This is a genomic window from Kitasatospora sp. NPDC059648, from assembly GCF_042734825.1.
In the GTDB taxonomy this organism is placed as follows: Bacteria; Actinomycetota; Actinomycetes; order Streptomycetales; family Streptomycetaceae; genus Kitasatospora.
On record NZ_JBHWDU010000003.1, the window covers coordinates 1 to 55,480 of the forward strand.

Below are 55,480 nucleotides of genomic sequence, written 5' to 3' on the forward strand. Positions count from 1 at the left end.
ATCGGTAAGCCGTGTGCGGGAAAACCGCACGCACGGATTGAAAGGGGACGGAGGAACCGGGCTCGCAAGAGCACCGCGCCTCCAACTACCAATGGGAAACCGCGAAGACCTGATGGCCGGCGCCAAGCGCTGCCTGTACGAGAAGGGCTACGGGCGCACCACGGCGCGCGACATCGCGACCGCCTCGGGCGTCAGCCTGGCCGCGATCGGATACCACTTCGGCTCGAAGGACGCGCTGCTCAACGCCGCGATGATCGAGGCGATCGGTGAGATGGGCGAGGCCCTGGCGGTGGTGGTGTACGGCGCCAACCAGGTGTCGGACGATCCGGAGATGCGCTTCGCGGCCGTCTGGAACGGCCTCCGGGACGTCTTCGTCGAGCACCGCGGGCTCTGGGCGGCCCAGTTCGAGGCCCTCGCCCAGGCCGGGCACAACCCCGAGCTGGCGCAGGCCTTCGAGGAGGCGCAGAAGGAGGGCCGGCTCGGCCTCGCCGCGGTGTTCCAGGGGGTGACCGAGGTGCCGGACACGGAGGAGGAGCTCGCCCGCGGCACCTTCTACCAGATCCTCCTGGCCGGCTACGTCGCCCAGTGGCTGGCCGCGCCCGATCTGGCCCCGAACGGGTACGAGTTCCTGCGCGGGCTCCGGCTGGTCAGCGACAGCGTGCTGGGGGCCGGCACTACGCGGTGACCGCCGTGAGCAGCACCACCGAGTCGACGTGGGCCAGCAGCCCGTGCCGCTCCTGCGGGACGGGCTCCAGCTCACCGACGGACAGCTCCAGCCGGCGCCCGGCGATGGTCAACGAGACCCGGCCGCGCAGCACCTGGACGCTCCCGGCGGTGGGCGGGTTGTGCTCGTCCAGCACGGTGCCCGCGGTCAGCGCGATCACGGTCTGCCGCAGCATCCCGTCGTGCAGCACCAGGTGGGCGCTGCGCCCGTGCGGACTCTCCGCCGCTCGGGCGGCGTGCTCCACGGCGAGCCGTTCGAGATCGGGCATCGCGCCGCCTCCTCCTCAAACCGTGCGCCCAGGCCGTGTGCCCAGGCTGGCGGACGGGAGGGCGTCCCGCACCCGGAGCGGCCCACCCGAGGTGCGGCCCCCGTGGACTGCCCGCATCGTGGAGATATGGCTTCCAAGGACAGACTCTCCAGCGGGTTCCAGGTCAACCGCCCGCTACTGACCGGCGGGGTGGTGCTCACCGGCATCGGCTCGCTGCTCGGCGCGGCCGGGGCGGCGATGGTGTGCGCGGCGCTGGTCACCGCGGGCCGCAGCTGGATGCGCAACCTGGACATCCCGCCGACCGCGCTCGCCCAGCGGGCCCTGCACGAGGCGAAGGTGGCCTCGACGGCCGGCTGGGAGGCCTGGCGCACCGAGCACAGCTCGCCCAACTGACAGCGCACCGGCCGCCCGCCGCCCGCCGTCGCGGTGGCGTCCGTGCGAGCGGCCGCGGCGGGCCGCCGTGGGGGTGCGGCCCGCCGCGGCTCGACGACGCGGGCGTGACGTGCTCACAACCCCAGCGACTTGGCGATGATGCTGCGCATGACCTCGCTGGTGCCGCCGTAGATCCGGAACACCCGGTTGTCGGTGTAGAGCCGGGCGATCGGGTACTCCAGGATGTAGCCGTAACCGCCGTGCAGCTGCAGGCACTTGTCGATGACGGTCGACGCCGACTCGGTGCAGAACAGCTTCGCGGCGGCCGCGTCCGCGACGGTCAGCTCGCCGTCCTGGTAGAGCTCCAGCGCGCGGTCCACCATCGACTGCTGCGCCAGCACCTGGGCCTGGCAGTCGGCCAGGGTGAACTTGGTGTTCTGGAACTCGGCCACCGCCTTGCCGAACACCTTGCGTTCCTTGACGTACTGCACCGCGAACCGCACCGCGGCCGCGGCCGCCGCGTACGCGCCGACGGCGATCGCCAGCCGCTCCTGCACCAGGTTGTGGGTCAGGTAGGAGAAGGCCCGGCCCTCCTCGCCGAGCAGGTTCTCCACCGGCACCTCGACGTCGCTGAACGCCAACTCCGCGGTGTCCGAGGTGCGCAGGCCGATCTTCTGCAGCTTGCGGCCGACCGAGTACCCCGGCGAGGTGGTGTCCACGCACAGGATGGACAGCCCGGCCCGGCGGTTCTCCGGGTCGTACGGCGCGGTGCGGCAGACCACCAGGACCAGGTCGGCCAGCACGCCGCCGGTGATGAAGGTCTTGGCGCCGTTCAGGACGTAGTGGGTGCCGTCCTCGGAGAGCCGGGCGGTGGTGGAGATGCCCGCGAGGTCGGAGCCGGCGCCCGGCTCGGTCATCGCGATCGCGGTCATGATGTCGCCGGAGACGAAGCCCGGCAGCCAGCGCCGCTTCTGCTCCTCGTTGGCGTACTCCAGCAGGTACGGCAGCACCAGCCCGGTGTGCACCCCGGAGGAGCCGAAGCTCACGCCAGCCCGGGCGGTCTCCTCGGCGATCACCGCCTGGTACTTGAAGCCGCTCTCACCCGCGCCGCCGTACTCCTCCGGCACCTCGATGCCGTAGACGCCGAGTTCGCCGAGCTGGCGGTAGAAGTCGCGGGGCGGGTGGCCGTCGGCCTCCCAGCTCTCGTAGACCGGGACGACCTCGTTGGCGATGAAGTCCCGGATGGTCTCCCGGAAGGCCTCGTGGTCCTCGTTGAACACGGTGCGGCGCACGGCGGCGCTCCCTTCGACGGTGCCGGCCGACGGGCCGACGGAGGCGGAACGTGCCAGGTGGTGGCCCGACAAGTTAATCGCCGGTAGCCTCGACTGTCCAGCGTTCCGACCCCTGGGAACCGGCATGGAGAAACGGCTCCGCGCGGGGGCGAAGTGAATCCTTGCTAGCCTTCGCTCGGGACCGGGGACGAACACGAGGAGGCCCGTCATGGTGGTCCGACGGCCGCCCGGCCGACGCGCCCAGATCCTCGCCGTGGCCGCCGACCGCTTCCACCGCAGCGGCTACCACCAGGTCTCGATGACCGAGGTCGCCGCCGGGGTGGGCATCACCGCGCCCGCCCTCTACCGGCACTTCCGCGGCAAGCCCGAACTGCTCGACCGCGCCGTCCGCCTGGGACTGGACGCGCTCGCCGACGGCCTGCGCACCGCCGGCACCACCGCCGAACTCGGTGCCGCGCTGGCCGCGGTGGCGGTCGGCCACCGCCCGCTCGGTACCCTGGTGCAGCGCGACGCCCGGCTGCTGCCGCCCGCCCGCCGGGCCGAGTTGCGCCGCGAACTCCGTGCGGACGTCGCCCTGATGACCGCGGTGCTGGGTGCCGAGCGGCCCGGACTCACCGCCGCCGACGCTGAGTTGCTCTGCTGGTCGGCGCTCTCCGGCTGTGCCGGACTGTCCTACCAGTCGGCAGCGCCGCAGCCCCGCCGGGCCGAGGCGCTGCTGCGCGAACTGGTCGCGGCCGTCCTCTCGGTGTCCCTGGACGGCACGGCCGCCGGGCCGGGCGCCGTACCGGTGCCGCAGCCGAGGCCGCAGGCGCGTCGGGAGGAACTGCTCGCGGCGGCCGTCCGGCTGTTCCACCAGCGGGGCTTCGACAACGTCAGCACCGACCAACTCGGCGCCGCCGTCGGCATCTCCGGCCCCAGCGTGTACCGGCACTTCGACAGCAAGGCCCACCTGCTCGCCGCCTCCCTGGTGCGCGGCCGGGAGCGGCTCTGGCACCAGGTGGACGGCGCGATCGCGACCGCCGCCGGGCCTCGGGCGGCGCTGGCGGCCGGGCTCGGTGCCTACGTCGACTTCGCGCTGCGCAACGGCGACTACCTGGGCGTGATGCTCAGCGAGACCGAGCGGCTGGCCCCGCCGGACCGCCGGGTCGCGGTGGAGTTCCGGCGCGACTTCCTGCGCACCTGGGTCGACCTGCTGCGGCAGGTGCGCCCGGAGGAGGACGCGGTGGCCGCCCGGATCCGGGTGCACGCGCTGTTCTCGCTGGTCAACGACGGGGTGCGGAACCGTCCGCACAGTGCCAGGCCGGACCTCGGCGACTGCCTGCGGCGGTTGGGCCGGGCGGTGCTGGGGGTGCCGGACCAGGACTAGGGTGCGGCCCGTGTCCGCCCCCGTCGACGCGGGACGGACACCGGCCCGGAGCGGGAGGGCGGCCTAGTAGAGGACGTGCCGGTAGTAGACCCGGGCGTCGAAGTTCCCGTTGCCCTGCACGGCGCCGATGTTGCCGCGGTTGCCGGTCACGGCGAGGCCGTTGTTCTGGTTGCTCGCCCCCGAGCCGGTGGCGGTCTGCTGGGTGTTGACCACGTTTCCGGCGACCGAGCCGATGACGTTGCCGGAACCGACGTTGCTCACGACACTGCCGTTGGAGTGGTCGTTCGCGGCGGCGCCGTTGTCGGCGTGCGCGGTGGCGGCGCCGACGCCGACGAGGAGGAAGGCCCCGAGGGCGGTGACGGCGGCGGCTGCGCGAATACGGGACACTGGTCTCCCTGGACTGGAAGTGCGAATGCGGCGCGGCCGGAGTGGCCGCTCCGGAGCGCCGTTGCCTGACGTCGCGTGATCAGCATTCACCAGAGCCGTGGACGAACTCCACCAAACGGGTGGCATTTCCCTCGATGGTGGGGGATCGGTCAATTCGGAGTTGACCAGAATCCGTCATTCGCGCAGGGCGGGCTGATGCACAGAAAGAAATGGTCGGCAGATTGTCGCACTGGCACACTGAGGACCCATGTCTGAAGGTGCCACGACCGAGCCCACCCCCGCCGAGGACCTGCGCACCACCGAGGTCGACCTCGGCGGCCTGGTGAACGTCCTCGCCACCCATCTGTACTCCACCCCGCTGGTCGCCCTGCGCGAACTCGTCCAGAACGCCCACGACTCGCACACCCGTCGGCTCCTGGAGGACCCGGACGGCGAGCACCGGCCGCTGATCCGCGTGCGTGCCGACACCGCGCGGCGGACCGTCGCCATCGAGGACACCGGGGCCGGTCTCACCGAACCGGAGATCCACGCCCACCTCGCCACGGTCGGCACCGGCTACACCCGGATGCTGCGCGAACTCACCGGGAACCAGGAGCTGATCGGCGCCTTCGGCCTGGGCTTCCTCTCCGCCTTCTCGGTCGCCGAAGAGGTGACCGTCACCACCACCTCGCACCGCGAGCCGCGGCTCGGCCACCGCTACCGCAGCCGCGGCGGCGAGCACTACCAGGTCGAGCCGGTGCCCGCCCGCCCGCAGCCCGGCACCGTGGTCGAGCTGGCGCTCAAGGCCGAGCACGCCCACCTCGCCGACGAGCACGCGCTGCGCGAAGTCCTCGGCCGCTACTGCGTGCTGCTGCCGATCCCGGTCTTCGTCGGCGAGGACGAGCAGCCGGTCAACGCCGTCCAGGTGCCCTGGCGCCGGCAGGCCCACCCGTCGCCCGCCACCGCCCTCGCCGGAGACGCCTCGCGCCACCCCTCCGACGGGGACGAGTACGCCGCCCGGATGCGCTTCGCGACCGCCTTCGGCCGCCGCTTCGAACCGCTCACCGCCTTCCCCGTGAACCCGGTCGAGGGCGCCACCGACGCCGTCGGCCTGCTCTGGGTCCAGGACGGCGGCACCTACGGCAGCAGCGACAACCGCGACCTCTCCGTCTACCTGCGCGGCATGCTGCTCGCCGAGGACGCCCGCGACCTGCTGCCCAGCTGGGCCGGCTTCATCGGTGGGGTGATCGAGTCCAGCCGGCTCACCCCCACCGCCAGCCGCGAGGACCTCCAGCGCGACGAGCACTACCACGCGCTGCAGCGGGCCCTGACCGACGCCGTCGTGGACGGCCTCTACGAGACGGCCCGGCTGCGACCCGCCGCCTGGCGCCGGATCCTCACCCGGCACGGCCAGGACCTGCTCGGCGCCGCGCTCTGCGACGAGCGGTTGTTCACCCTGCTCGCCGACGACGTCCCGGTGCCCACCTCGCAGGGCGATCTCACCGCGGGCGGGCTGCGGGCGGCCGGCGGGGGAGCCGTGCACGTCGCGCTGGGCAGCGGCGGCGGCTTCGAGGAGATGCTGTACCGGGCGATGCGGGTGCCGATCGCCCGCGGCGACCGCTACGCCGTCCTGCCGTTCCTGCGCCGCTACGCCCAGCTGCGCGGCTGCCGGCTGGTCGAGCTGGGCAGCGAGCAGGGCAACCGCGAACTGTTCCGCGACCCGGAGCGCCCGCTGCCTTCCGAGGAGTCGGCCTGGCTGTCCGGCGCCCTCGCCGACCCGGGCGAGCAGCTCGTCCCGGCCCGCTTCGACCCGCCCGGCCTTCCGCTGGTCCTGGTACCGGACCGCGAGGCCGAACTGAAGGCCCGGATCGAGGACGACCAGGCCGACACCCGGATCCCGTCCGCTGCCCTGCGGCTGGCCCGGGCGTTCACCGCCCGCACCGACGGCGAGGTCAGGGCCCGGCTCTACCTCAACCTGGCCTGCCCGGCCGTCCAGGACCTGCTCGCCGCCTACCGCGCCGGGCACACCGGCAGCGCCACCGCGGCCGGGCTGCTCCGCTCGCTCAAGGTGATCATGGCGGCGGCCTCGACCGGCCCCGCCGAGGGCGACCTCGGCGCCGCACTGGCCGGCGTCGGCACCGCCGTCTCCGCCCTGACCGCCGCCGTCCCGGCCGGTCTGCCGGACGTCCCGGACAGCCCCGGCGACCTCCGGGAGCAGGCGTGACGGACCGCCCGGCGGGCGGATTGTCAGTGGCTCGCGGTAGACAACTCATCAGCACCACGCAGGCGGGACCGACATGACCACCGACATCTGGGCCTGGGTGCGCGACACCCACCAGCAGCTGTACGCGGCCGGCCACCGCAGGCTGGCCGACGCCATCTACGAGCTGCCCGAGCACGCCACGGAGGGGCGCAACGAGCAGCTCGACGCGGTCTACCCGGAGGCCGTCGCCTCCGCCCGGGCCCTCGGCCTGCCCTGGGTCGAGGTCTACCTGCGGCACTGGCGGATGCAGAACCTGCTGAACAAGCGCCGGCAGGGCGAGTCCGTCATGGCCGAGGTGGTCGACCTGCTGGACTTCGCCCACCGGGAGGAGACGGCCGGCTGCCCGCAGTCCGTCTGCGTGGTGCAGGACTTCGCGATCTGCCACGCCCGGGTCGACGGCCCGGGGTACGTGCGGGAGCGCCTCGACGTGGTGGGCGAGACGCTGGACCGGATCGAGCCCGGCCGCGCCTGCTTCGACTGCCTCTCCCGCGAGTACTCCGACGCCCTGGAGGACGACGGCCGGCCCGCCGACGCCCTCGCCCACCTGGACACCGCTGCCGCCCGGATGCGGACCGCGGGCCAGCAGGTCTCGCTCCGCTTCCTCCGGGCCCGGGCCGGCGCCCTGCACCTGCTGGGCCGGCACGAGGAGGTGCTCACCCTGCTGGACACCGCCGACCAGGCGGCCAGGGCCCGGGGCGAGGAGCTCGACGAGAGCGACCGGCGCTCGGGCGCCCTGCAGCGGGCCCGCGCGCTCGCCTCGCTCGGGCGCACCGAGGAGGCACTCGCCCTGCTGCCCGAGCGGGCCGAGGCCGAGCGGCACGCCGACCTGCGCCACAGCTGGACGGAGACGGTCGAGCTGCTGATCGCGGCCGGCGCCTGGGAGAACGACGCCGAGCTGGGCGCCGTGCTGGCCCGCTGGGTCGGCTACCTGGACGGCACCGGCTCGCACCGCCCTTGCGTGGACCTGCTGCTGGCGGCCGGTCGGCTTGCGCTCGCGCGCGGCGCCCGTACGGTGGCGCTCACGCTCGCGGCCACCGGGGAGCGTAAGCTCGCCCAGTTGCGTCGCACCGCCGGCGTGGCCGAGCAGGTCGCGGCCCTGCGCGCGGCCGCCGAGGCGCTGCCGGTGCCCGAGCTGCCCGTCCCGCCGGGCGAACTGACGGCACACCTGGCCGAGGCCGGGGTGCCCTTCGAGACCGGCGCCGACCTGCTCTCCGTCGCCCTGGACCGGTACCGGGGTGAGCAGGCCGGCGCCACCGACCTGGCCGTGCTGCTGGCCAGCGTGCTCGGCGGCCTCGGCCACGCCCGGGCCGCCGCCGACCTGCTCTGGCAGCGGCTGGACGCCGACCCGGGCAGCAAGAAGCTGGCCGGCACGCTCGGCCAGGCCCTGATCGAGGCCCGGGACGCCGAGGGCGTGCGCCGCCTCGCCGACCGGCTGGCCGCGACCAGCCCGGCCGACGGGCACTGGATACGCGCCCGCTGGGCCGCCGCCGAGGAGCGCTGGGCCGAGGTGCTGGAGCACTGCGAGGCGATCCTGGCGCTGGAGGCGAGCCGGATCAACACCCGACGGCTGGCCGCGGTCGCCGCCACCGAACTGGGCGACCACGCCACCGCGCAGCGCCTCTACCAGGAGCTGCTGGAGCACGCCCTGCCCGCCGAGGAGGCGGGGGAGGACGAGCTCCACCGGACGGTCCAGGAGCCCGACCTCTGGCACCTGATCACCGCGGCCAGCGCCAACCGGGACTGGGCCGTGGTCCGCTCCACCGGCGCGCGGATCGGCATCGAGTTCGACGAGCCCGAGGGCCCGGTGGACGAGGAGTGGCAGCTGATCAACGTCCGCGCCACCCGCGCCAACGGAACCAGGACCGACCTGCCCGCCGTCCGGACGGGCCCGGCCACCGCCCGGATCCTGCCGGTGCTGGGCGCGGACGTGGCGCTCAACCACGGCGACGTGGTGGTCTTCGCCCCGGCCCTGCTGGAGCGGCCGCCGGCCGAGGGTGCCGCCGAGGAGGAGCGGGAGAACTGGCGCCCCACCTTCGCGTTGCTGACCCTGCTCGACCCGGCCGGCTACACCACCTACTGGATCGACGGTGTCCGGCCCGGGGACGAGGCCTGGGCCGGGTTCCGGGACGAGCTGCGGGCGGCCGGCTACGCGGTCTGGGTGTACAGCGGGGATCAGTACCGGCTCCCCGACCCGGAGCGGGAGGACGGCGACCTGCCCGGTGTCTTCGCCGCCCTCGGCCTCCCGCCGACCGCCTCGGCCGAGCACGCCGACGCGCTGCTGCACGAGCTCACGGCCGGCTGGGAGCACCCGGTGACCTGGCTCGACCTGGCCGACGCGGCGGGGGCGGACCTGCGGCGGCACACGGAGATCATCGAGCGCTACGACATCTGAGCCGAATGGTTCCCCGGCCGCGTGCGGCGGGGCCGGGGAACCATTCGGCACCCGGGCGAGTCTTTGTCAACGCTTTACTTTTGCATTGCCGAGACCGGACCTCCAGGAGCGCCCGCACCGTGACCAGCCTCGCCCTCGGCCCGTCCTGGCTCGAACCGACCACCCTGATCTCCACCTTCGGCCTGATCGGCATCCTGGCCGTGGTCTTCGCCGAGTCCGGCCTGCTGATCGGCTTCTTCCTCCCGGGCGACTCCCTGCTGTTCACCACCGGCCTGCTGGTGGCCGGCGGCACCTACCTGCACCAGCCGCTCTGGCTGGTCTGCGGGCTGATCGTGTCGGCCGCCGTCGCCGGGGACCAGGTCGGCTACCTGTTCGGCCGGAAGGTCGGGCCACGCCTGTTCCGCCGCCCCGACTCCAGGCTCTTCAAGCAGGAGAACGTCGAGAAGGCCGCCGCCTTCTTCGACCGGCACGGCCCCAAGGCGATCGTGCTGGCCCGGTTCGTGCCGATCGTGCGCACCTTCACCCCGGTCGTCGCCGGGGTGAGCAGGATGAACTACCGCGGCTTCGTGCTGTTCAACGTGGTCGGCGGGGTGCTGTGGGGCGCCGGGGTCACCGTGCTCGGCTACTTCCTCGGGCAGATCCCCTTCGTCCGGGACAACGTCGAGGCCATCCTGGTCGGCATCGTGCTGGTCTCGGTGATCCCGGTGGCGGTCGAACTGCTCCGGGCCCGCCGCTCCGGAGCGGAGCCGACCGCCCGCCACCGCGCCGGGTAGGCGCCCGGGCCCGCCGTCGCGGGACGTCGCGTACATGTGCGTCCAGCTGTTCGATCAGGCAAGGTGTAACCCGAGATCGAACGGTGGCCGGCGGCCACCAGGGGCGGCAAGGAGCGGAAGTGCCTAAGCGGGGCCGACCGGGAGCGGGCAAGCGGGCGAGGGGAGGCCGGACGGTCCGCCAGGTGGGGCAGACCCCGCCCCGGCCGGTGCACCCCACCGAGGCGCCGCCCACCGAGGGCCTGCTCGGCCACCCCGCTCCGCCCGTCGAGCCCACCGTCGAGGTGCCGCTGGCCCCGCCCGTTCCGGAGACCAGGGGCCTGCTGGCCCCCGAGCCCGAGCCGCGGGCCGAGCCCCGGGCCGAACCGGAGCCCGGGCCGATGCCGGAGCCTCCCCTGGAGCCGCACCCCGAGCTGACCGTCGACCTGCGGCCCCGGGACGCGGCCCCCGGTGATGCGGCCTCCGAGCGCCCGGCCGGTCGTCGTTCGGTCGCCGAGGACACCCTCACCCCCGAGGAGTGGCGCGCGGCCGGCTACACCCCGCCCACCGGCATCCCGATCCCCGAGCTGACCGCCGGTGCCCCCGGCGAGGTGCCCTGGCCGGACCGGATGCGCACCCTGCTGCGCACCCCGATGTCCGAGCGTCCCGCCTTCGAGCGCACCGCCCGCGAGATGCACCCGTCCGCGGGCACCGCCCGCAACGTCCCGCGCATCCTCGACCTGACGCTGCGCATCGGCGAACTGCTGCTGGCCAGCGGCGAGGCCGCCGAGGACGTCGAGGCGGCGATGCTGGGCATCGCGCACGCCTACCGGCTGGACCGCTGCGAGCCGCAGGTGACCTTCACCCTGATCGGCATCTCGCACCAGCCCTCGCTGGTCGAGCCGCCGGTCACCGCCGACCGCGTGGTGCGCCGCCGCACCTCCGACTACACCCGGCTGAACGCGGTCTACGGACTGGTGGCCGACATCACCGCGGAGAAGGTGACGGTCAACGACGCCTACCGCCGGCTGGCCCTGATCCGCCGCAACCGTCACCCGTACCCGGCCTGGCTGCTGGCCCTGACCACCGGCCTGCTGGCCGGCGCGGCGACCTTCCTGGTCGGCGGGCGGCTCGACGACAAGGCCTGGCTGGTCTTCGGCAGCGCCTTCGTCGCGGCCGTCCTCGGCGACCGGCTGGCCTCCGCGCTGGCCCGGCGCCGGCTGCCGGAGTTCTACCAGTTCGTGGCCGCCGCGATGCCGGCCGCCGCCTCGGGCATCATCCTGTCCTTCAACGACTGGGGCCTGCGCGGCTCGGTGGTGATCACCGGTGGCCTGTTCGCCCTGCTGCCCGGACGCGCCCTGGTCGCCGCCGTCCAGGACGGCCTGACCGGCTTCTACATCACCGCCGCGGCCCGGCTGCTGGAAGTGGTCTACCTGGTCGCGGGCATCGTGATCGGCGTGATCATGATCCTCTACCTGGGCGTCGGCTTCGAGGCGAAGCTGAAGCCGGACGAGAGCCTGGTGGGCATCAGCTACCCGCCGGTCCAGATGATCGCCGCGATGGTGCTGACCCTGGCCTTCGCGATGCTGCTGCAGACCGACCGCCGCACCCTCGCGCTGGTCACCCTCAACAGCGGCATCGGCTGGGCCAGCTACGGCGCGCTGGTGTACAACGCGCACGTCAACCCGATCGCCGCGACGGGGGTGGCGGCCGGACTGGTCGGTCTGTTCGGCCAACTGATGGCGCGCTACCGCAACGGCTCGGCGCTGCCGTACGTGACCGCCGCGATCGGTCCGCTGATGCCGGGTTCGGCGCTCTACCTCGGGATGCTCGCCTTCGCCCAGGGGCACTCCAGCACCGGTCTGGTGTCGGTCTTCCGGGCGGCGGCGATCGCGATGGCGCTGGCGATCGGGGTGAACCTCGGTGGCGAGATCGCCCGGCTGTTCCTGAAACTGCCGGTGGGCGCCGAGCTGCCCTCGCTCTACCCGGCGGTGCCGCGCCGGGCGGCCAAGCGCACCCGGGGATTCTGACCGGGAGCCCGGCCCTGGCTCCGGTGACGGGACGCCGGAAGCCGGGTTGGACCGGTATTGGGCCGGCATTGGCTTCCGGGCCATGTCGCGGCAGGCAGGACGCAGCACCAGGAACGAAGGTAAGACCCATGTCGACACTGCTGGACAGCTACCGCGAGCACATCGTCAACGCGCAAAAGCAACCGCTGTTCCTGCTGCTGATCGGCTTCATCACCTCCTTCGTCTTCATCCGGTTCAGCGTGCGGATGATCCGCGCCCAGGTGCGCTGGTGGCCCGGCAACGTCACCCCCGGCGGCCTGCACATCCACCACATGGTGTTCGGCCTGGGCTTCCTGCTGGTCGGCGGCATGGGGGTGTTCGCCGCCTACGGCACGCCGCCGTGGATCGACTGGTTCGGGCTGCTCTTCGGCATCGGCTGCGGCCTGGTGCTGGACGAGTTCGCGCTGATCCTGCACCTGGACGACGTGTACTGGAGCGAACAGGGCCGCAAGTCGGTGGACGCGGTGATCTTCGGCATCCTGTTCACCGGCCTGCTGCTGATCGGGTACGTGCCGTTCGGCGCGCTGCCCGGTGAGGACACCCGCTGGGGCCTGATCACCGTGATCTCGGTGAACGCGCTGGCCTCGGTGATCACCCTGCTCAAGGGCAAGGTGTGGACCGGCCTGCTCGGGATCATGATCCCCGGCCTGTCCTGGATCGGCGCGGTCCGGCTGGCCCGCCCGAGCAGCCCGTGGGCCCGCTGGCGGTACACCACGCGCTCCCGGCGCCGGGCACGTGCGCTACGGCGCGAACGCCTGCTGCACCGGCGTGCGGACCGTGCCCGCACCTGGCTCTTCGACCTCATCGCCGGCGCGCCCGACAAGGTGCCCGCCAACCACCCGGCCGCCCACCGGGTCGCGGAGCGGATGGCCGCCCGGGCCTCCGCCCATCTCGACGCGCACGCCGCCCGGGCGCTGGCCCGTCGCCAGGCGCGACTGGCCGACCGCCGCTTCGCGGCCGTGACCGGGGCGGTGGTGCACCAGCCCGCGGCGCGTCCGCAGCCGGTGGAGGGGGCCGCCGGCAGCGTGCCGGGCCGCTCGGCCGGAGCGCAGCAGCGCCGCCGCACCATCCGTGCCGGGCGCAACCGGACGTACGGGATCGGCCGGACGGGGGCGGAGCGCCGACCCGAGCGGCACCCCCACCTGCGGACGAGGACCCGCCGGATCCACCGGTAGTTCGTGCACCCATGCGCCCGGCCGGAGTTGATGCCCGGTCGGATCTTCCGATGGTCACCCGGCCGGAGGAGCACGTTCGGGGCGTGAACGGCGCCGGAGTTGAGAACATGGGCGGCTAGTGACCGTTCTGTCACGTAATGGGATGATTCGTCGGACCCTCGCCGCCCGGCCGCCGCCCCGCCCGCGCGCCGCGACGGGAGCCGCCGCCGTCCCCTCCGGACCCGTCAGAAGGGATGTCTCGTGGCGCGCAGGATCCTGCCCACCCTCCTGTTGTCCCTCACCGCCCTGCTCGGGATGCTTCCCGCCGCCCCGGTCGCCCCTGCCGCCCCGGCGGCTCCGGCGGACCCCGACCCGGCGGCCGGTCAGCCGCCGGGCGTTCAGCCCCCGGCCGGGCCTCCCCCGGCTGAGCCTCTCCCGGCCGGGCCTCCCCCGGCTGAGCCTCTCCCGGCCGGGCCTCCCCCGGCCGGGACTTCCGCGGTGAGCCGGGGGCCGGCGGGCCAGGACCCGTACCCGTCCGCCGAGGAGATCGACCGCTCCCGCGCCGAGGCCGACGGCAAGGCCGCCTCCGCGGCCGTGCTGGAGGCCGCGTTCACCGCCGCCCGGGCCGAACTCGACCGGGTCGGCCGCAGCGCCGAACAGGCCGTCGAGGCCTACAACGGCGCCCAGCTCGCCCTCACCCGGGCCCGCGCGGAGGAGGCCGCCGCCAACCGGCGCGCGGCCGCCGCCGAGGCCGAACGATCCGAGGCCGCCGAGGACGCGGCCCGGCTCGCCGCCGAAACGTACCGCCAGGGCGCGGGCGCCGAACTGTCCGCGCTCAACGCCCTGCTCGGCGCCCACGGCCCGCGCGAGGCGGGCGACCGCGCCGCCGCGGTCGGCGTGGTCAGCGAGCGCACCCGGCAGATCCTGGACGCCGCCACCTCCACGGCCGCCGCCGCCCGCAGTGCCTCCACCACCGCCCGCACCGCCACCGAGGCCGCCGAGAGGGCCGCCGCCGAGGTCGGCGCGGCCAGGGCCAGGGCACAACAGCGGCTCGCCGCCCAGCAGAGCGAGGTCGCGGCCGCCGAGCGGCGCCGGGAGCAGTTGCTCACCGAGCTGGCCGCCGCCCGGAACACCACCGTCGAGCTGGAGCGCGAGCGCCGCGAGGCGCTGGAGTCGACCGCCGCCCGGGAGGCGGAGGCTGCCGCCCGCGCCGCAGCCGAGCAGGCCGCCCGGGAGGCCGAAGCGGCAGCGGCCGCGGCAGCCGCCACCAGCGCGCAGGCGGTGCCGCCCGCCACCGGCTCCTGGTCGGCCGAGGGCGCGTCCGCCGCCGTGGCCTTCGCCAAGTCCAAGATCGGCCTGCCCTACATCTGGGGCGGTGAGGGGCCGGAGGGCTACGACTGCTCCGGGCTGACCATGATGGCCTGGCGCGAGGGCGGCAAGCAGCTCAACCACTTCGCGGCCGACCAGTACGCCCAGTCCACTCCGATCGACTACCGCCAACTGCGCCCGGGTGACCTGGTCTTCTGGACCGACACCGGCCGCCCCGCCGACATCCACCACGTCGGCCTCTACATCGGCGACGACCAGATGATCGAGGCTCCGCGGGTCGGCATGCCGGTCAAGCAGGCCAGCCTCTGGATCATGGGCACCCCGGACTACTACGCCCGGCCGTAGGGACCGCTCGCGGCCGCCCGGTCGTTCGCGGAACTCCCGCCGGGTCCCCTCCGGAGAACGGTCGGTCGTGTCCGAACCGGCACGGGGATGCCAGGCCGGTACCCGGGGGCCGATGTCGGTGGCCCGCGCTAGCGTGGGCGCTCCTGAGCGATTCTGAGGAGGCGTCGTGCACCTGCGGAACGTCGAACCGGGCGACGCCGAGGCGTACGTCCGGATGCGCTGCGACGAGGGGATGATGGCCGAGCTGGGCGGGCCGCTGCCCCGGGAGAAGGTGGAGGCGCGGCTGCGCAAGGACCTCGCCCTGGTGGCGGCGGACAGTGCCTGGATCAAGGTGATCGTGCCGGACGGCGCGGCCGGGCCCGGCAGGGCGGCCGGTCTGGTCACGCTCTGGCAGGACGAGGAGGACGGCGCCCCGGTCTCCGAGATCGGCTGGATGGTGCTGCCCGAGTTCCAGGGCCGGGGCCTCGCCAAGGCGGCGGTGCGGCAGGTGCTGGACGCCGCGGCGGCGGACGGCAGGTGGGGCGAGGTGCACGCCAATCCGGGGGTGACCAACGGCCCGTCCAACGGGATCTGCCGCGCGCTCGGCTTCCGGCTGCTCGGCGAGCGGGACCTCGACTTCGCGGACCGGATCCTGCGCACCAACCACTGGGTCGTGACGCCCGGGCGGCAGGACGGATCGCGGGCCGCGTCGGGCACCGGATAATTCGGGTGCCGCCCCAGGTGGACCGCCGTACGGTGGCGCGATGGGCAAGAACATCGATGACACGGCCGTCGACACCGTGAACGGGGTCCGGGTCCGGGCCGTCTCCGTGGACGAAGTGGAGGAGTGGAACCGGGCGCTCAACTTCGGCTTCCTGCGCCCGCACGCGGGCGTCGCGCCGGACCTGCGCCGTCGGCAGTGGCGGCCGGGCCGGATGGTGGCCGGCTTCGACGGCGACCGCCCGATCGCCACCTTCCGCAGCTTCGACGTCGAACTGACCGTCCCCGGCGGGGCCGTGGTCCAGGCCGACGCGATCACCAACGTCACGGTCAGCTCCACCCACCGCCGCCGGGGCGTGCTCAGCACGATGATGCGACGGGACCTCGCCTCCGCCGCCGAGCGCGGCTGCGCGGTCGCCATCCTGGCCGCCGCCGAGTACAACATCTACGGCCGTTTCGGTTTCGGTCCCGCCACCCAGGGCTGCGGCTGGCGCATCGACCTGGGGCGCACCCGCGGTCTGCGCGAGGGCCTGCCCAGCGTGCCCGGCGGCCGGACCGACTTCGTGACCCTGGCGGAACAGCGCGAGCTGGGTGCCGGGTTGTACGACCGCTGGCGGCTCACCCAGCCGGGCGCGATCGCCCGTGACGCGATCTGGTGGGAGCGCAACACCAATGTGATCCAGGTGCCGGGCGACAGCTTCAAGGAGCCGTTCACCGCCGTCCACCGGAACGCCGGCGGCGAGGTCACCGGTCTGGCGGTCTACCGGATCGACAACAAGTGGGACGGCGCGCTCCCCGACAGCACGCTCACCGTGGAGGACTTCATCGCCCTCGACCTGCCGACCGCCGTCGAGCTGTGGCGCCTGGTGCTGTCCGTCGACTGGGTGCGCAAGGTCGTGGTCAAGGGCGTCTCGCCGGACGACCCGCTGCCGCTGCTGCTCCAGGACCCGCGCGCGGCCGTCCCGGACGAGAGCAACGCCGACCTCATGTGGCTGCGGCTGCTGGACGTCGAGGCCGCCTTCGGTGCCCGGACGTACGGCGCCGCGGGCCGGGTGGTGCTGGAGGTCGAGGACCGGCTCGGCTACGCCTCCGGCCGCTTCGCGATCGAGGTCGCCGATGACGGCACCGGGCGCTGCACCCGCACCATCGACGACGCCGACCTCGCCCTGGGGGCATCCGAGTTGGGCTCGCTCTACCTGGGTTCCGAGACGGCCCCGAGGCTGGCAGCGGCCGGACTGCTCACCGAACTGCGCCCGGGTGCGGCGGCCGCCGCCGACCTGTTGCTGCGTACACCGCTGCGGGCCTGGACGCCGACCGAGTTCTGAGCGGCCGGGAACGACGCCGGAGGCCGGCCCATGGATCGCGGGCCGGCCTCCGCCGTTTCACGGCTTGCCTTTCGATGTCGCAACTGCCGGGATTGGAAGCCTACTTGACCGCCGTCTTGCCGATCGTGGGGAGGATGAAGTCCTGGATCAGCCCCTTGGCGTCCCGCACGATGGGCCGGAACACCCGGTAGCGCGACAGGTTGATCAACCGGGCGGCCATCGGCGTCGAGCGCCGGACGAACTCCCTGGTCCGCTCGGTGTCCTCGGTCCGGTCGAAGACCCAGTAGAGCACCACGACCATCAGGTTCAGCCAGAGCACGTCGGGCAGCAGCTCGACCAGTTCGGCGTCCAGCTTCGGCGCCAGGTCGGAGCCCTGGAGGACGTCGCGGAACAGCTCGACGGCCGTCGCCCGGGCGGGGTGGGACTCGTTGGAGAACGGGCTCAGCGAGCTGGTCGGGTCGGCCGCCGTGCGGAAGAACTGGGCGGCGAACTCGTGGTACGGCGCGGCCGTGTCGAGCCAGGAGGTGAGCGCGATCTGCAGACGCTCGGAGAAGTCCCTGGTGTGGGCCATGCTGCGCCTGGCGTCGGCCGCGTGGTCATGGGTCATCCGGTCGTAGAACCCCTGGATCAGGAATTCCTTCGCGGAGAAGTAGTAGTAGGCGTTGCCGACCGACACGCCCGCCTCGGTGGCGATGGCGCGCATCGTGGTCTTCTCGTAGCCCCGTTCCTGGAACAGCCGCATGGCCGTCTCCAGGATCAGCGCCCGGGTCGCCTCGCTCTTGTCGGTCTTGGGCTGGGCCCGGCCGCCGGGCAAGGGCCCGCCGTCCGTGCCGGGTGCGGCCGAGGCGTCGGCCGCACCCTTCTCGCCGTCCGTTCGGTTCGTCGCTGCCAGCTCGTCCACGAGCACGAGCCTAGCCGGAGACGACGTTCCACCCGGTGTCGGTGCTGTCGGTGCTCGCGGCACCGGATGCCCCCTCCGCATCCGGTGCCACGCCCACCGCCCCCATGATTTCGAACGCGTTCAAAAGCTTGGCAAGACTGTAGACGTTGCGGTTGAACATGTTCAACTCCATCTCTGTGGGAGGCTCGTCACATGACCGGACCAGGACGGATCACCATTCGGCACGGCGAAGAGCGGGACGCCGCGCGCATCGCGGACCTGCACACCGAGAGCTGGTGCAGCAGCTACCGCGGGATCGTCCCCGACGAAGCGCTCGGGGACGGGCTGGCCGCCCAACGGCGCGAGCTGTGGGAGCTGCGCCTGACGGTGGACTACGGGACGCCGGAGAACACGCCCGTGTTGCTGATCGCCGAACGGGCCGGAGAGCCGGCCGGGTTCGTCTACCTGGTGCCGCAGCCCGACGGCGGGGTGCTGGTGGACAACCTGCACGTCCGCCCGGGCCTCACCGGCGGCGGTATCGGCCGCGCACTGCTGGCGGCAGCCCGCGCCGAGGTCGCAGCGCGGCACCCCGGTGCCGAGCTGTACCTGGAGGTGCTGAGCGCCAACACCCGCGCGATCGCCTTCTACGAGCGCGAGGGCGGGGTGCGGATCAGGGCGCAGGAAGGCGTGTTCCCGGGCGGGCACCTGCTGCCCGAGTACGTGTACGCCTGGCCGGCCGGGCCCGGGTCAGCGCCCGGCGCGACCGGCTCGACTCGACCGGACCGACCGGACCGACCGGTTCGGCCGAGTCAGTCGATGTCGTAGACCGTCACCGGCACGCCGCGTGCCGTCAGCCGCTCCGCTATCAGCGGCTCGACCTTCGACCAGCGCCCGCCCGCCAGCCCGCAGCCGATGCGCGGCATGTGGACGGAGGCGCCGAGTTCGAGCGCGTGCCCGGCGAGGGCGGCCAGCCCGGTGTCGATGGCCTCGTACCGCACCGGCACTCCGGTGGAGCGGCCGGTCCGGATGCCGCGCTGGCCGACCAGGTTGGCCACCCAGACGTACGGCTCGACCTGCACCATTTGCAGGGCGCCGAGACCGAAGTCGTTCTTCGCCCGCTCCCGGTGCCAGCGCCGGAACGCGGCCTCGGGCTCGGGCCAGCGTCTGGAGAGCGCGAGCACGAAGCCCTTTCCCCAGCCGCCCAGATCGTTGCAGACGTGCGCGATCACCTTCACGCCCTTGCCGCGGGGCGTGGTGGCATCGCCTCGGACGTAGGTGATTTCCGCCATGCCTAGAAGTTAGACGGAGGCACTGACAACCCGCTCGGCATTTTCCCGAGCCCCGGCCGCCCCGGCCGCCCCGGCCGCATCCCCCGCCGGGCGCAGGTGGCGCCGCCCGACCAGGGCGATCAGCAGGGCGAGCGCGGCGGCCCCGGCGGGCAGGGCGTAGCCGGTGCCGGGCGCGGCGCGCTCGGCGACCGTTCCGGCGATCGCAGCCCCGGCCGAGATGCCGATCACGATGCCGGACACCGCCACCGCCATCCCCTCGTTGAACTGCCGCTGCGGCAGGAGTTCCTGGACCAGCGTCATGCCGGTCACCATGGTCGGCGCGGTGGCCGTGCCGGCCGCGAACAGCGCCACGCCGAGCACCGCGAGCCCGGCTCCGCCGAGTCCGGCGGCGAGCGGCAGCAGCAGGACCCCGGCCATCGCGGCGGCCCCGACGAGGAAGCGCACCCCGGGCGCCCGACGCGGCGTCAGCAGCCCGAACAGCAGCCCCGCCACGCAGGATCCGGCCGCGACCAGGGCCAGCAGCGCACCGGCCGCGGCCTTGCGGCCGAGCGAGTCGGTGTAGGCGACGGTGGTGATCTCGGTCGCGCCGAAGACCATGCCCGTGGCGAGGAAGGTCAGCACCAGCACCCGCAGCCCGGGCGCCCGCAGCGGGGAGCCGTGCGGTTGGCCGGCCGGGACCCGGCCCTCCGCCGGAAGGGGAGGCAGTGGCGGTTCGGTGCGCCGCTGGGCGGCGAAGAGCAGGGCGCCGGTGGTGCCGAGAACGCCGGAGGCGAGCAGTCCGGCCTCCGGCGCGAGGGTGGTGCAGAGCAGCATCGCGAGCACCGGCCCGGCCATGAAGCAGAGTTCGTCCAGCGCCTGCTCGAAGGAGTTGGCCAGGTGCCGGGCGGCCTGGTCGTCCCGGTGGAGGTGCGCCCAGCGGGCCCTGGCCATGCCACCGAGGTTCGGCGCGGCCGCGCAGGCGGCCCAGCAGGCGTACAGCGTCCAGTCCGGCGCGCCGAGCCGGACGCAGAGCAGCAGGGCGAGGAGCGGTACGGCGTTGTACAGCGCGGCCGGCACCGCGACCCGCGACTGCCCGTGCCGGTCCACCAGGCGCCCGAGCAGCGGCATCCCGATCGCGCCGGTGACCAGCCCGGCCGCCGAGACCGTCCCGGCCAGCGCGTAGGAGCCTCGGCGCTCCGCGAGCAGCACCACCAGCGAGACGCCGTTCATCGACAGCGCGATCCGGCCGAGCAGTCCGGCCAGGGTGAAGGCGGTGGCGCCGGGGGCCGCGAACAGCCGGCGGTAGGAGGCGAGGAGGGCGCGCGAGGGCAATCGGGCTCCTGGGACGCAGGACGGAAGGGGGATGTGCCAAGCCTCCCCGCGCCGACGGGTGGGCGTCCAACACCTGTTTCGCCATACTCACAACAACTTGTTGTTAATCTCTCGCCATGCCCCGTGACCTGCATCCCCGTCTGCTCCGCGGCTTCGTCGCGACCGCCGAGACCCTGCACTTCGGCCGGGCCGCCGAGCGGCTGTACGTCGCCCAGCAGGCGCTCAGCCGCGACGTCCGCAGCCTGGAGGGACTGCTCGGCGACACGCTGTTCACCCGCACCACCCGCAGCGTGGAACTCACCCCGGCCGGGCGGCGGCTGCTGCCCAAGGCGCGCCGGCTGCTCGCGTTGCACGACGAGATCCTCGCCGAGGCCGGCTCCGGCGCGGGGGCCGCCCGACCGCTGCTGCTCGATCTCAACAGCGACGTCACCGGCCCGGACCTCACCGCCGACCGGGTGCTCCGACGGGCCCGCGCCGCCTGGCCGGAGGGCGAACTGCTGGCCCGCTTCCACGGCGGCCTGGCCGCGGCCGCCGCCGAGCTGCTGGCGCACCGGCTGGACGCCTCGTTCGGCCGCTTCGCAGGGCTGTCCGCCCCGGTGCGCGGTCAGCTCGCCCAGTCGCCGGTGCGGCTGGAACGGGTCTCGGTGATGATGGCGGACACCCACCCGCTGGCCGGCCGCCCGGTGCTGCGGCTGGCCGAACTGGCCGGGCACCCGGTCGACATCTGCGCGGGCAATCCGGCGACCACCGAGTGGGCCGACCTCGGCGCCCGGCTGCTGCGCGAGCACGGGCTGGCCGCGGCCGAGCCGTACGTCCCGCCGGTGGGTCTGGACGAGACCGCCCGCTACCTGGCCCGGCACGGCGACCCGATGCTGACCACGGTCGGCGGGCCGAAGATCCCGGGGGCGGTGAACGTGCCACTGGTGGAGCCGGTGCCGCTGTGTCTGGTCAGCCTGGTGCACCGGCCCGGCGAGCGCCACCCGGGGCTGCGGGCGCTGGCCACCGCCGCGGGTGAACTCGGCACGGCCGAGGGGTGGTTGAGCCGGCCGACGGGCAGCTGGCTGCCCGCGGCGGACGCGGAGCTGGTCGCCGTCGCGCAGAGCACCGCCCCTGCCTCGGGGGGATAGGCAGGGGCGGTGGGTCCGGTCGGCGCGACCGGCGGACGGCCGGGTCAGGCCGCCTTGACGGCGGAGATGTCGAAGCTGAGCTTGACCTTCTCGCCGATCAGCACGCCGCCGGTCTCCAGGGCCGCGTTGTAGGTCAGGCCGAAGTCGGTGCGGTCCACGACCGCCTTGCCCTCGAAGCCGACCCGCTCGGCGCCGTAGGCGTCGGTGGCGCTGCCGGTGTACTCCAGGTCCAGGACGACCGGGCGGGTGGTGCCCTTGATGGTGAGCTCACCGTTCATCCGGTAGGAGTCCTCGCCGACCGCCTCGGTGGAGGTGCTGCGGAAACGGATCTCCGGGTAGGTCTCGGCGGCGAAGAAGTCGCCGGTGCGCAGGTGCTCGTCGCGCTGGGCCTGGTTGGTGTCGATGCTGGCGACCTTGATCACCAGATCGGCCGAGGAGTTGCCCGGCGTGGCGCCGTCCAGGTGCAGCTTGCCGTCGTACTCGGTGAAGCGGCCCTTGACGTTGGTGACCATCGCGTGGCGGACCGAGAAGCCGATCTCGCTGTGCGCGGCGTCCACGGTCCAGTCGCCGGTCAGGTGCGACAGGTCCCGGCCGGCCGGGGTCTGGACGGCGGCGGTGGTCTTGGTGCGGTTGAACAGGCCCATGGCTCCTCCTCGGGTTCGAAGCCATTTGTTTAGGCTTCAACTTCTTGGCTCCAGCATACGACGCTTTCGTTCAAGTTTCAACCACATTTCCCGAAACTTCCTCCGGACCACCCGAATGCCGCGGGGTCCGGCCCCGGCGGGCACTGTCGGACCACCCGGTTAGGCTTCGAAGAACAGTCCGACCAGCCCCGGAAGGTCCCCATGTTCGTCCTGCACGCGCTCTGGCGGGCGGACGGACGGCTGGCCCTCTGGGCCGAGGACGCCCGCGCCCACGGCGCCGCCGAACCCCACCCGGACCGGCCCGCCCCGCGCGCCCACCCCTTCGCGTGCCCGGCCGGGAGCCTGGCCGCCGTCCTCGGCGGCATCGGGCCCGGTCTCGGCTGGCTTGCCGGACAGGCCCCCGAGCGCTGGGCCACCCTGCTGCTGCCCACCGTCGGCGCCCTTCCCGCGCCCTCGCCCGACCTGCCGGTCACCCCGCCGCGCGGCGGCGCCGTCCTCACCCCCTGGCGGGTGCCCGCACTCCTCTTCGACGCCGGGGCCGCCGCCCAGCTGCTCGGCGAGGTCCACGACCCGCACTGGGCCGTCGCCGACACCGACCTGCCCGGCACCGGCCGGGTCGAGGTGGTCTACGGCCCCTCGCTGCGCTGGCTCACCGGGGTGCACGACCTCGCCTGGCGCACGGTCGGCCGGGGCCGGGTGCTGCCGCTGCCCGTCCTGGCCGACGGCCGCCCCCAGGCCCGCTGGCGCCCCGACCTCACCCCGGCCGGGCGCCGGGAGGCCGCCGGGCTCGCCGCGGGCTGCCCGCCCGTCCTGCTCGGCGAGCGGCCCGCCGGTGCGACGACCGGCGAGGCGCTGCTCGACGCCGCCCTGGGCGCCCTGGTGGACGCCGAGGCCCGCGCCGCCCTGGCCGACACTCCCTTTCCCGAGGCCGACGGCACGGCCGCCGACCGCTGGCTGCACGCTCTCACCACCCCCTCCGGTGAGGTCGACGCCCCGCCCGGCGACATCGTCGAGCTGCGCCGCCGGATCACCGACTGGTACGCCACCGCCGCGCCCGCCGACCCCGCGCTGCGGCTCTGCTTCCGCTTGGTCGAACCGCTCGGTCCCGCCGACGACGACCCCGACGGCCGCCCCTCCGACGATGCCTGGCAGCTGGAGTTCCTGCTACAGGCCGTCGACGAGCCCTCCCTGCTGGTCCGCGCCGCCGACCTCCACGAGGGCGGCGCGGCGTACGCCGCCCTCGCCCGCAGAGCCACCCGGAGCCCGCGGCGGCCCACGGCCCCGACGGGCGAGCCCGCCGACCCGGCCGAGGTCCTGGCCGCCGAACTCGCCCGTGCCGCCCACCGCTGGCCCGCCCTGGACGGGCTGCGCCACCGCTCCCGCCCGTCCGCCCTGCCACTCGACCGGACCGGCGCCCTCGACTTCCTGCGCACCGCCGCGCCCGCCCTCGCCGAGGCCGGCTTCGGCGTGCTGCTGCCCGCGTGGTGGCGCCGCCGCCCCCGGCTCGGGCTCGCCCTGCGCGCCACCACCCCGCCCGCACCCGGCACCCTCGCCGTCACCAGCCAGGTGGACCGGGACGCCGTGGTCGCCTTCCGCTGGCAGGCCGCGCTCGGCCCGGACGGCACCTTGCTCACCGAACAGGAACTCGCCGAACTGGCCGCCGCCAAGCAGGGGCTGGTGCGGGTCCGCGGCACCTGGCTGGAGGCCGACCCGGTCCAGATCGCCGCCGCGCTCGCCTTCCTCACCGAGCAGCGCGACGGCCTGCTGGCCGCCGCCGACCTGCTGCGGCTCGCCCTCGACCCCGAGGCGACGGTCGCCGGGCTGCCGGTCACCGGCGTCCGGGTGGACGGCCCGCTCGGCGAGCTGCTGGCCGGCGGGGCCGGTGCCGCACCCGAGAGCCCGGCTCTCCCACCGGACTTCCGGGCCGAACTGCGCCCCTACCAGCATCGCGGACTCGCCTGGCTCAGGACCATGTCCGGACTCGGCCTCGGCGCCGTCCTGGCCGACGACATGGGCCTCGGCAAGACCGTCCAGACCCTCGCCCTGCTCGCCGCCGAGAAGCACGACGGCGAGCCCGGCCCCACCCTCCTGGTCTGCCCGATGTCCCTGGTCGGCAACTGGCAGCGCGAGGCCGAACGCTTCGCCCCCGGCCTGCGCCGCCACGTCCACCACGGCACCGGACGCCTCGGCGCCGGGCAGCTCGCCGACGCCGTCGGGGGAGTGGACCTGGTCATCACCACCTACGGACTGGTCCAGCGCGACCTCACCGCCCTGCGCGCGATCCGCTGGCGCCGGGTCGTCGCCGACGAGGCGCAGCACATCAAGAACAGCGGCACGGCGCAGGCCCGGGCGATCCGCGCGCTGCCCGTCACCCGGCACCGGATCGCCCTCACCGGCACCCCGGTGGAGAACCGGCTCGCCGAACTGCACGCCGTGCTGGACTTCGCAAACCCCGGACTGCTCGGCCCGGCCGAGCGCTTCAAGGAGCGCTACGCGATCCCGGTCGAGGTGCACCGCAATCCCGAGCGCACCGCGGAACTCCGGCGCCGCACCGCCCCGTTCGTGCTGCGCCGGCTCAAATCGGACCCGGCGGTGGCGGCCGAGCTGCCCGCCAAGCAGGAGATGACCGTCTGGTGCAACCTCACCGCCGAACAGGCCGGCCTCTACCAGGCGGTGGTCGCCGACCTGCTGCAGCGGGTCGAGGGCATCCGGGGCGTGGAGCGGCGCGGCACGGTGCTCGCGGCGATCGGCAAGCTCAAGCAGGTGTGCAACCACCCGGCCCAACTGCTGCACGACGGTTCACCGTTGGGTGAGCGCTCGGGCAAGGTCGCCCGGCTCGCCGAACTCCTGGAGGAGGCGCTGGCCGAGGGCGACCGCACCCTGGTCTTCACCCAGTACGCCGAGTTCGGCACGATGCTCCGCCCGTACCTGGAGCGCCGACTCGGCGAGGAGGTGCTGTACCTGCACGGCGGCGTCCCGCGCGCCCGCCGCGAGGAGCTCGTCCAGCGCTTCCAGGCCCCGGACGGGCCGCGGGTGTTCCTGCTCTCGCTGCGGGCCGGTGGCACCGGCCTCAACCTGACTGCCGCCAACCAGGTGATCCACCTGGACCGTTGGTGGAACCCGGCGGTCGAGGAGCAGGCCACCGACCGCGCCTTCCGGATCGGCCAGCGCCGCGACGTCCAGGTCCGCCGCCTGGTCTGCGTCGGCACCGTCGAGGAGCGGATCGACGAACTCCTCGCCGCAAAGCGCTCGTTGGCCGAGACCGTGGTGGGGGAGGGGGAGCGCTGGCTCACCGACCTGCCGGTCGAGGCGCTGCGCGAACTGGTCGCCCTCACCCGCGAGGACGCCGTGGCCGAGGAGGACGCGTGACCGGACGACCGAGGCCCGAGACGGTCAACGTCGCCGCCTACTGGCGCGGCGACTTCACCCTGAAGACCCCCGACGAGGAACCGGCCGAGCCCTCGCTGGACCGCCTCGGCCGCTCCGGCATCACCGTCCGCGGCCGCGACCTCGCCGTCCTCCTCGCACCCGCCTACGACACCTTCGCCCTGGAACAGCCCCCTACCCTGCGGTAGCGTCCCGGCCGTGACCGACACCTCCGACACCCGGCTCGCCGACTTCGAACAACACCGGCGGACGGTCTTCGGCATCGCCTACCGGATGCTCGGCAGCGTCGCCGACGCAGAGGACCTCGTCCAGGACACCTGGCTGCGCTGGAGCCAGGTCACCGGCCCGGTCGCCAGCCCCGGCGGCTACCTGGCCCGTACGGTCACCAACCTCGCCCTCAACCGCCTCGACTCCGCCGCCGTCCGCCGCGAGTCCTACGTCGGTCCCTGGCTGCCCGAACCGCTGGTCACCGAGCCGGACGCGACCGACGGCGTCGAGCGCGCCGAGACCGTCTCGCTGGCCCTGCTGGTGGTGCTGGAGAGCCTCTCCCCGCTGGAGCGGGCGGTGTTCGTCCTCAAGGAGGCCTTCGGCTTCTCCTACCAGGAGATCGCCGAGGCGCTGGACCGCACCGAGGCCGCCTGCCGCCAGGTCGGCAGCCGGGCCAGGGCGCACGTGCGCGCCCGCCGACCCCGCTTCGACGCCCCGCCGGAGCTGCGCCGCCGGGCCACCGACGAGTTCCTGGCGGCCTGCGTCGGCGGCGACCTCAACCGGGTGCTCGCCCTGCTCGCCCCCGACGTCACCACCTGGAGTGACGGCGGCGGGGTGATCAGCGCCGCGGTGCGGCCGGTCACCGGCGCCGACAACGTCGCCCGCTTCCTGCTCGGCCTGCTCCGCAAGCTGGGCGAGGGCGTGGGTGCCCGCCCAGTGCTGGTCAACGGCGAGCCCGGCCTGGTGATCACCGTCGACGGCGCCGTCGACTCCGTCTCGGTGCTCGACTTCACCGAGGGGCCGGACGGCACGCTCCTGGTCTCCGAGATCCGGGCCGTCCGCAACCCGCACAAGCTCGCCCACCTCGTCGACCCGGCTTGACCCTCGACCAGGTCGAGCCCCGAGAGTCACCGGCATGGAGAGCGAGCTGCACAGCATCGGCGAACTCGCCCGCGCCAGCGGCCTGGGCGTCGGCACCCTGCGCTACTACGACGGCGCCGAGGTGCTCACCCCCGCCTGGGTCGACCCGCAGACCGGCTACCGCTGGTACCGGCCCGGCCAACTCGCCGACGCCCGCCTGCTGGCCCGGCTGCGCCGGGTCGGCCTGCCGCTGACGGCGGTCCGCGCCGTACTCGCCGCCGCCCCCGGCAGCGGCGAGGCCGAGCGCGTCCTCGACGCCCACCTGCGCCGGCTGGAGGACGGCCTGTCCGATGCCCGCCGCGAGCTCTCCCTGATCCGCACGATGATCGAGCAGAGGGAGCACCCGATGACCCCCACCCCCGCCGACCTGCGCCTCACCGTCCGCGCCGACGGCCTGGCCGCCGCCCTCGACGCGGTCCGCTTCGCGGTCTGCGGCGACCCGGAACTGCCCTCCCTCGCCGGAGTGCTCTTCGAACCCGACGGCCCGGTCCTGCGCCTGGTCGCCACCGACCGCTACCGGATGGCCCTCGCCGAGCTGCCCGCCCTCGGCGTCCCCCAGCAGCCCACTGCGGGCACCATCGTCCCGACCGCCCTGGTCGACGCCCTGCGCGCGCTCCTGCCCACCGGCCCGACCGAGGTCACCCTCACCCTGGGCCCCGGCACCTTCCGCGCCGAAACCCCCGACCACCGCGTCGAGGGCACCGCGGTCGACCTCGACTACCCCGACCACCGCACCCTGACCCGGCTCGATCCCCGGCACCGGATCACCCTCCCCGCCGCCGAACTGCGCACCGCCGTCGAAACCGGCGCCACCCGCACCCTCCCCTCCGGCCCCCAGGGCACCGACTGCCAGGTGACCGTCCTGACCCTCACCGAGGACGGTCGCCTCACCGTCGCCGACGACCTCACCCCCGAGGACTTCCAGGTGGCCGTCAACCGCGACTTCCTCCTCGACGCCCTGCGCGCCGGCCACCCCGAACAACTCCTCCTCGAACTCGGCGGCCCCATCGCCCCCCTCGCCGTCCGCACCCCCGGCCGAACCGGCACCTTCTCCGTCCTGATGCCGGTCCGCCTGCCCTAGGGTCATCGCAACACCGCTCAGCCGCCTGACAGAAGAGCCCGGATGACCGCGCCCGGGCGACTCCCCGCGCCCCCCACCTCCCCGCGCGCCCCCCGCCCACCTCCCCACCCCCCTCACGCACCTCCCCCCACCCGACCCAGGCGAGAGGGACGCGCTGCGGGAGGGGCGGTGGAGGGGTGGCTGCGGAAGGGGCGTGACGGGTGATTTTCAGACTGCCAACGGCCCAAAGCCCCCACGATGAGAGTCGGCAGTCTGAAAATCACCCAGCCCCCGGAGCGGCCACCCCCGGAACCGCCCCGGCACCCACCCTCCCGAGAGCCCACCCCACCCCCAGAACCCCCGCTTGCGGCCCGCTAACACCCTGCTTGCAACAGCAAGCACTCTGCGGCAAGCTACCCCCATGGCCTCCCTGAACGTCGCCTCGCTGGGCGAGTACATCCGCGAGCAGCGCCGCAACGCGCAATACTCACTGCGCCAGCTGGCGGAGGCCGCCGGCGTGTCCAACCCCTACCTCAGCCAGATCGAGCGAGGGTTGCGCAAGCCGAGCGCGGAGATCCTGCAGCAGATCGCGAAGGCGCTGCGGATCTCGGCGGAGACGCTGTACGTCCAGGCCGGGATCCTGGAGGAGCGGCGGGGTGAGGGCCTGGAACTCCGGGCCTCGATCCTGGCCGATCCGCTGATCAACGAGCAGCAGAAGCAGGCGCTGCTCGCGGTCTACGACGCCTTTCTCAAGGAGAACGCCGCTTCGGCCGTCACCCCGCCGACCGATGGCGAGGCCACCCAGAACACCCCCCGGGAGGACCGGTAACCATGCCGATCACCGATGACATCAAGAAGACCCTCACCGACCCCACCCCGCTCTACGCCTTGGCCGGCGCCGGGGACCTCGCGTACGAGAAGCTGCGCGAGGTGCCGGGCCGGGTCGAGGCGCTGGCGGCGGACCGCCAGAGCGCTCAGGAGAAGGCGACCGCCAGGCTGCAGGAGGCGCAGGAGCTGCTGGCCGGGGCGCCGGCCAAGGTCACCGAGGCCGTCACTGCCCTCCCCACGGACCTCAAGGTCCTCCAGGAGCGGGCCCAGGACTTCGCCCTGCAACAGGTGGCCCGCGCGCTGGAGCTGGCTGTCCGGGCCAAGGAGACGTACGACGAGCTGGCCGAGCGCGGCAAGGTCGTGGTGGACAAGGCCCGCCCCCAGCACACCCCGGTCACCGAGGCCGTGGAACCCGCGGACGAGCCCGTCCGGGCCGAGCTGGTGGACGACGCCGGGGACCCCTCGCCGAAGAACTCGGCCAAGGCCCGGAAGGGCGGCGCCGACGCCGGGGAGTGACCGGCCCTCCGGCCGGACTCCCTCCGCCGGTCTCCCCTCGCCGATCCCCCTCCGCCGGTCCTCCCTCCGCAGGTGCCCCGTCCGGCCGGGGCACATCCGGTGACGGTGGGACGTTCACACGTGCGGGCGGCCGCCGTGCCAGGATGGGCGGCGGCCGGGGCGCAGCAAGCCGAGAGACGTAGGAGATCGCGATGACCGGAGTGTTCCAGATCCTGGCCTTTTCCTACCTGAACCCGTTCTGGTGGATGGCCGTCGCGATCCTGGGCTACAAGTTCTTCGCACTGGTCGACGCGGCCACCCGCCGGGAGGACGCCTACCGGGCGGCGGACAAGAAGACCAAGGGGTTCTGGCTGGCCGTGCTCGGCATCAGCTTCGGCTGGGACCTGCTGTTCGGCGCGAACTTCCTCGGCAGCATCGGCACCCTGGCCGGCCTGGTCGCCTCGATCGTCTACGTGGTGGACGTCCGCCCCGCGATCCGCGCGCTGACCGGCGGCAGCGGGCGGGGCGGCCGGAGCAACACCGGCCCGTACGGCCCCTGGTAGAGCACCCGGACGGACGAAGGCCGCAGCCCGGGCGGGAGTTCACCCGCCCGGGCTGCGGCCTTTCCCTGCTCCTCGGCTCAGCTCCCTGCTCCTCGGCTCAGCCGAGGAGCAGTTGCGCCGGGTTGCGCTCCAGCAGCAGGACCGCGACGTCGTCGGTCAGCGCGCCGCCGTTCAGTTCCTCGACCTCGGCGATCGCGCTGTCGACCAGCCGGCCCCGGGTGAGCCCGGCGGACTGGTGGTCGGCGATCAGGTCGGCCAGCCCGTCCTGGCCGAGGCGGCGCGACCCGGCGCCGACCCGGCCCTCGATCAGCCCGTCGGTGTACAGCAACAGCCGCCAGCCGGGCGGGAGTTCGACCTCGTGGGCGGGCCAGGCGGCCTGGCCGTCGTGGCACGGCAGCAGGCCGAGCGCCGGCCCCGCGAGGTCGGAGGGCAGGATGACCGGGGCGTGGTCGCGCCCGAGGAGCAGCGGCGCCGGGTGCCCGGCGAGGTGGAGCCGGGCCCGCTCGCCGGCGCCGAGCTCGTCGGGGCCGGTGGCGGCACCGGGTTCGATGACGAGCATGCAGAGCGTCGCGAAGATCTCGTCGCTGCGCCGTTCGTGCTCCAGCACGTGCTGGAGGGTGGTGAGCAGGGTTTCGCCGGTGAGGCCGGCGAAGACCAGGGTGCGCCACGCTATCCGGAGTGCGACGCCGAGCGCGGCCTCGTCCGGGCCGTGGCCGCAGACGTCGCCGATCACGACGTGGACGGTGCCGTCGTCGGTGCGCACGGCGTCGTAGAAGTCGCCGCCGAGCAGGGCGCGGCGGCGGCCGGGGCGGTAGCGGCGGGTGAAGGAGAGCCCGGCGCCGTCCAGCAGCGGGGTGGGCAGCAGGTGGCGCTGCAGTCGGGCGTTCTCCTGGCCGCGCAACTCGGCCTCGACCAGGCGGCGCTGGGACTCGTCGGCACGCTTGCGTTCGACGGCGTAGCGCAGTGCGCGGGCCAGCAGCGGGCCGTCCGTCTCGTGCTTGAGCAGGAAGTCCTGGGCGCCGGCGGCGACGGCGGCCGCGCCGAGTTCGGCCCCGGCGGCGTCGGTGAGCACCACCACGGGGATGTGCGGGGCGCGGCGGAGCAGTTCGTGCAGGCCTTCCAGGCCGTCCGACGCGTCGGAGGGGTGCGGCAGGTCGGCCGGGGAGGCCAGGTCGAGCAGCACGCAGCCGAACTCGTTGCCGCGGGAGCGCCCGCGCCGGGTGGCGGGGGAGGCCTGGGCGAGCAGCTGGGTGGCCTGTTCGAGGCCGCGGGCCCAGTGGATCTCGATCGAGGTGCCGCTGTCCGCGACCGCCGCCTTGATCAGCTGGGCGTCCGAGGCGTCGTCCTCGATGACCAGCAGCCGCAGTGGCGTGCTGCCGTCGGCGGGCCCGTCGCCGGCCGCCGGAGGGTTTCCCTGCTCGGCGAGGTGCGAGGGGTGGCGGCTGCCGTGCGTGCTCCGGACCGGCTGCGAGCGAGGGTGGGGTATCGGAGGAGTGGCCGTGGCCGGGCCGGTCGTCGGGCGGTTGCGGGCATGGCCGACGGGGGCGCCGTCATGGGCGCCCGGCAGGTCCGCGGCACCAGGTGCCCGCCCGTCTCCCGTTGCGGGCATCGGTGGTTCCTCCCTTTCCCCGACTGCGTAACGGCCGGCGTCCGTCCGCAGTGCCCGCCTGGCACCGTGCGTCGGGGAACTTCTCGCGACCATAACGTGATCTCCGGGGATTTCTCTGGCCGACCGGCGCCGTTGTGGTTATTGCCACGCCGGTGGCGGTGCGGTGGTGGAATTCGGACGACGGCTCGGATCCCGGCCCGGCGGCTGCCGGGCGGGCCCGGGGAAGGGGAGCTGGAGATGGTGACGCGAATCACCCTGGTCGAGGGTGACATCACGGAACAGCAGGTGGACGCGGTGGTGAACGCCGCCAACTCGTCCCTGCTGGGCGGGGGCGGGGTGGACGGTGCGATCCACCGCAGGGGCGGACCGGAGATCCTGGCGGAGTGCCGTCGGCTGCGGGCCTCGCACTGGGGCAAGGGGCTGCCGGTCGGACGGGCGGTGGCGACCACGGCCGGGCGGTTGCCGGCCCGGTGGGTGGTGCACACCGTCGGGCCGGTCTACCTGACGGAGGAGTACGAGGAGCGGGCTGGGCTGCTGGCCTCCTGCTATCGCGAGTCGCTGCGCGCGGCGGCCGACCTGGGCGCGCGCACGGTGGCCTTCCCGGCCGTGTCGGCCGGGATCTTCGGCTGGCCGCCGGCGGACGCGGCCCGGATCGCGCTGGGCGCCGTCGCCGGGGTGCTGGACGGCGGTGACGCGCGGGCGGGCGCGGAGCTGGCGGAGGTGCGGTTCGTGCTGTTCGGGGCGGAGATGTACCAGGTGTTCGAACGGGCCCGGGAGGAGCTGCTCGGGCCGGAGGGCTGATGGCCGACTGCTGCGGGTGCTGTGCGTGGCTGGGTGGGGCGGGCACCGGGCGGCGTGTGGTGTCGCCGCTCGGTGGTTTCCATCGTGGCGTGACGAGGCGTCAATACGCCAGAGATATTCGATAATTCGTTCGAGTGAATGCGTCGGGTCGCTCCAGTGCACGGACGGACGACCGCCCCGGCGGGCGGGCCCGTTACGGCGCGAGCGCCGCCCAGGGCAGCGTCACCTCGCCCTGCCGCCACCGCCCCCGCGCGTCCACCAGCGGCCAGCTGCCCGCCAGCGCCGTGCACGCCGCCATCCAGCGCTGCCGCGCCCCGAAGGCCCCGTACGGCGCGGCCGCCGCCCAGGCCCGGTCGAAGTCGGTCAGGAAGGCGTGCACCGGCCGCCCCGGCACGTTGTGGTGGATCAGCGCCTTCGGCAGCCGTTCGGCCAGGTCGGAGGGCTGGCCGAGGCCGCCCAGCCGGGCCGCGAAGGTCACCGTCCGGGGCCCCTCCGGCCCGAGCGCGACCCAGACGTGCCGTCGCCCGATCTCGTCGCAGGTGCCCTCGACGAGCAGCCCGTCCGGGGCGAGCCGGGAGCACAGCCGCTCCCACACCCCGGCCACCGCCGACTCGTCGTACTGCCGCAGCACATTGGCCGCCCGGATCAGCTGGGCCGGCCCGCCGCCGTCCAGCGGCACCTCGAAGCCCCCGCGCCGGAAGGTGAGCAGCGGCGGCTCGGCGTACGGCAGCGCGGCCGCGACCCGCTCCGGCTCGATCTCGATCCCGACCACCCGGACGTCCGGCCGCACCGTGCGAAGCCGTCCGGCCAGCTCCACGGCCGTCCACGGCGCCGCGCCGTAACCAAGGTCGACCGCGACCGGCGGCCGCTCGGCGCCGCGCAGCGCCCGGCCCAGGGTGTGGGCGATCCAGCGGTCCATCCGGCGCAGCCGGTTGGTGTTGGTGGTGCCCCGGGTGACCGTCCCCACCGGCCGTCCGGTCCGTCCGCGGGCGGGCGCGGCGGTCGCGGGGTCGAAGGAGGCAGCCATGTCCAGAAGGGTAGTCGGCGGCCGCGGCCCCGGTCGGACCGCGCTCTGACCTGGGCGGATGCCGGCCCGGCCGACCGGTCGCCGGGGCCGGGAATGCCGGGCGGCCATCGCGTGGTTGGCACACTGGTGGTGATGTGTGCCCGGACGGGGCAGCGCACACCGGACATGCGGCGGCCCGTTCACGCGGACCCGCCGAGACGGGCCGCACACGAGGAGGCTTCAGCCAGGTGATCCAGCACCCCGTCCGTTCGGTACGCCGTTCCCAGTCCGCCGCACCCGCGCGCGGCCGGCTCCAGTCGCTCGTCCCGGGCCGCCGCCGCCCGCGCCGGATAGCCATGCTCAGCGTGCACACCTCGCCGCTGCACCAGCCCGGCACCGGGGACGCGGGCGGGATGAACGTCTACATCGTCGAGCTGGCCAAGCGACTGGCCGAGCTCGACATCGAGGTCGAGGTGTTCACCCGGGCGATCTGCTCGGACGACGCACCGACGGTCGAGCTGGCACCGGGCGTGCTGGTCCGGCACGTCACCGCCGGGCCGTACGAGGGCCTGGTCAAGGAGGACCTGCCGGCCCAGCTGTGCGCCTTCACCCACGGGGTGCTGCGGACGGAGGCGGGCCACCGCCCCGGCCACTACGACCTGGTGCACTCGCACTACTGGCTCTCCGGGCAGGTCGGCTGGCTGGCCGCCCAGCGCTGGGGGGTGCCGCTGGTGCACACCATGCACACCATGGCGAAGGTCAAGAACGCCGCGCTGGCCGAGGGCGACACGCCCGAGCCGGCGGCCCGGGTGATCGGCGAGACCCAGGTGGTCGAGGCGGCCGACCGGCTGATCGCCAACACCACCGAGGAGGCCGCCGAGCTGGCGCTGCACTACGCCGCCCGGCCGGACCAGCTGGCCGTGGTGCACCCCGGGGTCAACCTGGACGTCTTCCGCCCCGGCGACCTCGGGACCGCCGCCGCCCGCGCCCGGCTGGGCCTGCCCCAGGACGCCGCGGTGCTGCTGTTCGCCGGGCGGATTCAGCCGCTGAAGGCACCGGACGTGCTGCTGCGGGCGGTCGCCGCGCTGCTGGAGCGCCGCCCGGGGCTGCGCGAGCGCCTGGTCGTGCCGGTGGTCGGCGGGCCGTCCGGCACCGGGCTGGCCCGGCCGGAGAGCCTGCACAAGCTCGCCGCCCAGCTGGGCATCGGCGACGTGGTGCGCTTCCATCCGCCGGTCGGCCAGACCCGGCTGGCCGACTGGTACCGCGCGGCGACGGCCCTGGTGATGCCCTCGTACAGCGAGTCCTTCGGCCTGGTGGCGCTGGAGGCCCAGGCCTGCGGCACCCCGGTGGTGGCGGCCGCGGTCGGCGGCCTGCCGGTCGCGGTGCGCGACGGCGAGTCCGGAACCCTGGTGCACGGCCACGACCCACTGGCCTGGTCGCACGCCCTGGAGCCGTACGTCACCGACCCGGCGATGGTGGCCCGGCGCGGTGCGGCGGCGGCCCGGCACGCGGCCGCCTTCGGCTGGGACAGGGCCGCGGCGACCACCGCCGAGGTGTACGCCGGCAGCCTGGCCCGCCCGGTCGGGCGGCTGGCCGGGGCGCTGCGCCGCTGACCCGTGCACCCGGTGCGGGACGTCGGCTGCGCCCGTCCGGTACCGCCGAGTAACGTCAACCCCATGGCAATCCGCACCAAGGACGAGGCCCTGACCCTCCTGCGCACCGCCCTGGACGACGCCGGGGTGGCCTGGGAGCCGGCCGCCGCCGATCCGTACACCCTGGTGGCGACCCTCCCGGGCACCCGCAAGCTGAACACCGCCTGCGCCCTGCGGGTCGGCGACCACACCCTGTCGGTGAACGCCTTCGTGATCCGCCGCCCGGACGAGAACCACGAGGCCGTCTACCGCTGGCTGCTGGAGCGCAACACCCGCCTCTACGGTGTCGCGTACGCGATCGACGGGCTCGGTGACGTCTACCTGGCCGGCCGCCTGCCGCTGGAGGCGCTCACCCCGGACGCCGTCGACCGGCTGCTCGGAACGGTGCTGGAGAACGCCGACGAGCCCTTCAACACCCTGCTGGAGCTGGGCTTCGCCTCGGCGATCCGGCGCGAGTGGGAGTGGCGCACCAAGCGCGGGGAGTCCACCCGCAACCTGGCCGCCTTCGCCCACCTGTCCGCCCCGGCCACCGGCGGGATCCCGGCCGCCGACTGACCGGGCCGGGCTCGGTCAGGCGCCCGCCGGGGCCTTCTCGCCCTCCCCCGCGGGTGCCACCTCGACCACCGCGGCCGGACGGCGCTCCGTCGCACCCGTGCGACGGGCCAGCACCACGTACCCGAGCGCGGCGGCCGTCCCGATCGCCCCGCAGACCGACCACAGCACCGCCGGCCCGGCGTACTGCAGCAACAGCCCGCCGCCCGCCGGGCCGAGCAGCGAGGCGAGCGACCAGGACAGCGAGTAGACCCCCTGGTAGCGGCCCCGCCCGTGGGTCGGCGCCAGCTCGCTGACCAGGCCCATCATCACCGGGGTGTGAAGGATCTCGCCGACCGTCCAGACCGCCACCGACAGCGCGAACAGCCAGGCCGAGGACCCGGCCAGCGCGGCCAGCCCGAAGCCCCAGCCGGTGAGCAGGCAGCTGGTGATCAGCATCGCGGTCCGCGAGCGGCCCTCCAGCCACCGGGTCAGCGGGATCTGCAGCACCACGATCAGCAGCCCGTTCAGGCCGATGACCAGCCCGTACTCGGTGGACGTGATGCCGGAGGCACCCATGTCCACGGCCAGGGTGGTACTGCCCTGCTGGAAGACCAGGGCGACCAGCAGGGTCAGCCCGACCAGCGCCATGAAGGGGCCGTCCCGGAGCACGGTGAGCAGGCTGGTCCCCTCCTCGGCCTCCGCCGCGTCCCGGCCGGGCGTGACCTGCGGCCTGGTCTCCGGGATCCGGATGAAGATCACGACCGCGCAGACCAGGGTGGTGAGGGCGTCCAGCAGGAAGAGCGTGAGGTAGCCGTGGGTGGCGATCAGGCCGGCCGCGGCGGCGGAGAGGCCGAAGCCGATGTTGATCGCCCAGTAGTTCAGCGAGTACGCCCGGACCCTGTCCTCGGCCGGGACGAGGTCGGCGATGATCGCCGAGGTGGGCGGCCGGGTGGCGTTGTTGCACAGGCCGACCAGGAAGGCCACCACGGCGATCGCCGTCTGGCCGTCCACGAAGCCGAGCACCGCGGTGGACGCCGCGGTGCCGAGCTGAGCGGCGACCAGCGTCGGGCGGCGCCCGATCCGGTCGGTCAGCACCCCGGCACCGACCGCCGCGACCGCCGAACCGGCGCCGAACAGCGAGGCCACCAGACCCGCGTAGGACGCCGAGTACCCCCGTTCGGCGGTCAGGTAGAGGGCCAGGAACGTGACGACGAAGGATCCGAGCCGGTTCACCAGGGTGCTCACCCAGAGCCACCAGAACTGCCGGGGCAACCCGCCCACCGTCTCGCGCACCAGTCTTCGGATCCGGGGGTTGGCGGCCAGGGCGACGAGCATGTGGGGGCTCCCGAGGGCAGGCGTCCGCTGAGCGGCGCGGGCAGGCCCGGTCAGCCGACGTGGGTAAGTGGCAGATAACCGCCGCACAGATTACCCAGCCCTCCAAGGTCCCCACCAGGGGTTTTCCGGCCCTCCACTAAGCTGGGGGCCATGGCTGACACGACGTACCGACTCATCCTGCTCCGCCACGGCGAGAGCCAGTGGAACCAGAAGAACCTGTTCACCGGTTGGGTCGACGTCGACCTCAACGAGAAGGGCGAGAAGGAGGCCGCCCGCGGTGGCGAGCTCCTGGCCGCCGAGGGCCTGTTCCCCGACGTGGTGCACACCTCGCTGCTGCGCCGCGCCATCCGCACCTCGCAGATCGCCCTGGACAAGGCCGACCGCCACTGGATCCCGGTCAGCCGCAGCTGGCGCCTGAACGAGCGGCACTACGGCGCGCTCCAGGGCAAGGACAAGGCCCAGACCCTGGCCGAGTTCGGCGAGGAGCAGTTCCAGCTGTGGCGCCGCTCCTACGACACCCCGCCGCCGGTGCTGGCCGACGACGCCGAGTACTCGCAGGCCGGTGACGCCCGCTACGCCGAGATCCCGAGCGAGCTGCGTCCGCGCACCGAGTGCCTGAAGGACGTCGTCGAGCGGATGCTCCCGTACTGGTACGACGCCATCGTCCCGGACCTGGCCGCCGGCAGGACCGTCCTGGTCACCGCCCACGGCAACAGCCTGCGCGCGCTGGTCAAGCACCTCGACGGCATCTCCGACGCGGACATCGCCGGCCTGAACATCCCGACCGGCATCCCGCTGGTCTACGAGCTCGACGCGGACTTCAAGCCGGTCGCCAAGGGCGGCCGCTACCTCGACGCGGACGCCGCCGCCGCGGCCATCGAGGCGGTCAAGAATCAGGGCAAGAAGTAAGCCCGAAGCCCTCAGGGCCCCGCACCCGGTTCGCCGGGGCGGGGCCTTCGGCGTTCAACCGGCCGGTGTCTGCGGCGAGTTGGGGTCTGACGGGCGGGCCTTCCCGGCTGCGTCCAAAATGGTTCAGACCATTGACGGCCGGTGGCGCCGGCTCCTACCGTGAGGGCACCGAGCTGGCGCAGGCATGCCAAGGGATCCCCCATGTCCCGGGCCGCCGCACCCCCACGCGCGCGCGTCTGCGCCCCGGCGCACTCTCCATCCACCCCCACGGAGGAGCACCATGCGCACACGTCATCTGGTCGGGGCGGCCGTCGCCGCGCTCGCGATCCCGCTCACCCTGGCCGTCCCGGCCCAGTCCCACGGCTACATCACCACGCCGCCCAGCCGGGCCGCGCTCTGCGACGCGGACGCGAGCGCCGTCCCGTGGGACTGCGGCGACATCCAGTGGGAGCCGCAGAGCGTCGAGGGCCCGAAGGGCTTCCCCTCGGGCGGGCCCTCCGACGGCACCATCTGCGCCGGCGGCAACGCCCGCTTCGCCGAGCTGGACGACCCGCACGGCGGCGCCTGGCCGACCATGCCGGTGACGGCGGGCCAGCAGCTCACCTTCACCTGGAGGTTCACCGCCAGGCACGCGACCACCGACTTCAGGTACTACCTGACCAAGCCGGGCTACGACGCCTCCCGGCCGATCACCCGGTCCAGCCTCGACCTGACGCCCTTCCTGGTCGTCCCGTACGGCGGGGTGCAGGTGCCCAGCACGCTCAGCCACACCGCGACCCTCCCGAGCGGGCGCACCGGGCACCAGGTGGTCGTCGCGGTCTGGACGATCGCCGACACCGGGAACGCCTTCTACTCCTGCACCGACGTGCAGTTCTGACCCGCCGACCACAGGACGAGGCGGCCCGGGTGCACGACCGTGCACCCCGGGCCGCCTCGTGGTTCGGTGGCGGTGGAGTTCCTCAGTGACCGCCGCAGCAGCCGCCGTCCGCGCCGCCGCACTGGCAGGGCGCGCCGGACTGGCAGCCGCAGCCGCAGCCCGGTCCGCAGCCGCAGCCGGCCGCGAGGACGGGCAACAGCTTCGGGGCGGGCGGCTCGACGGTGTCGTGGGCGGTTGCCGGTCGGGTCGGGTTGGCCTTCATCGAGCTCTTCCCTCCTAGTGACGGGCACGCCGCGGTGCCCCACCGTCGAGTGAAGCCGCCGTTCGGCGGGAGCGTCAACGGGCGCGCGGTGGTGGGACGTACGGGGGACCGTGCGTCCGCACCACCCTCGCCACAGGTTTACTCACTCCCGGGGCGAGCGACGGTCACTCCGCCCCGGCAGCCCCCGCAGCCTCGGTGGCGGCCACGAACTCGGCCACGTGCTCGCCGGTCACCAGGTACACCACCCGCTTCGCGACCGACACCGCGTGGTCCGCGAAGCGCTCGTAGTAGCGGCCGACCAGGGTGATGTCGACGGCGGTCTCGATGCCGTGGTGCCAGCGCTCGTCGATCAGGTGCGACAGCAGTTCGCGGTGCAGGGCGTCGATCCGGTCGTCGTCCTGCTCCATCTCCAGGGCCTTGTCGACGTCCTTGGTGGCGATCACCAGGCCCGCCTTGGCCACCAGGCGCTGTGCGAGCTGGCCCATCTCCAGGACGGTGGACTGCAGGTCGGCGGGCACCGCCGACTCGGGGTAGCGCATCCGCGCCACCTTGGCGACGTGCCGGGCGAGGTCGCCGCAGCGCTCCAGGTCGGCGCTCATCCGCAGCGAGGTGACCACGATGCGCAGGTCGGTGGCGACCGGCTGCTGACGGGCGAGCAGGTCGATGGCCCGGTTCTCCAGCTCGTGGTGGAGGTCGTTGATCTTCTCGTCGGCGGCGATCACGCCCTCCGCCAGCGCCAGGTCCGCGTCGAGGAGAGCGGTGGTGGCCCGGCCCAGGGCGGAGCCGACCAGCCGGGCCATCTCGACCAGGCTGTCGCCGATCGCATCGAGTTCCTCGTGGTACGCGTCGCGCATGTTCTCTCCTCAGTAGCTGTGTCGGTGGCGGTGCCGACCGGTCAGCCCGTCCGACCGTCGTTCCGGCGCTCGGGCGACCGCTGCTGGTGGCGCGAATGGTACGCGCACACCCGAGACCCCGGCCGCCGTTCGGCGCACCGATCTCTCCCACACGGGCTGCATGGCCAACTCTCTGCCGTTCGGGCGACGGCGCACGGCCGCCGGAGTGAATCGGCAGCTACGTGGAGGTGAATTCTCGGGAACGCGTGGTCGATGCCTTGATCCAGCCCTTGGGGAGTGGCGCGGCCGTGCGCTTACGCTGGCCACATGGACGTGAACGTGGCCGCTGCCGCTGCCTGCGCCATAGCCGGGCTCGGCGTCGGCCTCACCGCCTCCATCGCCTTCCGCTGGAGCGAGCGCGAGCAGGCCAGGGGCAGGTACGCCAGCGGCAAGCAGTACGGCCGGTACCAGGCGCTCGGCACCGGCAACCCGGAGCCCCCGCTGCCGCCGGGGGTCGACACCGTGCTCTCCGTACTCCGTTCCTGCGCGATCGTGCTGGGCGAGGGCGACGAGGTGGTCAAGGCCAGCTCGGCGGCGTACGCGATGGGCCTGGTGCGCGGCGGTGCCGTCGCCGTGGACCAGATGCTCGCACTGGCCCGCGCCACCCGCCGGGACGGCGAGATCCGGCAGGTGGAACTGGAGGTGCCCCGCCCCGGCGCGGCCCGCGCGGCCGAGCCGCTCGCGGTCTCCGTCCGGGTCGCCCCGCTGGGCTCCCGGCTGGTGCTGGTGCTGGTCGAGGACCAGACCGAGCGCCGCCGGGTGGAGGCCGTCCGCCGGGACTTCGTGGCCAACGTGAGCCACGAGCTCAAGACCCCGGTCGGCGCCCTGTCCCTCCTCTCCGAGGCGGTGGCCGACGCGGCCGACGACCCGGAGGCGGTGCAGCGCTTCGCCGGCCGGATGCAGGTCGAGGCGACCCGCCTGGCCAGCCTGGTGCAGGAGATCATCGACCTCTCCCGGGTCCAGGACGACCGGCTGATGGTCGACCCGGAGCCGGTCGCGGTGGACGAGCTGATCGCCGAGGCGATCGACCGCTGCCGCCAGCAGGCCGCCGCCAAGCAGATCCTGATCGCGGCCGGCGGCATCGCCGGGCTCTACCTGCACGGCAACCGCGGCCAGCTCGCCGCCGCGCTCGGCAACCTGGTGGAGAACGCCGTCAACTACAGCCCGCCCCGCACCCGGGTGGCCATCGCCACCCGCCGTATCTCCAGTGCCGCGGCGCTCGGCGAGGCGGACGGCGAGCTGATCGAGATCTCGGTCACCGACCAGGGCATCGGCATCTCCGAGAAGGACCGCGAGCGGGTCTTCGAACGCTTCTACCGGGTCGACCCGGCCCGCTCCCGGCAGACCGGCGGCACCGGCCTCGGCCTGTCCATCGTCAAGCACGTCGCCGCCTCGCACGGCGGCACCGTCTCGGTGTGGAGCGTCGAGGGGCAGGGCTCGACCTTCACCGTCCGCCTGCCCGCCGGCCAGGCGCCCGCCGACGAGGAGCTCGACGCGGACGACCTCGGGGACGACGGTCCGGGCGGCGACGACCTCGCCGACGGCTCCGACTTCGACGGCTCCGACGGCTCCGACGGGGCCGCCCTCGCCGGCGACGGGTCCGACGACCGCGAACCCCGCCGACCCCGCGCCGAGCCCGGTGCCGACACCGCGGGGCCCGCCGCGGCACCCCGAACCCTCACCACGGACCGCACCGACCGTACGGCCCGTTCGCTCCCCGCCGGGGAGCGGCAAGTACCCCTGACAAAGACAACCCAGCTTGCCCCGGAGGCCTGATCGTGACCCGAGTACTGGTGGTCGAGGACGAGGAGTCGTTCAGCGACGCCCTCTCGTACATGCTCCGCAAGGAGGGCTTCGAGGTGGCCGTCGCCGCGACCGGCCCCGACGCCCTGGAGCAGTTCGAACGCAACGGCGCCGACCTCGTCCTGCTCGACCTGATGCTGCCGGGCCTGCCGGGTACCGAGGTCTGCCGCCAGCTCCGGGTGCGGTCCAACGTCCCGGTGATCATGGTGACCGCCAAGGACAGCGAGATCGACAAGGTCGTCGGGCTGGAGATAGGCGCTGACGACTACGTCACCAAGCCGTACTCCACCCGCGAGCTGGTCGCGCGGATCCGTGCGGTGCTGCGCCGCCGCGGCGAGGACGGCGGCGCGGGCGAGAACGGCGGCGGCCCGGGCGCCCTGGAAGCGGGCCCGGTCCGGATGGACGTCGACCGGCACGTGGTGACCGTGGACGGCGCCAAGGTCGACCTGCCGCTCAAGGAGTTCGACCTGCTGGAGATGCTGCTGCGCAACGCGGGCCGGGTGCTCACCCGCATGCAGCTGATCGACCGGGTCTGGGGCGCGGACTACGTCGGTGACACCAAGACCCTGGACGTCCACGTGAAGCGCCTGCGGGCAAAGATCGAGCCCGACCCGGGCGCGCCGCGCTACCTGGTCACCGTTCGCGGCCTGGGCTACAAGTTCGAGCCGTAAACCGCGGTCCGAGCAGACGCGGGAGGCCCCCGCCGGCAGCCGCCGGCGGGGGCCTCCGCATTGCCGTGACCGGCGTCAGTGGGCGGCCGGGGCGGTCGCCGACGCGGTGGCACCGGTGACCGGGGCGCCCGCGGCGGTGGCACCGGCCGACGGGGTGGCCGGCGCCGACGGGGCGGCCGGGGCGCCCGGCGTGGTGGCGCCGGCGGCCGGGGTGACCGGGGCGGTCGAGGCCGGGGAGGTGGCCTTGGTGGACGCGGCGGCCGGGGTCGGGGTCGGGCTCGGGGTCGGGCCGTAGCCCGTGTACAGGCCCGCGTCCGGGCTCACGGCCGCCTGGGTCTCGACCTTCTGGCCGTCCTTGAAGGCGAAGGTGGTGGTGGCGAAGCCGCCGATGTGGACGGCGGCCGCGCTGACGGCGGCGGAGGGGTTGCCCTGGCCACCGAGGATCACGGAGCCGCCGGCCGGCACGATGATGCTCGACTGCGGGGCGCCCGCGGCGTCCGCGAAGGTGGCGGCGGCGTTGCCGACGGTGATCGACTGCAGCTCCGCGGGGGTGCTGGCCGTGTTGGAGATGTTCACGACCACGTTGGCGGGGCCCGTGTAGTCGCCCGAGGTGCCGACCCCGGTGACGAGCACGATGTTGTTCAGTCGAAGGTTCGTCCCCAGGGTCGCCGCGGCGTTGTCCGGCTTGATCTGCAGGGTGTCCGGCGTGGTGCCGGCGGCGCAGGAGGACAGCGAGGCGATGGCGATGGCGGCGATGGCGGCGATGCTGCCGCGTCGAAGGCTGCGGCTCACGGCGGCGGCTACTCCTAGGTCACGTGTCGACAGGTCAGGTCTCAGATTATCGACCTCATTTATGCGCTCCTCACGGGGTGGTCCCCGTGTCGCACTCCCGGGGTCCCGCGGGGGCCGTCCGGCGGTACTGCCGGCATGGACGGGTCGTTCGGAGGACAAGCTTCGACCAAGATCGAATAACGATCGGGTCACGACCGGAAAAGCGGCGAAAGCTCAAGATCCAATCATGGTTGCGGGGGTGTTGCGCAAGGGTTTCGGCGGACCTCGGAACCGCCTCCGACCTGCGGGAAGCTCCCCTCGAACATCGGTCGCAGCACGTCATGGGGGTGGTTGTCAAGCCCCGAGACCGGCCCTGACCTGCGAAAACGCCCTTCGGGTGCGCCGCGAGGCGTGTTATTCTGGAAAGCCACGGAAGGGGTCCTGTCACATGACGTTCAAGGTTGGCGACACGGTGGTCTACCCCCATCACGGGGCCGCGCTGATCGAGGCCATCGAAATTCGCCAGATCAAAGGTGTGGACAAGACCTACCTGGTGCTCAAGGTGCAGCAGGGAGACCTGACGCTCCGCGTGCCCGCCGAGAACGCGGAGTTCGTCGGCGTGCGCGATGTGGTCGGCCAGGAGGGTCTGGACCGGGTCTTCGAGGTGCTCCGCGCACCGTACACCGAAGAGCCGACCAACTGGTCCCGTCGCTACAAGGCGAACCTGGAGAAGCTCGCCTCGGGCGACGTCATCAAGGTCGCTGAGGTCGTGCGCGACCTCTGGCGTCGCGAGCGCGAGCGCGGCCTCTCGGCCGGCGAGAAGCGGATGCTCGCGAAGGCGCGCCAGATCCTCGTCAGCGAACTCGCGCTGGCGGAGAACACCAACGAGGACAAGGCGGAGACGCTGCTCGACGAGGTCCTCGCCTCGTAGTGCAGTCGGGCTGCCGCCCATCGCCCACAGCGCCCGGTGCCGGCGCGCCGCTTCCAGGACGGACCGTCCGGGAGTGGTGCAGTGGCACTCCGGGCGCTGAGGCGTGTCCGGACGACGCCCCCCGCCCGAGCCGGTCCAGGCCTGCAAGACCGTTTCTGCGCAGGTGTGCGGCAGGCAGTGGACCAGTGGTTCTTCGGAAGGGGCCCCCGCGCCCGCCGGGCACGCCAAGGCCATACCCACTTCGCCGAAGGAGTGAAACCTGAACGCCTCAGGAGCAGTCGCAGCAGCAGTGGTGCCCGCCGCCGGACGCGGTGAGCGGCTGGGGCCGGGCGCCCCCAAGGCCCTGCGGGAACTGGGTGGCGTGCCGCTCCTGGTGCACGCCGTACGGGCCCTCGCCCGCAGCCGGGCGGTCGGCCTGGTCGTGGTCGCCGCGCCCGCCGACGGGGTGGCCGAGGTGGTCGCCCTGCTGGACAGCCACGGGCTGGACGACAAGGACATCCGGGTGGTGGCCGGCGGCGCGACCCGCCAGGAGTCGGTCCGGCTGGGCCTGGCCGCGATCCCCGAGGAGGTCGGGATCGTTCTGGTGCACGACGCGGCCCGTCCGCTCGTCCCGGTCGAGGTGGTGGACGCCGTCGCGGCCGCCGTCCGGGCCGGGGCCGGGGCGGTGGTGCCGGCGGTGCCGCTGGCCGACACCGTGAAGCGGGTCGAGCCCAACCCGGGCCACCCCGAGCCGGTCGTCGACACGCCCGAGCGGGCAACCCTGCGTGCGGTGCAGACCCCGCAGGGCTTCGACCGGGCCACCCTGGTCGAGGTGCACGCCAAGGCGCTGGCCGAGGAGGCCGCGGGCGGCGCCGACGTCCCGCCCGTCACCGACGACGCCGGACTGGTCGAGCGCTACGGCGGCACCGTCGTCGTGGTGCCCGGTCACGAGGAGGCGTTCAAGGTCACCCGTCCACTGGACCTCGTGCTCGCCGAGGCCGTACTCGCCCGCCGGAGGGCCGCCGATGCCTACTGAGCCCCTGATCCCCCGGGTGGGGATCGGCACCGATGTGCACGCCTTCGAGGCCGGCCGCCCGCTGTGGGTGGCCGGACTGGAGTGGCCGGACGCCGAGTTCGGGCTCGCCGGGCACTCGGACGCCGACGTCGCCGCCCACGCGTCCTGCGACGCCCTGTTCTCGGCCGCCGGGATCGGAGACCTGGGCGCCCACTTCGGCACCGACCGTCCGGAATGGGCCGGTGCCTCCGGGGTGAAGCTGCTCGGCGAGGCGGCCCGACTGGTGCGCGAGGCGGGCTTCGAGATCGGCAACATCGCGGTCCAGGTGATCGGCGTCCGCCCGAAGATCGGCAAGCGGCGGGCCGAGGCGCAGGCCGCGCTGTCCGAGGCGGCCGGGGCGCCGGTCTCGGTGTCCGGCACCACCACCGACGGCCTGGGGCTGACCGGTCGGGCCGAGGGGCTGGCCGCGATCGCCACCGCGCTGGTGTACGAACGGCGTTGAGCCACCCGCTGGTCGGCCGACCGGAAATACACCGTTGTCGACGGGTGTTCACCGGATGTCGCGGGGGTCCGGATCGGTAGGGTTCGCTCCGGGCCCGTGCGGAGCTCGCCCTCGGGTCCGTACCGTCGCCGACCAGAAGAGGAAGAATCCGATGAGTGCTCAACTCTCCGACCGCGCCAAGGCGTTGATCGACGGCAAGAGCTTCGCCGTGATCTCCACGATCCAGCCAGACGGCAGCCCCCAGTCCTCGGTGGTCTGGGTCAAGCGGGACGGCGACGACATCCTGTTCTCCACCGTCCAGGGCCGCCGCAAGCACCTCAATCTGGTGAAGGACCCGCGCGTCTCGATCCTGATCAACCCGGCGGAGAGCCCGTACGAGTACCTGGAGGCACGCGGTTCGGTGACGATGACCACCGAGGGCGGTCGGGAGCTGATCAACGAGCTGGCCGCCAAGTACCGCGGCGAGGACGAGTACACCTGGGACGGTCCGGAGGACGTCCGGGTGGTCGTCCGGCTCTCGCCGCGCAAGGTGGTCGGCAGCATCTGACCGGCGGCGAGGCCGGCGTTTCCCCGGGATCGCACCACGCCGAATCCCGGGGAATGCCCTGTCGTTCCCCGGTAATGTCGCGGGGCACCCCCCGCTGCCCACTACGCTTGACGCTGTGAGCATTCGTCTGTACGACACCAGCACCCGCCAGGTACGCGACTTCGTCCCGCTTGTACCGGGTTGTGTCTCGATCTACCTGTGCGGCGCTACCGTCCAGTCGGCGCCACACATCGGCCACATCCGGTCCGGCCTCAACTTCGACATCATGCAGCGGTGGTTCGCCTACCGCGGCTACCAGGTGACCTTCGCCCGCAACGTCACCGACATCGACGACAAGGTGATCGCGAAGGAGCGCGAGCTCGGCACGCCGTGGTGGCAGATCGCCTACGAGAACGAGCGCGCCTTCAACGACGGTTACGCCGCGCTGGGCTGCCTGCCGCCGACGGTCGAGCCGCGGGCCACCGGGCACATCCCCGAGATGATCGAGATGATGCAGGGGCTGATCGCCAAGGGCCACGCCTACGCGGCCGACGGCAACGTCTACTTCGACGTGAAGTCGTACCCCGGCTACCTCGCGCTCTCCAACCAGAAGCTGGCCGACCTGCGCCAGCCCGAGGGCGAGGGCGAGACCGGCAAGCGCGACCAGCGCGACTTCGCGATGTGGAAGTCCGCCAAGCCGGGCGAGCCGAGCTGGGACACCCCGTGGGGCCGCGGCCGCCCGGGCTGGCACCTGGAGTGCTCGGCGATGGCCCACAAGTACCTGGGCGCGGCCTTCGACATCCACGGCGGCGGGCTGGACCTGATCTTCCCGCACCACGAGAACGAGATCGCCCAGTCCAAGGCCTACGGCGACGACTTCGCGGCCTTCTGGGTGCACAACGCCTGGGTCACCATGGCCGGCGAGAAGATGAGCAAGTCGCTCGGCAACTCGGTGCTGGTCTCCGAGATGGTCCAGCGCTGGCGGCCGGTCGTGCTCCGCTACTACCTGGGCGCCGCGCACTACCGCTCGATGATCGAGTACAGCGAGGACGCGCTGCGCGAGGCCGAGGCCGGGTTCGGCCGGATCGAGGGCTTCGTCCAGCGGGCCGTCGAGCGCTGCGGCAAGGTCGACGCGGCGCCCGAGGTGCCCCCGGCCTTCGCCGAGGCGATGGACGACGACCTCGGCGTCCCGCAGGCGCTGGCCGTCGTCCACACCGCCGTCCGCCAGGGCAACAGCGCCCTGAACGCGGACGACAAGGAGAGCGTGGTGGCGCGACTGGCCGAGGTCCGTGCGATGCTCGGTGTACTGGGCCTCGACCCGCTCGACCCGCAGTGGGCCGGGGCGGAGCGTGGCGAGGACCTCCACGGCGTGGTCGACTCGCTGGTCCGCCTGGTCCTGGACCAGCGGCAGGCGGCGCGCCAGCGCAAGGACTTCGCCACCGCGGACGCCATCCGCGACCAGCTCGGCCTGGCCGGGCTGGTGATCGAGGACACCCCGTCCGGCCCGCGCTGGACGATCAACAGCCAGTAACCCCATCTGACGATCGGGGTGATGGGTGGGCCGTACCGGACCGGTGCGGCCCTCCCGCATGACGTAGCGCATGCCGTCGGCCGCCGCCGCACCGAGCGGGGCGGCCGGGCATGCCGGACAGACAGGAAGTACAGCCATGGCCGGCAACAGCCAGCGCAGGAACCGCCGCAACCCCGGATCGAAGAAGGGCGCGTCTGTCGGTACCGGCGGGCACAGCCGGAAGGCGCTGCAGGGCAAGGGCCCGACCCCGCCCGGTGAGGCGCGCAAGGGCCACCCCAAGCAGCGGGCCGCCAACGCCGCGCTGAAGCGCGAGCGGGACGCCAAGGCCCGGGCCGGCATGCGCCGCGCGGGTGCCGGCGGCCGCGGTGGCCGCGGCGGCGCGGGCAGCGCCGAGCTGGTCTTCGGCCGCAACTCGGTGGTCGAGGCCCTGCAGGGCGACGTCCCGGCGAACGCCCTGTACGTCCAGCAGTTCATCGACAGCGACGACCGCGTCCGCGAGGCCTTCCAGGCCGCCAACGACCGCGGCATCCCGCTGATGGAAGCCCCGCGGCCCCAGCTGGACCAGATGACCGGCGGGATGAACCACCAGGGCCTGGTGCTCCAGGTCCCGCCGTACGAGTACGCCCACCCCGAGGACCTGCTGGCGGACGCCGCCGACGCCGGCCAGGACGCGCTGATCATCGCGCTGGACGGGGTCACCGACTCGCGCAACCTGGGCGCCGTGGTCCGCTCCGCCGCCGCCTTCGGCGCGCACGGCGTGGTCATCCCCGAGCGCCGCGCGGCCGGCATGACCGCCGGTGCCTGGAAGACCTCCTCCGGCGCCGCGGCCCGGCTGCCCGTCGCCCGCGCCACCAACATGACCCGCACCCTGGAGGCCTACCAGAAGGCCGGCCTGATGGTGGTCGGCCTGGCGGCCGACGGCGAGGCCGAGCTGGGCGACCTGGAGCTGCTGACCGGCCCCGTGGTGATCGTCGCGGGCAGCGAGGGCAAGGGCCTGTCCCGGCTCGTCTCGGAGACCTGCGACATGCGGGTGCGGATCCCGATGAGCGGCCTGACCGAGTCGCTGAACGCCGGTGTCGCGGCGGGCATCGTGCTGTACGAGGCCGCGCGGCTGCGCGCCAAGCGCTGAGCACGGCGGGCGTCCCGCCCGCAGGGGATCTTCCGAATTCCCCGTGATCCGAGTGGAAAGCGATCGGGCCCGACCGGGTCCGATCGCTTTTCTCATGATCACTTCAAGTATGCGCCGGACATCCACCCGGGAGAGTGTCCTAAGCGGCCGTCACCCGGTTAGACGGGGCGTGGACGTGGACACCAGAACACCTCGGCGCCCCCTGTTCGGCGGCGGCAGCACCGGGATAGACGCGGGCCCCGGGCTCGACACCGTCAAGGTGCCGTCGGACCCCGCGCGCCTCAGCAGCACCCAGGCGAGCTTCCGGCTCCGGCTCGGCGCCCCGGTCGCGCCGCTGATCGACACCCCGGTCGGACTCCTGTCCACCGGCGCCGCCTTCGGCGACCCGTACGCCAACCAGGGGCTGATCCGCCGTCCGCTGGTCACCCCGCAGGTCGTCGTACCCGCCTCCGCCGTCCCGGCGCTGGCCGGGTCGGCCGCCGGAGCCGCCGGCGGCGCACCGCGCCGCAAGGGCCGGGTCACCCCCGTCACCTGGACCGGCCAGGCGGCCCCCGGGGACCTCGCGGCCACCCGGCTGCTGGAGGCGGTGCGGACCAGCGGCTCCCCGGCGGGCGTCGACCTGGACGAGGCCGACACCCAGGTGCTCCCGGCCTACGCCGGCGCCCGGACCGTCCCCCGCCAGCCGCGCGAGGGCGCCGGCACCGCCACCGACGCGGGCATCGGCCCGGTCGGCGAGCCGCACGGCTGGACCCCCAGCGGCGAACTGCCCGAGGTCTCCGCCGCCGACGCGGAGGGCAGGCAGCCCTGGTACCCCGGGCGACGGGTCGACCTCGGCCTGGTGCTGCTGCCGCTGCGCGCCGTGCTGGGCTCGCTCTCCGTCTACGCCGGGTTCAGCAAGCTCTGCGACCCGGTGTACTTCGACGGCGGCGAGCGCGGCTCGATGATGCGCTGGCTCTCCTCGCTGCACCCGTGGAAGGTCGCCGAGCCGCTGCTCGCCTTCGCGATGGCGCACCCCGTCGGCTCCGGCCTGGTGGTGTCGTTCACCGAGATCGTGGTCGGTGTGCTCACCGTCCTCGGCCTCTGGCAGCGGCTCGCGGCCGGAGCGGCCATGCTGCTCTCGGCAGCGCTGCTGTTCACCGTCAGCTGGCGGGCCGTGCCGGTCTACGACGCCCCCGACCTGATCTTCCTCGCGGCCTGGAGCCCGCTGCTGATCGCCGGGGCGCCCTTCGCCTCGCTCGACGGACGGCTCAATCTGGAGGCCTGGCGGAGGATCGGTTCCGGCGCGCCGGGAGCCCTGCGCCGCCGGGTGCTGCGGCGGGGCGCGATGGTCACCACCGTCGTGGTCGGCCTGACCCTGCTACTCGGCTCGATGCTGGGTGCGGCCGTCCGCACCGGCGCCCGGCCGCACCACGCGCCGGGCCGTCCGGCCACCGACTACGGCACCCCGGTCTGGCCCTCGGGCAGCCCGTCCGGCGCCCCGGGCGGACAGGGCACGTCCACCTCGCCCCCGCCCGCCGCCCCGCACCCGGCCACCCCGACGCCGAGCGCCACCACGCCCTCCAGCGCTCCTGCCAAGCCGGCCGGGGCGTCGCCGAGCGGCAAGCACTCCGGCAAGGCCGAGACCGGCGGTTCCTCGCCGGCGGCGTCCGCCCCGTCCGCCGGGTCCGGCTCCGCGCCGGCCCAGCGGACCCCGGCCCCCGGCGGCTCGGGCACGGCGCCCAAGCCCAGCCCGAGCGGCGGCTCCGGGCTGCTCGGCGGGGTGCTGGGCAGCGGGCCGGTGCTCGGCAGCGGGCCGCTGACCGACCTGTCCGGTCGGCAGTCCTCCCGTCCGGGGACGCCGACGGCCACCTGAGGCCGCCGGACGCGCTACGGCCGGGTGCTCCGTGGGGGGAGCACCCGGCCGTGGCGCTGTGCTGGCAGCGTCTGCTGCCGGTGCCTGCGCGTGCGCGTGCGTGAGCTGCCTGCGCCTGGGCCCCTGCTGGGCCTGCGCTTGTGCCTCCGTCTACGCCCTCGTTACTGGGCGCTTTCGCGGTAGGCGGCGAGCTCCTTGGCCGCCTCGGTGAGGTCCTTCGCCGTGTCGATGGCGCGCCAGTACACGCCCAGCGCCAGCTGGTAGCCGGCGAGCCGCTTGCCGCGGGCGAGCTGGGGGAAGGTGGTCCGCTCGTGGTCGCCCACGTCCGGCAGCAGCTCGGCGAACTCCGGGCTGAACACGTACAGGCCGGCGTTGATCAGGAAGGGCGAGGGCGGGGCCTCGATGAAGTCCAGCACGTTGCCGAACTGGTCGGTCTCCACTGCGCCCCACGGGATGCGCGGGCGGGCCAGCGCGAGCGTCGCGACGGCGTCCCGCTCGTGGTGGAAGGCGGCCATGTCGCGCAGGCTGAAGCGGGTCCAGATGTCGCCGTTGGTGGCGTACCAGGGTTCGTCCGGCCGTGGCAACGCCTTCGCCGCGAGCTTCAGGCCGCCGCCCCGCCCCAGCGGCTCGGCCTCGACCACCGTGCTGACCCGCAGTGGCAGGTCCGCCTGGTCCAGCCACTCCTCCAGCACGTCGGCGAGGTGGCCGCAGGACACCACGACGTCGGTGACGCCCTCGGTGGCCAGCCATGCCAGCTGGTGGCCGAGGATCGGGATCCCCGTCCCCGGGATCTCGACCAGCGGCTTGGGGCGGTCGTCCGTGTAGGGGCGCAGCCGGGAGCCCTGGCCGCCGGCCAGGATCACGGCTTGGGTGACGGGCGTCGTGGTCGGCCGGGGCTGGTGCGGCTGCGCGGACGCGAGGTCGGCGGTGGGGCCGGAGTCAGCGGTCATGCCTGAACAATAGGACGCCCGGCGGCGGTTGACGCCGTCCGTCGCTCAGCGGCTGTCGGCTGTCCGGTCGTCGGCTCGCGGTCGACGGTTCGCCGTCGACGGGTGTCAGCCGGTGATGCCGGCCGCAAAGGAACCGTCGCAGACCGGGCGGGCGAAGGAGCGGGCCCGCTGCACGTCGCCCTGGTACTTGCGCACCGCGGCCTTGCCCAACTCGGTGGCCAGCGAGGTGCAGTACGGAGTCAGGGAGGGCTGCTCGCGCATCGAGCGCTCCAGCAGGTCCAGCGCGGCCGACGGGTTCTTGGCGCGCAGCTCGTCCAGCAGCGCCACCCGCAGCGAGTCCTGCGGGGCGAGGCCGTCCGTCTTGGTGGTGGCGGTGGCGGAGCGCCCGATCCCGGCGCCGTCGCCGCTGGACGCCGCCACGACCTGCTGGTCGAGCCCGGTCGGTGGGGCCCACGGGACGCGGGTCACGGCGAGGGTGCCGGTGGTCACCAGGACGACCGGCAGGGTCAGGGCGACGGTCTGGCCGATACGGCGCACAAGCTGCTTCACCCTCAGGAGAGTAGCGGTGAGTACGGGCCGGATCGCCCTCGGTTACACCATCGAGTGACAGGTGTCCGGGTTCGTCCCCGCGCGGTGTTGACGCGGGGGTGTACGGACGGAGCCCGCCGGACCGGGAGGGGTCGGACGGGCTCCGTCGCGTGTGCCGGCCGCCTCAGTCGCAGACGCTCAGGCGCACGCCGCTGCTGGCGGCGAAGACGTGGGTCTCCTGGGCGATCGGCACCACGTGGATGGTCTCGCCGCGGGTCGGGATCTGGCGGCCGGGCACCCGGACGACCAACTCCTTGTCCACGCCGCCGATCTGGGCGGTGCCGTAGACGAAGCCGTCCGAGCCGAGCTCCTCGACCACGTTCACCGTCACGGCGACGCCCTCGATGCCACCCGCCTCGACGATCTGGAAGTGCTCCGGGCGGATGCCGACGATCACCGTCTTGTCGGTGCCGGCGCCGGCCAGGTTCTCGCGCGAGATGTTGACGACGGAGCCGCCGAACTTCACCCCGCCATCCACCAGCGGCACCTCGACCAGGTTCATGGCCGGCGAGCCGATGAAGCCGGCCACGAACAGGTTGGCGGGCTTGTCGTACATGTTGCGCGGAGTGTCGACCTGCTGCAGCAGGCCGTCCTTGAGCACCGCGACCCGGTCACCCATGGTGAGCGCCTCCGTCTGGTCGTGGGTGACGTAGACGGTGGTGATGCCCAGGCGGCGCTGCAGGCCGGCGATCTGGGTGCGCGTCGAGACGCGGAGCTTGGCGTCCAGGTTCGACAGCGGCTCGTCCATCAGGAAGACCTGGGGCTGGCGGACGATCGCGCGGCCCATCGCGACGCGCTGGCGCTGACCGCCGGAGAGCGCCTTCGGCTTGCGGTCCAGGTAGTCGGTGAGGTCGAGGATCTTCGCCGCCTCCTCGACCTTGGTGCGGATGTCCGCCTTGTTCACGCCGGCGATCTTGAGCGCGAAGCCCATGTTCTCCGCGACGGTCATGTGCGGGTAGAGCGCGTAGTTCTGGAACACCATGGCGATGTCCCGGTCCTTCGGCGGCAGGTGGGTGACGTCCCGGTCGCCGATCCGGATCGCGCCGCTGTTGACGTCCTCCAGACCGGCCAGCATGCGCAGGCTGGTCGACTTGCCGCAGCCCGACGGGCCGACCAGCACGAGGAACTCGCCGTCCGCGATCTCCAGGTCCAGCGCGTCCACCGAGGGCTTGGTCGCCCCCGGGTAGATGCGGGTCGCCTGGTCGTACGTGACAGAAGCCATGGTCGTTCTCTCCTTCACCGGCAGGAACGTGCCGGACGATCCGAGTAAAGGGGGGTTCGTTCGTTCTTCGTCGGCCCGTCAGTGGTCTGTACCACTATCCGAACCGACTCCCGGCGACGCTACCTGCGCTTCCGCTGCTTGTCAGCCCCCTCCGCTCCGATTTCGGCATCGGTTCCATCACGCCCACCCCGCGCCCGCCCGCCCCGCACCCACCTCGCGGCAACCCCGCGCCCACCCCGTCAACCCCCGGATATCCCCCCACCCCGCCACCCCGGCCCGGTAGACTGCCCCCGGTGCCGCCGTGATCCTTCGCGGACGGCCACCGTGCCTCCTTAGCTCAGCTGGCCAGAGCACCGCTCTTGTAAAGCGGGGGTCGTCGGTTCGAACCCGACAGGGGGCTCTCAACGTGTGAAGGGTCGGCTCGATGTCGATCGAGCCGGCCCTTCGCCGTTGTCAGGGCCGGCGCTCCCCTCGCCGCGCCGGGCCCGCCGCCGCGCCGCCGCCGTTGTGGACGGCCGGGCATGGGTTGCCTGTTCGGGCCCCGCGTCAGTGCACGGAAGCCGCGTTCTTGACCAGGGTCTTGGTCAGGGCCACGCCGGCGGTTCCGGTGTTGCTCTGGTCGTTGTCATAGGTCGTCACCACGACGCTGCCGACTCGGGCGGCGACCAGCGTGCTGCCACCGGTCCAGTCCGGAGAGGTGATGACCGCCTGGAGCGCCTCGTCCCCGACGCCGGGCAGGCTCTGCAGGGCGACGGTCGCGGTGTAGTTCTGGCCGTTCTGCGCGACGGTGAAGGTGTGGCACGCGGTGAGGGCCTTCTGCAGGTTGGCCATGACCGTTTGCGCGTCGTTGCCCCGGTAGGCGTCCAGCTCCTGGGCGAACATGTCCTGCGACTCGTCCGTGTAGTCGTTCTGGGCGAAGGACGCGGCGTTGATCCCCGCCGCGCTGATCCATCCCGTCCCGTTGAGCATGTCGCACGCCTTGGGGGCCGGGACGGCGGAGGGCGAAAGCGGCGGGTTGAAGCCGTTGCCGGTGCTCTTGGTGCCGCTGGGGTCGAGCTTGAGCTTCTGCGGGAGCGCGCTGGCCGGCAGGAGCATGGCGTTCAGCTTGTTCCCGTTGGGGAGGGCGGCGGTGCCCGCGGCGGGGCCGGGGGCAGGTGCGGTGGCCGGTGCGGTGCCGGCGGACGATGCGGTGCCGGCGGACGCGGCGGGGGCTGCTGCGGTGGCCGAGGGGTTCGCGTTGTCCGGCCCGCAGGCGGCGAGGCCGAGAACCGCGGTGGCGCTGCAGGCGACCAGGACGGCCCGGCGGAGTCGCTGAGACATGGAGGGGTGTTCACCTTTCAGGCGAGGTCTGTGAGCGGCGCGCCAATCAGACCATGGCCTGTGAACCGCGTCAACACAAGAAGTCGCCGTGAGGTGGGTTGTAGGATTGTGCTGAGTCGCAGCGTCACGGGGAGGGGCCCACTCAGTGCCGGAGAACAGGACAGACGTCACCGCCGCCGGGATCGCGCGGTTGGCCGGTGTCGGCCGCGCCGCGGTCAGCAACTGGCGGCGCAGGCACGCGGACTTCCCCAAGCCCGTCGGCGGCACCGACACCAGCCCGGTTTTCGATCTGGCCGACGTCGAGCAGTGGCTGCGCGACCAGGGCAAGCTCGCCCAGGTGCCCCTGCGGGAACGGGTCTGGCAGCAGATCGAAGGGGATCCGGAGGGTGCGGTGACCGCGCTGCGGCTGGTCGGTGCCGTGCTCCTGCTGCGTGACCAGCCCACCCGCCGGCCGGAGCTGATCACCGCCGACGACCGCCGTCTGACCCGCGAGCTGCCTGGAGCGCTCGCCGAGGCACTCCGCGCCCGCCTGGGCGAGGACCACCCGGTACCCGTGCCGAGCGGGACCGAGCTGACGGGGCGTCTGGCGTTGCTGCGCGGTGGCATGGAGCTCGCGAACGAACTCGGCGCGCGTCAGGCGTACACGTTCCTGATGGGGCGCCACCTGGAGGCGGGGCCGCGACAGTACACGCTGACCCCCGCGCCGCTCTCTGAGCTGATGGCCGAACTCGCCGGCCCGGCCGAGCTGGTGCTGGACCCCGCCTGCGGATTCGGCGGCCTGCTCGGTGCGGCCGGTCCCACCACCACGGTGATCGGTCAGGAGGCCGATCCGGACCTCGCCGCGCTGACCGCGGTGCGCCTCGCCCTGCACACGGACCAGGAGGTGCGGATCCGGGTGGGCGACAGCCTGCGTGCCGACGCGCACACCGGCGTGCGCGCGGACGTCGTGCTGTGCCACCCGCCGTTCAACGAGCGCTCCTGGGGGCACGAGGAGCTCGCCTACGACACCCGCTGGGAGTACGGGCTGCCGCCGCGGACCGAGTCCGAGCTGGCCTGGGTGCAGCACGCCCTCGCCCATGTGCGCGAGAACGGCTGCGCCGTGCTGCTGATGCCGCCCGCCGCGGCGTCCCGCCGGTCGGGCCGGCGGATCCGGGCAGACCTGCTGCGGCGCGGCGCGCTCCGGGCGGTCGTCGCGCTGCCCGCGGGCGTGGCCCCGCCGTACGGGATCCCCCTGCACCTGTGGGTGCTGCGCCGCCCCGCGGCGGACGCGCCGCAACCGCAGCGACTGCTGCTGGTGAACGCGGCCGAGCAGTCGGACGGCGGGGAAAAGCTGCCTTGGCAGGAACTGCGCAACACGGTGCTGGCGGACTGGTACGCCTTCGACCAC

General features: G+C 73.7%; 53 protein-coding genes and 1 tRNA gene (1 of these 54 cut by a window edge). 36 read left to right on the forward strand and 18 right to left on the reverse strand.

Features of this window, described 5'->3' with window-relative positions; translation table 11 throughout:
* The first annotated feature begins 91 nt into the window (after positions 1-91).
* Entirely contained in the window at positions 92-685 is a 594-nt protein-coding gene (locus tag ACFV1W_RS02780) for a TetR/AcrR family transcriptional regulator (RefSeq protein ID WP_380412458.1), read from the forward strand.
* Here ACFV1W_RS02780 and ACFV1W_RS02785 read toward each other — a convergent pair.
* Positions 675-992 (reverse strand): cupin, encoded by a 318-nt coding sequence (locus ACFV1W_RS02785; RefSeq protein ID WP_380412460.1) that lies wholly within the window; start codon positions 990-992, stop codon positions 675-677. The genes ACFV1W_RS02780 and ACFV1W_RS02785 overlap by 11 nt on opposite strands.
* A gap of 126 nt (positions 993-1,118) precedes the next feature.
* Between ACFV1W_RS02785 and ACFV1W_RS02790 the strand changes: the two genes are divergently transcribed.
* The gene (locus tag ACFV1W_RS02790) at positions 1,119-1,385 is read left to right on the forward strand and encodes a hypothetical protein (RefSeq protein WP_380412461.1); all 267 of its coding nucleotides are present in this window, start codon (positions 1,119-1,121) and stop codon (positions 1,383-1,385) included.
* A 113-nt stretch (positions 1,386-1,498) separates the two neighbouring features.
* Here the strand turns inward: ACFV1W_RS02790 and ACFV1W_RS02795 are convergent, their stop codons facing one another.
* Positions 1,499-2,656 carry an acyl-CoA dehydrogenase family protein gene (locus tag ACFV1W_RS02795; protein WP_380412463.1) on the reverse strand — a complete coding sequence of 386 codons (1,158 nt, stop codon included), beginning with the start codon at positions 2,654-2,656 and terminating at the stop codon, positions 1,499-1,501.
* Positions 2,657-2,864: 208 nt separating this feature from the next.
* Here ACFV1W_RS02795 and ACFV1W_RS02800 point away from each other — a divergent pair, with 208 nt between their 5' ends.
* On the forward strand, positions 2,865-4,022 hold the full coding sequence (locus ACFV1W_RS02800) for a TetR/AcrR family transcriptional regulator (RefSeq protein WP_380412465.1): 1,158 nt from the start codon (positions 2,865-2,867) through the stop codon (positions 4,020-4,022).
* A 63-nt stretch (positions 4,023-4,085) separates the two neighbouring features.
* On the opposite strand, the gene ACFV1W_RS02805 is transcribed toward ACFV1W_RS02800, so the two are convergent.
* Positions 4,086-4,409 carry a hypothetical protein gene (locus ACFV1W_RS02805; protein ID WP_380412467.1) on the reverse strand — a complete coding sequence of 108 codons (324 nt, stop codon included), beginning with the start codon at positions 4,407-4,409 and terminating at the stop codon, positions 4,086-4,088.
* A 247-nt stretch (positions 4,410-4,656) separates the two neighbouring features.
* On the opposite strand from ACFV1W_RS02805, the gene ACFV1W_RS02810 reads away from it, so the two are divergent.
* From ACFV1W_RS02810 to ACFV1W_RS02845, 8 genes are all read left to right on the forward strand, one after another.
* Positions 4,657-6,612 carry an ATP-binding protein gene (locus ACFV1W_RS02810; protein ID WP_380412469.1) on the forward strand — a complete coding sequence of 652 codons (1,956 nt, stop codon included), beginning with the start codon at positions 4,657-4,659 and terminating at the stop codon, positions 6,610-6,612.
* A gap of 73 nt (positions 6,613-6,685) precedes the next feature.
* Positions 6,686-9,043: a hypothetical protein gene (locus tag ACFV1W_RS02815; RefSeq protein WP_380412471.1), complete on the forward strand. Its 2,358-nt coding sequence runs from the start codon at positions 6,686-6,688 to the stop codon at positions 9,041-9,043.
* A 119-nt stretch (positions 9,044-9,162) separates the two neighbouring features.
* Positions 9,163-9,816 (forward strand): DedA family protein, encoded by a 654-nt coding sequence (locus tag ACFV1W_RS02820; RefSeq protein WP_380412472.1) that lies wholly within the window; start codon positions 9,163-9,165, stop codon positions 9,814-9,816.
* 377 nt (positions 9,817-10,193) lie between these two features.
* The gene (locus ACFV1W_RS02825) at positions 10,194-11,822 is read left to right on the forward strand and encodes a threonine/serine exporter ThrE family protein (RefSeq protein WP_380412806.1); all 1,629 of its coding nucleotides are present in this window, start codon (positions 10,194-10,196) and stop codon (positions 11,820-11,822) included.
* Between the two features lie 128 nt (positions 11,823-11,950).
* Positions 11,951-13,036, forward strand: a complete 1,086-nt coding sequence (locus tag ACFV1W_RS02830; protein WP_380412474.1) for a hypothetical protein — start codon at positions 11,951-11,953, stop codon at positions 13,034-13,036.
* Between the two features lie 477 nt (positions 13,037-13,513).
* Complete coding sequence (locus ACFV1W_RS02835) at positions 13,514-14,689, forward strand: C40 family peptidase (protein ID WP_380412476.1); 1,176 nt, start codon at positions 13,514-13,516, stop codon at positions 14,687-14,689.
* A 166-nt stretch (positions 14,690-14,855) separates the two neighbouring features.
* The gene (locus tag ACFV1W_RS02840; protein ID WP_380412478.1) at positions 14,856-15,392 is read left to right on the forward strand and encodes a GNAT family N-acetyltransferase; all 537 of its coding nucleotides are present in this window, start codon (positions 14,856-14,858) and stop codon (positions 15,390-15,392) included.
* 40 nt (positions 15,393-15,432) lie between these two features.
* A complete protein-coding gene (locus ACFV1W_RS02845; RefSeq protein ID WP_380412480.1) occupies positions 15,433-16,713 on the forward strand; it encodes a GNAT family N-acetyltransferase in 1,281 nt (426 codons plus the stop codon).
* A gap of 100 nt (positions 16,714-16,813) precedes the next feature.
* Here the strand turns inward: ACFV1W_RS02845 and ACFV1W_RS02850 are convergent, their stop codons facing one another.
* Positions 16,814-17,614, reverse strand: coding sequence for a TetR family transcriptional regulator (locus tag ACFV1W_RS02850; protein WP_380412482.1), 801 nt, complete (start codon positions 17,612-17,614; stop codon positions 16,814-16,816).
* A 10-nt stretch (positions 17,615-17,624) separates the two neighbouring features.
* On the reverse strand, positions 17,625-17,774 hold the full coding sequence (locus ACFV1W_RS02855) for a hypothetical protein (protein WP_380412484.1): 150 nt from the start codon (positions 17,772-17,774) through the stop codon (positions 17,625-17,627).
* A 32-nt stretch (positions 17,775-17,806) separates the two neighbouring features.
* Here ACFV1W_RS02855 and ACFV1W_RS02860 point away from each other — a divergent pair, with 32 nt between their 5' ends.
* Positions 17,807-18,418, forward strand: coding sequence for a GNAT family N-acetyltransferase (locus ACFV1W_RS02860; protein WP_380412486.1), 612 nt, complete (start codon positions 17,807-17,809; stop codon positions 18,416-18,418).
* On the opposite strand, the gene ACFV1W_RS02865 is transcribed toward ACFV1W_RS02860, so the two are convergent.
* Together ACFV1W_RS02865 and ACFV1W_RS02870 are read right to left on the reverse strand one after the other, a co-directional pair.
* Positions 18,403-18,882, reverse strand: coding sequence for a macro domain-containing protein (locus tag ACFV1W_RS02865; protein ID WP_380412488.1), 480 nt, complete (start codon positions 18,880-18,882; stop codon positions 18,403-18,405). The genes ACFV1W_RS02860 and ACFV1W_RS02865 overlap by 16 nt on opposite strands.
* Positions 18,883-18,891: 9 nt before the next feature.
* Positions 18,892-20,193, reverse strand: coding sequence for an MFS transporter (locus ACFV1W_RS02870; RefSeq protein ID WP_380412490.1), 1,302 nt, complete (start codon positions 20,191-20,193; stop codon positions 18,892-18,894).
* A gap of 116 nt (positions 20,194-20,309) precedes the next feature.
* Between ACFV1W_RS02870 and ACFV1W_RS02875 the strand changes: the two genes are divergently transcribed.
* Positions 20,310-21,320 (forward strand): LysR family transcriptional regulator, encoded by a 1,011-nt coding sequence (locus ACFV1W_RS02875; RefSeq protein WP_380412492.1) that lies wholly within the window; start codon positions 20,310-20,312, stop codon positions 21,318-21,320.
* Positions 21,321-21,364: 44 nt separating this feature from the next.
* Here ACFV1W_RS02875 and ACFV1W_RS02880 read toward each other — a convergent pair whose 3' ends face one another.
* Positions 21,365-21,964: a YceI family protein gene (locus tag ACFV1W_RS02880; protein WP_380412494.1), complete on the reverse strand. Its 600-nt coding sequence runs from the start codon at positions 21,962-21,964 to the stop codon at positions 21,365-21,367.
* Positions 21,965-22,165: 201 nt separating this feature from the next.
* Between ACFV1W_RS02880 and ACFV1W_RS02885 the strand changes: the two genes are divergently transcribed.
* The 7 genes from ACFV1W_RS02885 to ACFV1W_RS02915 all read left to right on the forward strand — a co-directional run bounded on the left by ACFV1W_RS02885 (position 22,166) and on the right by ACFV1W_RS02915 (position 29,425).
* Entirely contained in the window at positions 22,166-25,333 is a 3,168-nt protein-coding gene (locus ACFV1W_RS02885; RefSeq protein ID WP_380412496.1) for a DEAD/DEAH box helicase, read from the forward strand.
* The gene (locus ACFV1W_RS02890) at positions 25,330-25,539 is read left to right on the forward strand and encodes a hypothetical protein (protein ID WP_380412498.1); all 210 of its coding nucleotides are present in this window, start codon (positions 25,330-25,332) and stop codon (positions 25,537-25,539) included. The genes ACFV1W_RS02885 and ACFV1W_RS02890 overlap by 4 nt, the downstream gene beginning before the upstream one ends.
* A gap of 10 nt (positions 25,540-25,549) precedes the next feature.
* Complete coding sequence (locus ACFV1W_RS02895; RefSeq protein WP_380412500.1) at positions 25,550-26,440, forward strand: RNA polymerase sigma-70 factor; 891 nt, start codon at positions 25,550-25,552, stop codon at positions 26,438-26,440.
* Positions 26,441-26,474: 34 nt separating this feature from the next.
* Positions 26,475-27,560, forward strand: coding sequence for a MerR family transcriptional regulator (locus ACFV1W_RS02900; protein WP_380412502.1), 1,086 nt, complete (start codon positions 26,475-26,477; stop codon positions 27,558-27,560).
* 400 nt (positions 27,561-27,960) lie between these two features.
* Complete coding sequence (locus ACFV1W_RS02905) at positions 27,961-28,368, forward strand: helix-turn-helix domain-containing protein (RefSeq protein ID WP_380412504.1); 408 nt, start codon at positions 27,961-27,963, stop codon at positions 28,366-28,368.
* Between the two features lie 2 nt (positions 28,369-28,370).
* A complete protein-coding gene (locus ACFV1W_RS02910; RefSeq protein ID WP_380412506.1) occupies positions 28,371-28,883 on the forward strand; it encodes a hypothetical protein in 513 nt (170 codons plus the stop codon).
* Positions 28,884-29,074: 191 nt separating this feature from the next.
* Positions 29,075-29,425, forward strand: a complete 351-nt coding sequence (locus ACFV1W_RS02915; RefSeq protein ID WP_046387329.1) for a DUF2516 family protein — start codon at positions 29,075-29,077, stop codon at positions 29,423-29,425.
* Positions 29,426-29,522: 97 nt separating this feature from the next.
* Here ACFV1W_RS02915 and ACFV1W_RS02920 read toward each other — a convergent pair whose 3' ends face one another.
* Positions 29,523-31,034: a PP2C family protein-serine/threonine phosphatase gene (locus ACFV1W_RS02920; RefSeq protein ID WP_380412509.1), complete on the reverse strand. Its 1,512-nt coding sequence runs from the start codon at positions 31,032-31,034 to the stop codon at positions 29,523-29,525.
* A gap of 240 nt (positions 31,035-31,274) precedes the next feature.
* Between ACFV1W_RS02920 and ACFV1W_RS02925 the strand changes: the two genes are divergently transcribed.
* Positions 31,275-31,835, forward strand: coding sequence for an O-acetyl-ADP-ribose deacetylase (locus ACFV1W_RS02925; protein ID WP_380412808.1), 561 nt, complete (start codon positions 31,275-31,277; stop codon positions 31,833-31,835).
* A gap of 193 nt (positions 31,836-32,028) precedes the next feature.
* Here ACFV1W_RS02925 and ACFV1W_RS02930 read toward each other — a convergent pair whose 3' ends face one another.
* The gene (locus ACFV1W_RS02930) at positions 32,029-32,862 is read right to left on the reverse strand and encodes a class I SAM-dependent methyltransferase (RefSeq protein WP_380412511.1); all 834 of its coding nucleotides are present in this window, start codon (positions 32,860-32,862) and stop codon (positions 32,029-32,031) included.
* Between the two features lie 227 nt (positions 32,863-33,089).
* Between ACFV1W_RS02930 and mshA the strand changes: the two genes are divergently transcribed.
* Together mshA and ACFV1W_RS02940 are read left to right on the forward strand one after the other, a co-directional pair.
* A complete protein-coding gene (mshA, locus tag ACFV1W_RS02935) occupies positions 33,090-34,454 on the forward strand; it encodes a D-inositol-3-phosphate glycosyltransferase (RefSeq protein ID WP_380412513.1) in 1,365 nt (454 codons plus the stop codon).
* 63 nt (positions 34,455-34,517) lie between these two features.
* The gene (locus tag ACFV1W_RS02940) at positions 34,518-35,048 is read left to right on the forward strand and encodes a YbjN domain-containing protein (RefSeq protein WP_380412515.1); all 531 of its coding nucleotides are present in this window, start codon (positions 34,518-34,520) and stop codon (positions 35,046-35,048) included.
* Positions 35,049-35,063: 15 nt separating this feature from the next.
* Here the strand turns inward: ACFV1W_RS02940 and ACFV1W_RS02945 are convergent, their stop codons facing one another.
* Positions 35,064-36,362 carry an MDR family MFS transporter gene (locus tag ACFV1W_RS02945; RefSeq protein WP_380412517.1) on the reverse strand — a complete coding sequence of 433 codons (1,299 nt, stop codon included), beginning with the start codon at positions 36,360-36,362 and terminating at the stop codon, positions 35,064-35,066.
* A gap of 150 nt (positions 36,363-36,512) precedes the next feature.
* Here ACFV1W_RS02945 and ACFV1W_RS02950 point away from each other — a divergent pair, with 150 nt between their 5' ends.
* Together ACFV1W_RS02950 and ACFV1W_RS02955 are read left to right on the forward strand one after the other, a co-directional pair.
* Positions 36,513-37,271 carry a phosphoglyceromutase gene (locus ACFV1W_RS02950; protein WP_030288521.1) on the forward strand — a complete coding sequence of 253 codons (759 nt, stop codon included), beginning with the start codon at positions 36,513-36,515 and terminating at the stop codon, positions 37,269-37,271.
* A 280-nt stretch (positions 37,272-37,551) separates the two neighbouring features.
* Positions 37,552-38,148 carry a lytic polysaccharide monooxygenase gene (locus ACFV1W_RS02955; RefSeq protein WP_380412519.1) on the forward strand — a complete coding sequence of 199 codons (597 nt, stop codon included), beginning with the start codon at positions 37,552-37,554 and terminating at the stop codon, positions 38,146-38,148.
* An 82-nt stretch (positions 38,149-38,230) separates the two neighbouring features.
* Here ACFV1W_RS02955 and ACFV1W_RS02960 read toward each other — a convergent pair whose 3' ends face one another.
* On the reverse strand, positions 38,231-38,410 hold the full coding sequence (locus ACFV1W_RS02960; protein WP_030288526.1) for a hypothetical protein: 180 nt from the start codon (positions 38,408-38,410) through the stop codon (positions 38,231-38,233).
* 164 nt (positions 38,411-38,574) lie between these two features.
* A complete protein-coding gene (gene phoU / locus ACFV1W_RS02965; RefSeq protein ID WP_380412521.1) occupies positions 38,575-39,264 on the reverse strand; it encodes a phosphate signaling complex protein PhoU in 690 nt (229 codons plus the stop codon).
* 306 nt (positions 39,265-39,570) lie between these two features.
* Here phoU and ACFV1W_RS02970 point away from each other — a divergent pair, with 306 nt between their 5' ends.
* Positions 39,571-41,079, forward strand: coding sequence for a sensor histidine kinase (locus ACFV1W_RS02970; protein WP_380412522.1), 1,509 nt, complete (start codon positions 39,571-39,573; stop codon positions 41,077-41,079).
* A 2-nt stretch (positions 41,080-41,081) separates the two neighbouring features.
* Positions 41,082-41,777 (forward strand): response regulator transcription factor, encoded by a 696-nt coding sequence (locus ACFV1W_RS02975; RefSeq protein WP_030061050.1) that lies wholly within the window; start codon positions 41,082-41,084, stop codon positions 41,775-41,777.
* Between the two features lie 75 nt (positions 41,778-41,852).
* Here the strand turns inward: ACFV1W_RS02975 and ACFV1W_RS02980 are convergent, their stop codons facing one another.
* Positions 41,853-42,569: a DUF461 domain-containing protein gene (locus ACFV1W_RS02980; protein WP_380412524.1), complete on the reverse strand. Its 717-nt coding sequence runs from the start codon at positions 42,567-42,569 to the stop codon at positions 41,853-41,855.
* 427 nt (positions 42,570-42,996) lie between these two features.
* On the opposite strand from ACFV1W_RS02980, the gene ACFV1W_RS02985 reads away from it, so the two are divergent.
* The 7 genes from ACFV1W_RS02985 (at position 42,997) to ACFV1W_RS03015 (ending at position 50,013) form a co-directional block, all read left to right on the forward strand.
* On the forward strand, positions 42,997-43,479 hold the full coding sequence (locus tag ACFV1W_RS02985) for a CarD family transcriptional regulator (RefSeq protein WP_030244332.1): 483 nt from the start codon (positions 42,997-42,999) through the stop codon (positions 43,477-43,479).
* Positions 43,480-43,738: 259 nt separating this feature from the next.
* A complete protein-coding gene (ispD, locus tag ACFV1W_RS02990) occupies positions 43,739-44,494 on the forward strand; it encodes a 2-C-methyl-D-erythritol 4-phosphate cytidylyltransferase (RefSeq protein WP_380412810.1) in 756 nt (251 codons plus the stop codon).
* Positions 44,484-44,975: a 2-C-methyl-D-erythritol 2,4-cyclodiphosphate synthase gene (gene ispF, locus ACFV1W_RS02995; protein ID WP_380412525.1), complete on the forward strand. Its 492-nt coding sequence runs from the start codon at positions 44,484-44,486 to the stop codon at positions 44,973-44,975. The genes ispD and ispF overlap by 11 nt, the downstream gene beginning before the upstream one ends.
* Before the next feature lie 151 nt (positions 44,976-45,126).
* Complete coding sequence (locus ACFV1W_RS03000) at positions 45,127-45,522, forward strand: PPOX class F420-dependent oxidoreductase (RefSeq protein WP_380412527.1); 396 nt, start codon at positions 45,127-45,129, stop codon at positions 45,520-45,522.
* A 115-nt stretch (positions 45,523-45,637) separates the two neighbouring features.
* Positions 45,638-47,032: a cysteine--tRNA ligase gene (cysS, locus tag ACFV1W_RS03005; protein WP_380412529.1), complete on the forward strand. Its 1,395-nt coding sequence runs from the start codon at positions 45,638-45,640 to the stop codon at positions 47,030-47,032.
* A 136-nt stretch (positions 47,033-47,168) separates the two neighbouring features.
* Positions 47,169-48,161 (forward strand): 23S rRNA (guanosine(2251)-2'-O)-methyltransferase RlmB, encoded by a 993-nt coding sequence (gene rlmB / locus ACFV1W_RS03010; protein WP_380412531.1) that lies wholly within the window; start codon positions 47,169-47,171, stop codon positions 48,159-48,161.
* A gap of 175 nt (positions 48,162-48,336) precedes the next feature.
* Positions 48,337-50,013, forward strand: a complete 1,677-nt coding sequence (locus ACFV1W_RS03015) for a DoxX family membrane protein (protein WP_380412532.1) — start codon at positions 48,337-48,339, stop codon at positions 50,011-50,013.
* Positions 50,014-50,174: 161 nt separating this feature from the next.
* On the opposite strand, the gene ACFV1W_RS03020 is transcribed toward ACFV1W_RS03015, so the two are convergent.
* The 3 genes from ACFV1W_RS03020 to ACFV1W_RS03030 all read right to left on the reverse strand — a co-directional run bounded on the left by ACFV1W_RS03020 (position 50,175) and on the right by ACFV1W_RS03030 (position 52,773).
* The gene (locus ACFV1W_RS03020) at positions 50,175-50,963 is read right to left on the reverse strand and encodes an NDP-sugar synthase (protein ID WP_380412534.1); all 789 of its coding nucleotides are present in this window, start codon (positions 50,961-50,963) and stop codon (positions 50,175-50,177) included.
* Positions 50,964-51,068: 105 nt separating this feature from the next.
* Positions 51,069-51,512, reverse strand: a complete 444-nt coding sequence (locus tag ACFV1W_RS03025) for a hypothetical protein (protein ID WP_380412536.1) — start codon at positions 51,510-51,512, stop codon at positions 51,069-51,071.
* 163 nt (positions 51,513-51,675) lie between these two features.
* Complete coding sequence (locus ACFV1W_RS03030) at positions 51,676-52,773, reverse strand: ABC transporter ATP-binding protein (RefSeq protein ID WP_380412537.1); 1,098 nt, start codon at positions 52,771-52,773, stop codon at positions 51,676-51,678.
* Positions 52,774-53,099: 326 nt separating this feature from the next.
* Between ACFV1W_RS03030 and ACFV1W_RS03035 the strand changes: the two genes are divergently transcribed.
* Positions 53,100-53,173: transfer RNA gene (locus tag ACFV1W_RS03035), tRNA-Thr, on the forward strand.
* A gap of 146 nt (positions 53,174-53,319) precedes the next feature.
* Here ACFV1W_RS03035 and ACFV1W_RS03040 read toward each other — a convergent pair.
* On the reverse strand, positions 53,320-54,093 hold the full coding sequence (locus ACFV1W_RS03040; RefSeq protein WP_380412538.1) for a hypothetical protein: 774 nt from the start codon (positions 54,091-54,093) through the stop codon (positions 53,320-53,322).
* A 145-nt stretch (positions 54,094-54,238) separates the two neighbouring features.
* Between ACFV1W_RS03040 and ACFV1W_RS03045 the strand changes: the two genes are divergently transcribed.
* Positions 54,239-55,480: the 5' portion of an N-6 DNA methylase gene (locus ACFV1W_RS03045; protein ID WP_380412539.1), read on the forward strand. The gene runs 780 nt beyond the window's last position; the window shows 1,242 of its 2,022 coding nt (coding positions 1-1,242); its start codon is at positions 54,239-54,241; its stop codon lies off the right edge, out of view.

Bases quoted from the DNA above. Each gene is read 5' to 3' on its own strand.
- ACFV1W_RS02865 (WP_380412488.1), bottom strand. From the start codon at position 18,882: ATGGCGGAAATCACCTACGTCCGAGGCGATGCCACCACGCCCCGCGGC.
- ACFV1W_RS02815 (WP_380412471.1), top strand. From the start codon at position 6,686: ATGACCACCGACATCTGGGCCTGGGTGCGCGACACCCACCAGCAGCTG.
- rlmB (WP_380412531.1), top strand. From the start codon at position 47,169: ATGGCCGGCAACAGCCAGCGCAGGAACCGCCGCAACCCCGGATCGAAG.
- ACFV1W_RS02875 (WP_380412492.1), top strand. From the start codon at position 20,310: ATGCCCCGTGACCTGCATCCCCGTCTGCTCCGCGGCTTCGTCGCGACC.
- ACFV1W_RS02915 (WP_046387329.1), top strand. From the start codon at position 29,075: ATGACCGGAGTGTTCCAGATCCTGGCCTTTTCCTACCTGAACCCGTTC.
- ACFV1W_RS02905 (WP_380412504.1), top strand. From the start codon at position 27,961: ATGGCCTCCCTGAACGTCGCCTCGCTGGGCGAGTACATCCGCGAGCAG.
- ACFV1W_RS02930 (WP_380412511.1), bottom strand. From the start codon at position 32,862: ATGGCTGCCTCCTTCGACCCCGCGACCGCCGCGCCCGCCCGCGGACGG.
- ACFV1W_RS02860 (WP_380412486.1), top strand. From the start codon at position 17,807: ATGACCGGACCAGGACGGATCACCATTCGGCACGGCGAAGAGCGGGAC.
- ACFV1W_RS02945 (WP_380412517.1), bottom strand. From the start codon at position 36,362: ATGCTCGTCGCCCTGGCCGCCAACCCCCGGATCCGAAGACTGGTGCGC.
- ACFV1W_RS02960 (WP_030288526.1), bottom strand. From the start codon at position 38,410: ATGAAGGCCAACCCGACCCGACCGGCAACCGCCCACGACACCGTCGAG.
- ACFV1W_RS02950 (WP_030288521.1), top strand. From the start codon at position 36,513: ATGGCTGACACGACGTACCGACTCATCCTGCTCCGCCACGGCGAGAGC.
- ACFV1W_RS02955 (WP_380412519.1), top strand. From the start codon at position 37,552: ATGCGCACACGTCATCTGGTCGGGGCGGCCGTCGCCGCGCTCGCGATC.
- ACFV1W_RS02940 (WP_380412515.1), top strand. From the start codon at position 34,518: ATGGCAATCCGCACCAAGGACGAGGCCCTGACCCTCCTGCGCACCGCC.
- ACFV1W_RS02780 (WP_380412458.1), top strand. From the start codon at position 92: ATGGGAAACCGCGAAGACCTGATGGCCGGCGCCAAGCGCTGCCTGTAC.
- ACFV1W_RS02970 (WP_380412522.1), top strand. From the start codon at position 39,571: ATGGACGTGAACGTGGCCGCTGCCGCTGCCTGCGCCATAGCCGGGCTC.
- ACFV1W_RS03020 (WP_380412534.1), bottom strand. From the start codon at position 50,963: ATGACCGCTGACTCCGGCCCCACCGCCGACCTCGCGTCCGCGCAGCCG.
- ACFV1W_RS03030 (WP_380412537.1), bottom strand. From the start codon at position 52,773: ATGGCTTCTGTCACGTACGACCAGGCGACCCGCATCTACCCGGGGGCG.
- ACFV1W_RS02985 (WP_030244332.1), top strand. From the start codon at position 42,997: ATGACGTTCAAGGTTGGCGACACGGTGGTCTACCCCCATCACGGGGCC.
- ACFV1W_RS02910 (WP_380412506.1), top strand. From the start codon at position 28,371: ATGCCGATCACCGATGACATCAAGAAGACCCTCACCGACCCCACCCCG.
- ACFV1W_RS02790 (WP_380412461.1), top strand. From the start codon at position 1,119: ATGGCTTCCAAGGACAGACTCTCCAGCGGGTTCCAGGTCAACCGCCCG.
- ACFV1W_RS02830 (WP_380412474.1), top strand. From the start codon at position 11,951: ATGTCGACACTGCTGGACAGCTACCGCGAGCACATCGTCAACGCGCAA.
- ACFV1W_RS02880 (WP_380412494.1), bottom strand. From the start codon at position 21,964: ATGGGCCTGTTCAACCGCACCAAGACCACCGCCGCCGTCCAGACCCCG.
- ACFV1W_RS02785 (WP_380412460.1), bottom strand. From the start codon at position 992: ATGCCCGATCTCGAACGGCTCGCCGTGGAGCACGCCGCCCGAGCGGCG.
- ACFV1W_RS02900 (WP_380412502.1), top strand. From the start codon at position 26,475: ATGGAGAGCGAGCTGCACAGCATCGGCGAACTCGCCCGCGCCAGCGGC.
- ACFV1W_RS03000 (WP_380412527.1), top strand. From the start codon at position 45,127: ATGAGTGCTCAACTCTCCGACCGCGCCAAGGCGTTGATCGACGGCAAG.
- ispF (WP_380412525.1), top strand. From the start codon at position 44,484: ATGCCTACTGAGCCCCTGATCCCCCGGGTGGGGATCGGCACCGATGTG.
- ACFV1W_RS02810 (WP_380412469.1), top strand. From the start codon at position 4,657: ATGTCTGAAGGTGCCACGACCGAGCCCACCCCCGCCGAGGACCTGCGC.
- ACFV1W_RS02800 (WP_380412465.1), top strand. From the start codon at position 2,865: ATGGTGGTCCGACGGCCGCCCGGCCGACGCGCCCAGATCCTCGCCGTG.
- ACFV1W_RS02845 (WP_380412480.1), top strand. From the start codon at position 15,433: ATGGGCAAGAACATCGATGACACGGCCGTCGACACCGTGAACGGGGTC.
- ACFV1W_RS02855 (WP_380412484.1), bottom strand. From the start codon at position 17,774: ATGTTCAACCGCAACGTCTACAGTCTTGCCAAGCTTTTGAACGCGTTC.
- ACFV1W_RS02825 (WP_380412806.1), top strand. From the start codon at position 10,194: ATGCCGGAGCCTCCCCTGGAGCCGCACCCCGAGCTGACCGTCGACCTG.
- ACFV1W_RS03040 (WP_380412538.1), bottom strand. From the start codon at position 54,093: ATGTCTCAGCGACTCCGCCGGGCCGTCCTGGTCGCCTGCAGCGCCACC.
- phoU (WP_380412521.1), bottom strand. From the start codon at position 39,264: ATGCGCGACGCGTACCACGAGGAACTCGATGCGATCGGCGACAGCCTG.
- ACFV1W_RS02885 (WP_380412496.1), top strand. From the start codon at position 22,166: ATGTTCGTCCTGCACGCGCTCTGGCGGGCGGACGGACGGCTGGCCCTC.
- ACFV1W_RS02920 (WP_380412509.1), bottom strand. From the start codon at position 31,034: ATGCCCGCAACGGGAGACGGGCGGGCACCTGGTGCCGCGGACCTGCCG.